The sequence below is a fragment of the Pyrinomonadaceae bacterium genome (genome assembly GCA_036277115.1).
In the GTDB taxonomy this organism is placed as follows: Bacteria; Acidobacteriota; Blastocatellia; order Pyrinomonadales; family Pyrinomonadaceae; genus UBA11740.
The window spans coordinates 1-57,671 of the sequence record DASUNM010000005.1 but is presented as its reverse complement, the minus strand read 5'-3'; the positions used below and the strand labels follow the sequence as shown (position 1 = coordinate 57,671).

The window sequence follows — 57,671 nt, the reverse complement described above, 5'->3', positions numbered from 1 at the left end:
GACAGGCAGCACAAATCAGAGTTGCAAAGTCGAACTGGGTCATTTTCAACCCGATGTTCGGCAAGTGCGAGACGAAAAGTGCGGGGCGTAATTTCGAGGCCCTACGGGTGGTCATCGTTCCCAAGGGATCACCGCTCTCTTATGGGCCAAGAAGGTTGAGTGAATTTGTAGATGAACTACAAAAGCAAATTACTAATCAAGGGAAAACAATAAACACGCTGAGAGATAGTGCAGATAAAGCCACGCGTGAGCGGGAGAAGTACGCCTTCCTACAAGAATATACAAAAGAGTATGGCATTCCGTCCGACAAGTTAAAAGCTGCCTTGGATATATGGGCGCAAACCCGAGAGTCTGATGACAAACTAGAGAGAGCACGCAAAGAATATTGGCTGGGAAATCTCGAAAGGGTGACTGAACTTACCCGGGAAGCCGCGCCTTTTGCCGTCGAAGTCTTGAAACAAAAAAACAGGCAACGGCTTGAAAGTGGTCGCACCGTCATAAGCATATATGCGCTTGAAGGACGTGCTTTCTATGAGCAGTTCAAATTCCGAGAAGCACTCGCGTCCCTCATGAAAATCGAACAGCTTTTCGAAAACAGACAACTCTCCAAAGAGGATTTTACACAGGAATGGACATTATTAAATCTGTCTATCGGGACTGCTAAGCGTGAATTAGGCGCCAGAGTAAAAGGTGCGGAGGGCCCACGGTTGTTGCTGGAGGCTTTGGCTGCTTATCGGCAAGCAGAGACATTCTACAATCGTGAACGTTCACCGCATGGTTGGGCGACTACGCAAATCAGCTTGGGGAACGCGCTGATTGAACTAGGTGAGCGAGCAGAGGGTGCGGAAGCCATTGGGTACTTGAGGGAGGCGGAAGCAGCTTACCGCGGTGCGTTAAAGATCTTCACGCGGCCGCAATCGCCTAAGGATTGGGCGGCGACGCAGAACAACCTGGGGATTGTGCTGCGTGATTTAGCTGGGCGAACCGAGGGCGTCGAGAGCATTCGGTACTTGAGGGAGGCGGAAATCGCCCACCGCGCTGCGTTGGAGGTCAGGACACGCGCGCACTCGCCACAAGATTGGGCAATAACGCAGAACAACCTGGGAATTGTGCTGAGTGATTTGGGCCTGCGGGCGGAAGGCGTAAACCATTTGCGCGAGACGGTGCTCGCATTTCGCGCCGCGCTGGAGGTCTTTACACGCGAGCAATCGCCACAAGATTGGGCGACGACACAGAACAACCTAGGCAGTGCGTTGAGCGTCTTCGGTGAGCGAGTGGAGAGTGCGGAAGGCATCCAATACCTGAGGGAGGCGGAAGTCATCTATCGCGCCGCGCTGGAGGTGTTCACGCGTGAGCAATCGCCACAGATTTGGGCGGCGACGCAGAGCAACTTGGGCAATGTACTACGTAAGTTAGGCGTGCGGGTGGAGAGTGCGGAAGGCATCCAATACCTGAGGGAGGCGGAAGTTATTTTTCGCGCCGTATTGGAGGTCTCCACGCGGAAGGAATTGCCACAGAAATGGGCGGCGACGCAGAACAACCTAGGGACTGTGCTGAATCAGTTAGGCGTGAGAGTGGAGGGTGTCGAGAGCATCAGATACTTGAAAGGAGCGGAAGCCGCAAACCGTGCTGCGCTAGAAGTCTACAATCGCGCGCAGTTGCCACAGGACTGGGCGATGACGCAGAACAACCTGGGAATTGTACTGCGTGACTTGGGTGAGCGAGTGGGGGCTGAGGAGAGCCTTAGGTATCTACACGAAGCGGAGGCCGCTTATCGCGCCGCGTTGGAGGTCTACACGCGTGAGCAAGTGCCACAGCGGTGGGCGATTGCGCAGCACAACCTGGGCACTACGTTGAGGGGGTTAGGCATGCGGTCGACAGGCGTGGAGGGCATTACCTACTTGAAGAATTCGGAAATCGCCTATCGTGCCGCGCTCGAGGTCTATAAGCATTCGCAGGTGCCACAGGATTGGGCGGATACGCAGAACGGCTTAGGCGCTGTGTTGCGTGAGTTAGGGGTGAGATCGGCAGGCGCGGAGAGCCTTAAATATCTGGATGAGGCCACGCAGGCATTTCGCGCCGCGCTGGAAGTCAGGACACGCGCGCAGGTGCCACAGGACTGGGCGATGGTGCAGAACAACCTTGGCGTAGTGTTGAGCGACTTGGGCGAACGGGTGGAAGGTTCCAAGGGGGTCGCACACTTGAAGAATGCGGAAGTCGCCTATCGCGGCGCGCTCGAGGTCTTCACGCGTGAGCAATTGCCGCAGCGGTGGGCGGGGACGCAGAACAACCTTGGTAATGTGTTGCGCGAGTTAGGCGCGCGGTCGGAAGGCGCGGAGAGTATTCAGTATCTTAAGGGTGCGGAAATCGCTTATCGCGCCGCGCTGGAGACCTACTCGCAGGCGTACCTGCAACAGGATTGGGCGATGACCCAGAACAACTTGGCCGCAACTTATCTTTTGCTAAAGGACTGGACGCGCGCGAGCCAAGCTTATACCAATGTACTAAAGATATACCCCGATGATGTGGAGGCTTATCAAAGAGCTGCCACGCTCCAGCACGAGATGCTGTTTAACTTTCGAGAAGCGTTCGCCTTGAATCAATCTTGGCTGGCAAGGCATCAGGATGATATTTCGGCCCAAGCAGATTTTGCCGAAACGCATTTCACAACGGCCCAGTTTGAGGAAAGCCTGTTACGCATTACGGCCCTCCTGACTAATTCAACCCTTTCTGCTGGTACCAGGGCAGCATTGCGTGCACTAGAAATTGCCAATCTGGCAGCCGTCAATCGAGCAAGGCAGGTTCCAAGCAAACTCGAGGTGCTGATCGCCGAAGTCTCACGGCAACCCACCACTTTCAAGGTCGAATGGAGTTTCAAGGGCACAAGACACTTCATAGACCACAGCGAGCAGCTGAAACCTCATCGCGACTGGCTTGGAGGGCTACTCGATGCCATGGGAAGCGAAGACCGCGACAGAATGCTGAACGCACTTAAGGAAGTGCGAACCAGGTTCAAACGGTGAGGCCACCGGCTAGGTCGGCGAAAATGAAGCGATGAAACTACACCTAAGCATGCTTACGCTTTTTGTCTTTAGCCTAGCCGTGTCTGCCCTCGGGCAACAAGCCAAGATCGAAGGACATGTTCATAACCAAAAGGAAAGGCGAGTTCCGTCCGTGCGAATCGTCGTGACACCTGGCGGGCAGGCTGGTAGGACCGATAGCAAAGGCCACTTCATCATTCATCTGCCCGACAACATTCGTCCCGGACAGGCCGCGCGCATCAGGGTCGCGAGGGCAGGCTGGGTGGTCTTCAACCCCATGTTCGGTCACTGTGATACGAAAAGCGTGACACTCAATTCTGAGCCGCTCGACGTGATCATCGTTCCAAAGAATTCGCCGCTCTCTTACGGGCCCAAAAGGTTGAGTGAATTCGTAAACGAAATGCAAAAGCAGGTTGCGAAGCGGGATACGATAATAAAAGAAACAAAAGACGAGTTGCTTAAAGCGAGAATTGAGCGCGAGAAATACGCCTTCCTACGAGAATACGCAGAGGAATATGGTCTTTCCAACGGCAGGCTGAAGGCTGCATTGGATCGATGGGCACAATCCAAAGAGTCTGACGACACGCTGGAACTTGCTCGTAAGGAATACTGGTTGGGAAACTTAGAGAAAGTAACGGAACTGACCGCGAAGATTGGTTCTCCTTCCATCGAGCAGTTGAAGGCTGCTAACAAAGAACAGGATGAGCGTGCCCGCACAGTCATCGGCGTTTACACTCTCGAAGGTAATGCTTTCTATGAGCAGTCCAACTTTGGCATGGCAATGGAGTCGTTCTCTAGGCTCGATGCGCTTTTCTCGACTAAAGACATCCGTAAGGAAGAGTTTTCGAACGACTGGGCCGATCTAAAGCTGGCGATTGGAAGAACCAAAAGCGCATTGAGCGAAATAGTCGCCGGCGACGCAGGGCCTCGACTGCTGTTAGAGTCTCTGGCCGCCTTCAAAGAGGCCGAGACCTACTACACGCGCGCACAATCGCCTCCGCACTGGGCCTTGATGCAGAACAACCGTGGGCATACGTTGATAGCGTTGGGCCGACGATTCGACGGCGTGGACGGGGCCGCGCACCTGAAGGACGCCGCCGCCGTGTTTCGCGAAACGCTGGAGATTTACACGCGCGCGCGTTGGCCGCTGGAGTGGGCAGCAACGCAGAATAGTTTGGGTGCGGTGTTGCGCCTATTAGGCAGACAGATCGAAGGGGCCGAGAGCATCAAGTATTTAACTGAGTCCGCCGACAGACATCGCGCCCTCCTGGATGGTGATATCCGCGCACGGGCGCCACAGGAATGGGCCGGCGCGCAGGGCAATCTCGCCAATACGTTGGTTGACTTGAGCGAACGGGTAGCAGGCGCCGAGAGTGTCAAGTATTTAGATGAAGCCGTCGCCGCGTTACACGCCGCGCTGAAGATTTTCACGCGCGTCGAGTCGCCGCAAGAATGGTCTGCGGCGCAGAACAATCTTGGTACTGTGCTGAATCGATTGGGCGACCAGAAGGAAGGTGCGGAGCGGCTGAAGTTTCTGAACGAGGCAGTGGTGGCATACCGTGGAGCGTTGGCAGTCAGAACCCGCGAGCAGTGGCCCCAGGACTGGGCGCAAACGCAGTACAACCTAAGCGATGTGCTGTTCGAAATGGGCAAGTTGACGGACGGTCCGAAGGGGTTTGAGTATTTGAACGAATCAGCGGCGGGGTTGCGTGCCACGCTGGAAGTAAGAACCCGTGCCCACTCGCCGCGGCAATGGGCCATGACCCAAAACGCCTTAGGGGTTACATTGGGCGGGTTAGCCAAGAAGACTGAAGGGCCGGAGGGACTTAAGTATCTGGACGAGGCGGCAGCAGCGCATCGAGCAGCGCTGGAGGTACACACCCGCGCAGAGTTTCCAAAGGACTGGGCTACGGCGCAAGCTAACCTAGCAGATCTGTTGTTTTTCCTGGGTTTGAAAACGGAAGGGGCGGCGGGAGTGGCGTTCCTAAACGGAGCGGCCTCGAAGTATCGCGCCGCTCTGGAGGTCCTGACGCGTGCAGAGTCGCCGCAGAATTGGGCTTACAAACAGGCATCTCTGGGACTGTTGCTCGGCGTTTTGGGCGAACGTGCGGAAGGGGCAGAGAGGACGAAATATTGGAACGAAGCCATAGTAACGCTTCGCGCTGCGCTCGGTATTTTTACTCGAACGCATTTACCGGAGAAGTGGGCGGAGGTGCAGAATCATCTAGTGTCAATATACGTTTTGCTGGAAGACTGGCGCAGCGCGGGTGAATCAATCGCGGAGGTCTTGCAGGTGTTCCCGGATGACGAAGAGATGCATCGCCTCGGCGGCGCGGTCTACCACGATAAGCTATTCGATTTCGAGCGGGCGTTTACTTCGAAACAGTGGCGGGTAAAACGAAAGAACGACATTGACTCTCAGGCGAATTTTGCCGAGGGATGCTTTACCACCGGACGTTTCATCGAAGCCGAGCAACGCATAAATGCTCTCTTGGCGCGGCCGGAAGTCCCTGCCAGCATCGCGACAGCTCTGCGCGCATTTGAGATTGCCAGCATTCTAGCCCTTCAACGAACTAATCAGGTGTCAACCAAACTTGACACGCTCATCGCGGAGGTCGCCCGTCAACCGCCTGAGTTCCAAGTCACATGGAACTTTGAAGGCACAAGACACTTTATCGATCAAAACGAGAAGCTGGCTCCTTATCGGTTTTGGTTGAAACAATTGTTTGATGCTCTCGACAACAAACCACGCGACGTAATGCTTAGAGACTTGCAGAGTGTAAGAGCGAAAATGAAAATCGCCTTCATTGAGAATAGTCATAGACAGACGGTGGGAATGCATGGTTCAAAATCGCCCGTTGGCTCTTAGCGCCAACTGCAGTAGCATTTAATGACCGAAAGAGATCGATCGCTCATACTTTCCTCGCGAGGTCACAATGAAGTTCAGAAACTCCCTGTTTGTACTCTTTATCTCCTGTTTTTCAGCGACTGCGCTAGGTCAGCAAGCCAAACTGGAAGGACAAGTCTTTGATGATAAGAACAGAGCTGTCGTCGGAGTGAGGATTGTCGCGGCCGGTGGACAGTCGGCAGTAACGGATAGGAAAGGACATTTCAAGATTGGTTTCCCAATCTCTGCTCAGCCAGGGCAGGCCACACGCATCCAAGTTGTCAAATCGAATTGGGTAGTCTTTCAGCCGATGCTCGGCAACTGCGTGACGCAAAGCGCAGAGCGCAACTATGAACCGCTACGAGTCGTCATCGTTCCTAAAGGCTCGCCGCTCGCCTTATCACCGAAAAGACTGAGCCAAGTCATAGCGCAGTGGACGGCTGAAAGAGCCAAGCTGCGCGTTGAAGTAGGTAATCTCCAGCAGGAACTTGATGAATACGCCTTCCTCCAGCAATACGCAAAAGAATACGGTTTCACGTTGGAGCAGTTTCGTGATGCTGCCGAGCGGTGGGCACAAATCAAAGAATCGGATGACAAAGAAGAGCGCGCACTCAAAGAATACTGGCAGAAAAATTACGGAAAGGCCGCACAACTAGCCCTAGAATCCGCACAAGTGGCCGGCGAAGAGTTGAAGCAAGCCAATAATAAGACAAATGAGGCGAGCCTTAAAGTCATTCGTCGATACAAGCTCGCGGGGAACGCTTACTATGCACAGTACAACTTCAGAGAAGCCCTGGACGCTTACAATAAGATTGAGAAACGCTTTGATGCCAAAGAACTTTCAAAGGAAATCTTTATAGCGGAATGGGCTGAAATGAATTTCTTGATTGGGAATGCGAAAGTGGCATTAGGGGTAAGAGTTGCAGGAGACGAGAACTCACAATTGTTAAAAGAGGCGTTAGCCAACTATCAGCAAAGCTTTACTATTTATACCCGTGATCAATTACCCAAAGAGTGGGCTGCGACGCAGAACAGTGTTGGTAATGTTCTATTGAGCCTGGGGGTGCGAGCGAGGGGCGCGGAGAGTGTTAAGTATTTGAACGACTCTGAAGCGGCTTACCGTACAGCACTCGAAGTAGCCACGCGCGAGAAGTTGCCACATGAGTGGGCTAAAACACAGAATAACTTAGGTATTATGTTAAGGAGTTTGGGTGAGCGGGCGAGTGCGGAAGAGGGCGTTAAGCATCTGAACAACGCAATTACCGCTTTCCGCGCCGCGCTAGAGGTGAGAACCCGAGAGCAATTGCCTGAAGAGTGGGCCGCAACGCAGACCAATCTAGGTAATACATTACAGAGCTTAGGTGTGAGGGTAGGAGGGGCGGAGGGCGTCAGATATCTGAAAGACGCTATTAAGGCTTTTCGTGCGGCGCTCGAAGTGAGGACTCGCGAAAAGTTGCCACAGGAGTGGGCGGCATCGCAGACTAATTTGGGCAACGCGTTATGGGCATTAGGTTTACGTGTAAGTGTGGAAGAAGGCATTAACTATCTGAAGGACGCGCTTGCACTTCATCGCACCGCACTAGAAGTCAGATCCCGCGAGAAGCTGCCCCAAGATTGGGCGGCAACGCAGAACAATGTGGGCATTGTGCTAGCGAGTACCGGTGAACGTTTAAGCGGGGCAGCGAGCATCAAGCAACTGAAAGACGCTGTCGGGGCTTTCCGCGCGGCGCTTGAAGTAAGAACCCGAGAACATCTTCCACAGGATTGGGCGATCACTCAGAGCAATATGGGCGGTGCCCTGCTGAATTTAGGTTTACGTATAAGTGGGGAGGAGGGCATCAACTACCTGAAAGACGCAGCTGCGGCACATCGCGCTGCGCTTGAAGTAGTCACCCGCGAGCAGCTCCCACAGCAATGGGCCTCAAGACAGGCCAATCTTGGCAGCGCGCTACAATATTTAGCTGAGCGCGTGAGCGATGCGGAGGGCATCAAGTATCTGAAGGAGGCGGTGGAAGCTCATCAATCAGCTCTTGAAGTGAGAACCCGCGAGCGCCTCCCACCGCAGTGGGCTACAACGCAAAACAACTTGGGCAATACGCTGCGGGGCTTAGGTGAGCGAGTAGAGCGTGAGGCCGCCATCAGACATCTGAAGGATGCAACTATAGCTCACCGCGCTGCGCTTGAAGTATTCAGGCGAGAGGACTTCCCGCAACAGTGGGCTATAACGCAGAACAACTTAGCAAGAGATTATGTTCAACTTCATGACTGGCCGGCTGCTGCGGAAGCGTACACGAATGTCCTGTCGCTTGACCGGGGCCAAAGAGAGGCCTACGACAAAGCGGCTTCGATTTACCATGACATACTCTTCAAATTTGATAAGGCTTTCGACCTGCATCAACAGTGGCTAGCACAGCACACAGAAGATATTTCGGCTCAAATCAACTATGCGGAAGCACATTTCTCAGTCGGGCGTTTCGCCGAATGTGAACAACGTGTCAACGCCCTATTGACCAATCCACGAGTTCCTGTCAGCACTAAGACAGCATTACGAGCAACTAAGATTGCTAGCCTCTTAGCCGATGGCAAAGCCAGCCAAGTTCCGGTCAATCTTGATGCACTGATCGCGGAGGTGGCTGGTCAGCCTGCGGCATTTAAGGTCGAATGGGTCTTTGATGGCACAAGGCACTTTATCGATCAAAACGAGAAGTTGTCATCCTATCGTGCTTGGTTAGGACGATTGTTCGTCGCTTTAGCAAGTAAAGACCGCGATACGATGTTGAAGGCGCTACAGAATGTGCGAGCGAATTATAAAGAGCAAAGATCGACAACTTCGTTTCGGTTGAAGAGCGCTTGGCCGTCGCCTAGTATTATCACCATCCAGAGGAACCCCGGCTCGTAGCGAAGGCGTCAAATGTTTAACCAATCCTCCAACTAGCAGTTTAGGTACCGAACGGTGATGCGCTAGGCGTGATGAAGAGGATCGATCGTTATACTCAGTCTCACGAGGTCAAAAATGAAGTTCCAAACCTTCCTCGTTGTACTCTTCACCTCCTGCCTTTCAGCGACGGCGCTTGGTCAGCAAGCCAAACTGGAGGGACAAGTCTTTGATGATAAAGATAGAGCTGTCGTCGGAGTGAGGATTGTTGCGGCTGGAGGACAGGCAGCAGTAACGGATAGCAAAGGACATTTCAAGATTGGTTTCCCATCAGCAGCACAGCCAGGGCAGGCTACACGCATCAAAGTTGTCAAATCGAATTGGGTAATCTTTCAGCCGATGCTCGGTAACTGCATTACGCAAAGCACTGAGCGCAACTTTGAACCATTGCGAGTCGTCATCGTTCCGAAAGGTTCTCCCCTCGCTTTATCGCCAAGGCGACTCAGCCAAGTGATAGATCAATGGACGGCTGAAAGAGTCAAACTGCGCACGGAAGTAGGAAACCTCAGGAGGAATATTGATGAATACGCATTCCTGCGGGACTACGCAAAAGAGTATGGCTTCACGTTGGAACAGTTCCGTGACGCCGCCGAACAATGGGGCACAATCAAAGACTCAGATGATAAAGAGGAGCGGGCTCTTAAGCAGTATTGGCAAAAGAACTATGAAGAAGCAGCGCTCCTGGCTACCGAATCATACAAGACCGCTCTGGCAGAGTTGGCACAAGCAAAAAAAAAGACGCTTGAAGTCAGCCTTAAAGTCATCCGGCGATCTCAGCTCGCAGGAAATTCCTACTACGCACAATACAAATTCAGAGAGGCATTGATTACGTACAATGAACTCGCGCAACGCTTCGAGGCAAAGGAGCTGCCCAAAGAAGAGCTCAAAGCGGAATGGGCCGCAACAAGATTTCTGATTGGGAACGCAAAAGTAGAATTAGGGCAAAGAGTAGGCGGCGAAGAGGGTCGAAGATTTCTGGTGGAGGCCGTGGCTGAATTCCGGCAGAGCGCGACATTCCATACGCGCGAGCAGTTACCTCAGGATTGGGCTACGTCGCAAAACAATCTTGGCAGCGCGTTGGTGAGATTAGGGGAGCGGGTAAGCGGGGTGGAGAGCATCAAGTACCTTGATGAAGCAGTTGCAGTTCTTAGAGCGTCGCTTGAGATTAGAACCCGCAAACAGCTAGCGCAGGACTGGGCCGTAACGCAGAACGATCTGGGCGTTGCGTTCTTAAGATTGGGGGAGCGGGCGAGCGGGTCAGCAAGCATTACGCATCTGACGGAAGCGATTGCGGCTTATCGTGCCGCGCTTGAAGTGATCAGGCGCGAAGCGTCGCCGCAAGTGTGGGCAACAGTGCAGAACAATTTGGGTAGTGCGTTGGCGATGTTAGCTGTTCGAGTAAACGAGGCAGAACGCGGCACGTATCTGGGCGAAGCGATTGCAGCGTTCCGAGCTTCGCTGGAGATTAGAACCCGCGCGCAGGCACCGCAGGATTGGGCTGAAACGCAACTCAATATGGGTAACGCGTTATCGAGATTGGGCGAGGGAGCCATCGGGTTGGAGAGCACAAGCTATCTGAACGAAGCCGTCGCGGCTTATCGCGGTGCGCTCGAAATCACCACGCGGGCGCAGTTACCGCTGCAGTGGACTGTGTTGCAGACCAATCTGGGAATTGGATTGATGAGATTGGGACAGCGGGCAATCGGGGAGGAGAGGATCAAGTATCTGAACGAAGCGTTAACGGCTTATCACACCGCGCTTAAAGTAATTACACGAGAGGATCCTCATCAGTGGGCGGCGGTGCTGATTAATCTTGGGTTGGCGCATCTTCTCCTGGGTGAGGCGTCTGCTGCTGCGGAGGCATTCGCGAATGTACTAACGGTTGATACAGGCAATAAAGCGGTTTTTGGCGAAGCGTCCCGGCTCTATCACGAGGTACTCTTCGACTTCGATAAGGCTTTCCTTTTAAACCAGAATTGGCTGGCAAATCATCCATTGGACATCCTGGTTCAAGCAGACTTTGCAGAAGCGCATTTCAGCATCGGACGTTTTGCTGATTGTAGAGATCGCATTAATGCCTTGCTTGCTCATCCTGACCTTCCTGTAAGAACCAAAACAGCACTACGGGCAATCGAGATTGCCAGTCTGCTAGCCGAAAGCAAAGCCGGCCAAATTGGACCCAAGGTTGATGAACTAATTGCAGAAGTAGCGCGGCAGCCTCCCGGCTTCAAAGTGGAGTGGAGCTTTGCTGGCACGCAACACTTCATTAATCAGAACGAAAAACTGTCGCCTTATCGGGTTTGGTTGGCTCAACTATTCGGTGCTTTGGCAATTGAAGACCGAGAACTGCTGTTGAAGGCATTACAAAATGTGCGAGCGAACTTTAAAGAGCAAGGATAGACAACTTCATTTCGGTTGAACAGCTGAAGACCGCCTAGCCATTGTCTAGATGGAACGAAGACAGTATCTCGATCAAAACCCAAAACTATCCCGTTGGTGTTTTTACCTATCCCTTAGAAATATGGAGAAGCCAAGCCAAGTTGCAGGGCAAGTGTTTAACGATACACGACAGCGACTGCAAATCAGGGTCGGAGGAGAGGAAAGCCAGAATTTGCTATCACAGTCGGTAATTGACTATCGCCAAGCCCTGGAAGTCTGCAAGCGTAACGAACTGCCGCAGGATTGGGCGTTGGCGCAAGTCAATCTGGGAGGCGCATTGGGGCCTAATAAAAATAGCGACCATGCATTTATTACTTGGTCTTTGAAGGCTTAGACCAGAGGGGTACTTTGCTGACGGGTAAGCTGCGAACAATCCATTGGTTTCCCTTGTTGAAGGATCGTCATGAGTGACAAGTCGGGCTACACAAAAAAAGAAACCGATTGGCTCGGTCGGGAAAAAGAGGTTCATTATGATGCTAATGGAGAGAAGGCTGGAGAAACCAAGTTCACAGAAGATTGGCGTGGACGCTCAAAGCAGGAACACTACGATTCCGCTGGTGAGAAAAAAGGTGAGACAAGAAAGGGCTCTGACTGGCTTGGCAGGGAAAGGGCTGTACATTATGGGAGTGATGAAGAAAGGGTAGGGTATAGCAAGAATGAAGCCGATTGGTTAGGTAATCAAGTACAGAGTCATTACGATACTTCAGACAACAAAGTTGGCGACACACGGAGGGAAGAAGACTGGCTTGGTAACACACGCAAGGTACACAGTGGCACCCATCATAAATCGGAACCTAGAGTGTATTCGAGGGACTCATCATCAAAGGATGAGTACTCTACCGTACCGTCAAAGACAAGCGCTGGAGTCCACCCTTTATCTTCTCTGGTAGTTAAAATGATCTTAATAGTGGCAATTGGAGGACTGGTAGTATTGGGTGCTATTAAACTTGATAAATCAATCAAGGAAAGTACACCGGAAACCCGCCAACCCGCTGTAGTACTATCATTCAAAAGAGATCCAAAACCTAAATTACCAGAAAGAGTCTCGTGCGGAAATAGTCAGCCAATTTTGCTTACGCAGCCCAACAAGTGGGTATCAATTAACTTGCGCAAGGAGTGCTGGACAGGGGGAGTAGATGACCCAGCGAAATATGGGAATGGGTTCTTTGAAACCAGTTCTAATAGCAAGGCGATATATATGGTTCAGTGTTCAAACGAGAAGGAACTTGCGTTCAGCGGTTACATGCAAGCGTATCAATACATGGGTTGCGCACCGCCAATGTATTTCAAGGCAAAGGATAAGGCGCTTGTCGTGAAAGTGCGGATATGGAAACCCTTCTAGATCAGACCCGCGGCGCTGACTAGGATCTGACGACTCAAGTCTTCGTCGCGCGACGGAGACAAATGTCGCTGTGCAACGACATCTGTGTTTGGGACGGCAAACCGACATCGCTTTTCTCGCTCCGGGACGAGGTTATCGTCACCGCACACAAACTAGACCAGACGGCCAAGGCTGCCCGGGTTCTACTCGCGGGCGCTAGTTTTTCTAGCGACGACGCTAATTATTTGTCTTTCAACAATCAGTTGCTGACGATGATCGGCACGATTAAAAGCCCTTACTAGGTAGAGTCGATACTGATCAAGAAATATATTCTGGCACTTCGGAGTTTCATCCCTCACCTTATTGGTGTTGCTGCCATCACTGTGGCCGCAGCATTTTTCTCTCTTAGCGCCATTGAAGCAATCTTAATCACTGGTTTCTTCACATTATTACTGCCATACATGAAGGAGGTGAAGAAGGTAGAGCGCCAATTGGAAGTAGATCGCAACGCGCGGGAGGACATGAACACCTCGAGGAATGTCACAACCGGCTCCGGCACCGAGAAGTCGCGGCCGAGTGCCGCTACGGAGCGCGGCAAGATCTTCGGAACCCGAACCCACCAGAGCAATGGAATCAGAGGTTGACACCCCGGCAGCTCGACTCTGGTCCATTACTTCGGGCTTAAAGGCATTAGCCTTCTTGGGTGGCCTCACCGTTGTCGGGGTCATGGGTTACGCCTTAATCTATCTCATGCTGTATTTGTTCTTCTACCCTTAACCGAAGACACGCGGACATAAAGCAATGCCGTTAGACTCTAAGGTCATCCTTCATAAAACCTCAGCCGCCCGCACCTTCATCCTCATTACTCTTGTGATCTCGGTGGCGGGTTGTGCGCCTGCTCCATCGACGACCACCGACCCGGTTACCCCAGAACAGTTGAAACTTGGGGTCCGCCTGAACGAGCGGGCACGGATGAAGGTGGTGGATATTCGTGCGGGCCACGAAAGCGTGATGTCTCACTTCCAGGATATAGAATTCACAAATCCGACCGGGCTGAAGTATTTCTACGCGAAGCACGAAATAGTCCTATCCCTCAAAAGTCCGGAGTACCTCCCGGTATTCCTCAAGACGCTCAATGAACAGGACACAGATCGGTTGACCGTTTCTTTAAGGGACGAGCAGGACGGGCATTGGAGAAGAAGGCCCGGCCTCGGGTCTGAGCAACGCTACTCTAAGACCGTCTACATTCCTATTCGTATGTCTACGTGCGATGAAGTTACGCGTCTTATCTACAGAGAGCTTAATCTAGTTATTCAGAAACAGGCCGAGACTCAAGGAACGACCGAGAAACGGATAAGCCTCGATGAAGCGTTCGACTTGTTGATGCATGACCGGATCGAACCATACATAAAAGAGCTTGACCAGACGAAGAAGGCCGACCCATGCTTTGAAACTTTCGAACTTTATAAATGGCTCAAGCGCGAGAAGGCTGCCGGGTTCGAGCGAGGGGAGTATAAGGTCAATGAGGGCTTGCAGGGCCTGCTGGGGGAGGTTGCGAAAGCGCTGCTGGATTTGCGTCGCGGAAAGAAGCGATTCGACCTGCGGGTGGAAGTCCTCGGCCGTACCGATGATTATAAGGTGAAGGGGATAGCCTTGCGGGCGGATCAAACCGGCATCGGAGACAGGGACGCACCCGGGCTCTCTCTGGAACAGGTTCGTTATCGCGGATGCCGCAACGACAGGCTCAGCGGGACCCAGCCGGTTTACTTGGACTTCACTTCACGGGAAGGGGGGACAAGAGTCTGGCCGCGGGTCGATGACAACTGCGAATTGGGTGCTGTCAGAGCCTATGTTGCCGTGGTTTACCTAATAAAACGGCTGGGCAGCGATCACGTCTCATTTAGCTATGCTACGGGCGGCGTCAACTCAGACAAGAACGAACAAGACGACAAGATGAAGCGGATGGTTGAGATCGGCATTGACCATCAGGACCCTGAGTGCAGGTGATTCATCTACGACTCCAAGATAGATTATCTCGGCTACATAGCCTCAGTGAGTCATGACCTTGCCGGAACGCGCTCTGAAAGAGGAGGTCCCAACACGGAGGAGCAGATTCAGCGCATTAAATAACAGCAGCTAACGCCAATAATGATAACGCCCTTTTGCCGACACTGCATCTCTAACAAGCTGAGGCCGCCTGATTCGGATCCGTTTAACACGTCGGAATAAAGGAGTGGACTCTCCTGGAGCCAGCGCTTGGATCGGACATAAAGACCGGCTGGTCGCCGCCCAGTGATGACGGTGGATGATCACTAGGCATGCTCCGTGCCGCGTTTTCTCTTAAATTTCTGCCCTAAAAACAAACGGAGTAGGTTGCCAACAAACTCAAAGTATCCTTTACCCGCAGCCCTGCTGTTCCTTACTCGCACCTGTACTCGGCGCCTAGAACCAAATACGGTTTGATTATGGTCGAGTGGCCTGATCTAAGAATTGAAGGTAAGCAGTCCCTTCGGTGACGTGAAGATGCGACGGTATTTAGCGATGATCACGGGGAGGGGTGGTATATCTTTGGAACACAGCGACGGTCGGCTTAGTTGGATTGCTTTGATTTACGACGTACCGAATTGAACAAAGAAGCCAGAGCCTACTTTTGGCAGGAGACGGTATTGACGATCTAATTGCAATGAAAAGCGTTTTGAAGCTGGCACGAAAGAAGTATCTGAGTTTCCTTGCGCGTTTCAGCAAACGGTACCGCAACCGGGTTTTTAGAGAATCACTGGTTGAGAGACTTGCTACGTCAGACGCTGATCTTGCCAAGTGGGAGGAGCAATACAAACGTAACGTGCAGAAACTCAGTTATGACTTGGACAAGCTTTCTTGGGATATTTCTATAACGAACCTACAACTCCACACATTCACACTAGGGTTGAGCACTTCACTCGTAGCTTCCGCTATAGAACGTCTTGAACGACTAGATCAGATTGCACTTTGCCTAGCCAGAGTCTCGCCCATAATGGACAAGAACGATTGGTGGCTCGTGGCTGGGCTACCGATAACTTTTTACGAACATATCGTACAGAAACAGGATTCTGTAACGGCCGAAGAGATTACTAAGATAATTGTTAAGTTCTTTAACCACGAAAAGGCGAAAAAACTAGGTCAAATCGTTGAGTCGTGGAACGCTGCTCCATTCACTCTCAGAGAGCAATTCTTTGATGAAGCGTTGTGGGCTCATCAAAATGCAAGATTTAACTTAAGCGTCTCGGTTTTGATTGGCCAGGTTGAAGGTCTCATCCGCGATTTTGTGGCAACCAAATATGCTTTTACGCACCGCAGTTTTTATCGGGTTCGGGGTGTCTTCAGTAGTCGATTCAAAGTCTTAACGGAATTGCTTACCGAGAACACAGCCACTGTGGAAGAAGTTAATGCGATTGTGAATTACCACAACTTGAAAAAACTCGACGAACTCTATGATGCTTATGATCCCTCATCACATCACAAATCTGAACGGTTACGGAGACATGCGGTCGCTCACGGACTGTCGCTCAACTATGGAACAGTTGAGCTTTCGACACGACTCTTTTTGCTTCTTGACATGCTTCATTCCATGGTAAAGCAAATAGAATTGCAAAAATGATTGGAGCAGTGACGGTTCGGACGTTGCGTTTCCGTTTCCTAGCGGAGCTTCTATAGGACAGAGGCGCGAGCCCAAGTAATGAAGCCAATAGAATCATCAGTCGCGAATGAATAATTCGGTGTGCCAGTGACGGCTTGTCGAAAGACAAAGGGCGGTCAACCTTCCAAACTTCATACCTACACCTTCGCTGGCGTTTTTTATTGGTTTTGAGGATTTGTTTCTTTGCCAGACTTCGTAGCGACGGGCAGGGAGGAGAGTGAAGGGGTGTTCCACGTGTTATCTCCGTGTAGTGCACGTCCGTGAGACGTTTTGTTTCACCCTCTAAGATTCTTAGGAAGAAGGCGTTGATAATTGTTTGCGATTTTCTGTTTAGCTTCTTCTTCTGTTTCGCCACCCTGAGGCTGTAGAGTCAGTTTGTACGCATTTTTGTTTTTAGCTTTGGGGTTACAGAAGAACTTGCCGGAGGCTAGTTGTCGTACTTCTCGGTTGTAGTCTTCTAGCCTTGGGAATTCAGGGTCGTAAGGGCAGGGGTATTCTCCATTTGGGCTACTAGTGCTACCACAGGCATAAGCCCTCACTTCTTCCTCTTCACCGGCTAGCGTAGTCAGTTCAGCACCACAGGTAGGGCAAGCAAATTGGTCTTTATAATATTCAAGTTCTCCGAGTAGTTCTTCAGCTCGTTCAAGTTCCGCTACTTTCACCTCGATTAGAGCCTTATTCGCTTCGTAATCATTCGATAGTTGCTCTAATTCTTCCTTGTATTGTTCGATTCGTTTCTTTTGTCGTTCCACCAAGACGTCAGGCGCATTATTGTTTGCTTGGTCGAGTTGTTCCTTCAACCATTTATTATGGGCCTCTAGTGCTTTGATTGCCCCATCGCTTCGTCTCGCAGTGAGGGTGTACACCAGTGTTAGCAGTGCGATTTGGAGTCCCGCGCCGCCGATGATTATGTAGCTCCAGTTCACCGTCGCAGTATAGGCGAGAAGAACGAGGGAGAAAATAGAAAAGGCCAAGCCCTCCCGTGAATGCGATTGGTGTCGTGCTGGATCGTCCGAAGGAAAACCTAGAAAGAAATCCACTTACGGAACTCGCTCGAGTGACACCTCGACACCAGAAGTACCGCGGGCTTGTTGGATTCGTCGGTAAGAACTTTATTGTTTCAGTAAGGTCTTTATTCGTTACGTAACGACTTTATTAGGCGCGATCAGCCGCCACTGCTCACGTTTAGTGGCCCGAGGACAGCTTGCCAATCAGCGTGAACATCGGCATGTACATCGCGATGACAATCCCTCCGATGGTCACACCCAGGAAGCCAATCAACGCCGGTTCCATCAAGGTCAACAGGTTCGCAATCGCAGCATCCACTTCCTGTTCGTAGAAATCAGCAATCTTCCCAAGCATCGAATCCAGCGCGCCGGTTTGTTCGCCGATCCCTACCATCTGCGCAACCATATGCGGAAATAGCTCCGACGCACGCAACGGCTCAACAAAGCTCTTGCCCTGTTCTACGCCGTCGCGGATCTGAACGATCGCGTTTTCAACGATGACGTTCCCCGCCGTGCGGGCGGTAATGTCGAGCGATTGCAAAATCGGAACACCGGAAGAAAGCAGAGTCGACAGCGTCCGTGAAAAGCGAGCTATCGCAATCTTTAGAAAAATTGATCCCAGAATGGGGACTTTCAAGCAGACGGTGTCGATGATTTTTCGCCCACCCGGCGTTTTGTAGTAGAACCTCAGCCCGACCGCCGTCGCGATTATCACAGCCAGGATGACGAGCCCGCCCCAGCCAGCGAGAAAGTTACTGAGGCCAACCACAATTCTCGTGGGAAGCGGCAGCGGTTCTCCCGGTCCTAACAGGCCGAGAAAGATATTTTGGAATTGCGGAATCACGACGACCATGATGATGGCGATGGCGACGATGGCCAGCACAATCACAGCCACGGGATAGATAAGGGCCGAAACGACGTCGCGTTTCAACTTCACGATCTTTTCGATGAAGGTCGAAAGGCGCTGCAGAATTAGATCCAGAATACCGCCCGTCTCGCCCGCTTCGACCATGTTTGTGTAAAGCTGATCGAACACTTTTGGATGACGAGTCATGGCGGCAGACAATGTCGAACCTTCCTCGACGTCCTGGCGCACCTGGGCCAACACCTGCTGAAAGAACTTGTTCTGTTGCTGTTGAGACAGAATATCGAGACACTGCACGAGCGGCAGACCCGCGTCGATCATCACGGAGAATTGGCGGGTGAAGATCGCGAGGTCTTTCGCCTTCACTTTCTTCTTGCCGGCCAATTTCGGAATGCCGATCTCGCGGCCCTTTTCCTTCACGGACATGAGCGTGATTTGCTCGCGTCGCAGCGCCTGGCGCAGCGCCTCGCGGTTGTCGGCCACGCGCTCGCCAGAAACAATCTCGTTCAGCCGGTTTTGGCCTTTAAAAACGTAAGTTGGCATTTCCTAATGCTCCGTTCTGAGTGGTCGTGTTCGTTATCGCCGTTGGATGGGACGCTGGGCGTTGTAGCCCGCGGGGACAGGTGGCCTCATTGAGCCATTGCCAGTGTTCAGTCCCGCACCGCGGTCGATCAGGTCGCGAAGCTCGTTTGAGTTCGACGAGGCCTGGAAAGCCATGTCTTTCGAAATGGCGCGTTTGTGAAACAGAGTGGCCAGGCTTTGATTGAAGGTCTGCATCCCGTGAATGTCCTGACCGGTCTGCATCATCGAATAAATCTGGTGGACCTTGTCTTCGCGAATCAGGTTTCTGATTGCCGAGTTGGGAATCAGAATTTCCATCGCCATCGCGCGGCCGGTAGCATCGGCCCGCGGCAGCAGCGACTGACAGAGGATGCCTTCGAGCGTCAGCGAAAGCTGAGCGCGAACCTGCGCCTGCTGCATTGCCGGAAACACGTCGATGATGCGATTGATCGTCGAAGCGGCGGAATTTGTATGCAGGGTCGCAAATGTTAAGTGACCCGTTTCCGCGATTCGCAGTGCTGATTCAATCGTCTCGAGATCGCGCATTTCTCCGACCAGCACCACATCAGGATCCTGACGCAACGCGGTCCGTAGCGCTTCCGGAAAACCCTTTGTGTCGGCGTTAACTTCACGCTGGTTGACGATGCAACCCTTGTGATTGTGAAGAAACTCGATCGGGTCTTCGATGGTGAGAATGTGTTCGTGACGTTCGCGATTGATCTTGTCGATCATTGCCGCGAGCGTCGTCGACTTGCCGGAGCCGGTTGGCCCGGTCACCAGTATCAAACCGCGCGGCTTCTTGCAAAGCTCCTGGACGACCTGCGGTAGCCCGAGGTCCTCAAACGATTTGATCTCGTAGGGAATGGCGCGGAAGACAGCGCCCACGGCGCCACGCTGATTGAAGAGATTCGCGCGGAAACGCGAGAGACCTTTGACGCCAAAGCTGAAGTCCAGCTCGAGGTTCTCTTCGAACCGGTGCTTCTGCGCATCGGTCAGCACCGAGTAGGCGAGCTGCTTCGTCTCGGACGACGTCAGCGGACGGTAGCCGTCCAGGGGGCGGATGGTTCCGTGAACGCGCACCAATGGCGGCGTGCCAGTGGTGACGTGCAAGTCCGAACCGCCCAGTTCAGACAGTTTGCGCAACAGCTCAGAGAGTGAGATTTGCGGAGGATTTTCCATGGGGTTTGTCTTCCTTCTTGAAGATTTCGCCTACTTTTGCTTGGCCTGAAGTCCGGCCGGCGAGAACGCGCTGATGAACTTTTCAGCATCCGCGGCCACCTTGTCGTGGTTGCCGGCTGTGCGCGTCGTTAACGCGTAAACTTTGCCGTCAATTTCTGCAAAGTAAAAATTCCAAACCTGGTCGGGTTTTCCGTTGGACGACGGTGTTTGCGCGATTACTTCAAACACGCGACGCCCCGAAATCTCGCGTTGACGATCGTTCACGACCCAACCGCCGGCACTGACCATGCGGTCGATGACGCTTCGTCTGAGTTCGGTGTGCGACGCCCCGCCAACCATTTTCTTTTGCTCGCGGCCAAAGGGCTGACTGCCCGTTGTCGGAGCCACCAGGGTTAATGTTGCGCTCGCTTCAGGCCCAGCCGCGGGTGCGATGCGAAAATTCGAGCCCGCGCCTGTCGAAGCCACCGGCGCCCATCCATTCGGCAGCGCCGCGTTGCTGGTCATCGCTGGAGCGGTGGGCAGCGTCACGGTTGTCGGAAGAGTCGCGTGGTTTCCGACGACTTTCGGCTCGGTTGGCGCAGCCCCATTTCGGCGGGCCAACATCACCGCGCGCATCGCCCGACGCCGAGCCAGCATTGCCTGACGACGCCGCAGCATTGCTCGATGCCGGCGCCACCACGCACGTGAATGACGTCGTCGACTCGACGCAGAAGAAAACTGGGCGCGAAGATTATGTGCGGTTGAGCTGACCAAAGGGATCGTCACAACCAGCGTTGCCAACAGACACAAACCAATTGCTATACGACGTAACATGTGCCTACTCCTTTCAAGCCACGGTCTCGCGTACAACCTCTTCAACCGTGGTAACGCCACTCTTGATCTTTTGAAGGCCGGATTCGCGAAGCGTAATCATTCCGTCTTCAATCGATTTCTTGCGCAATTCAAGCGCCGAAGCACCGATCAAAATCAGCTCTCTGATTTCGTCGGTAATCTCCATTACTTCATACAGACCAATGCGGCCTTTGTAACCGGTATCGTTACAAGTCGGGCAACCGCGGCCTTTGAATGTTTTTACCGTCTTGGCTTCTTCGGGCGAGAATCCGATTTCTACGAGCGCTTCAACGGGGGTGGGCTGTTCTTTCTTGCAGTCTTTGCAGATTCTGCGAATCAGTCGCTGCGCCTGGATAAGGTTGACGCTGGTCGCGACGAGGAAGGGTTCGATACCCATATTCATTAGGCGGGAGATAGTCGAGGGAGCATCGTTGGTGTGGAGGGTTGAGAGCACCAAGTGGCCGGTGAGCGCGGCCTTGATGGCGATTTCGGCCGTTTCAAAGTCACGGATTTCGCCGACGAGGATGATGTTTGGATCCTGCCGCAGAAACGAACGAAGCGCGGCCGCGAAGTTAAGCCCGATCTGCTCTTTCATTTGCACCTGGTTAATGCCGGGCAGATTGAACTCGACGGGATCTTCCGCCGTCATGATGTTCGTATCGGTCTTGTTCAGCGATTGCAGGGCCGAATACAGAGTGTTTGTTTTTCCGCTTCCGGTTGGTCCTGTCACCAGCACCATGCCGTATGGCTTGGAAATATTGCGCTGGAATTTGACGAGCGATTCCGGCTCAAAACCGAGATTCGTCATGTCGAGCATCAGCTTCTCTTTGTCGAGTAAGCGAAGCACGACCTTTTCACCGAACAGTGTAGGCAGTGTCGAAACGCGAAAATCGAGTTCGCGCGAACGCGACTCTACTTTTACGCGAATCTTGATGCGGCCATCCTGCGGCAGTCGCTTTTCCGAGATGTCCAGCTTGGACATGATCTTGATACGCGAGATGAGGGCGTCACGCATCTTCAACGGCGGATGCATTACGTCGTACAGCACACCGTCGATGCGGAAGCGAATGCGAAGTTCTTTTTCGTATGGCTCAACGTGAATGTCAGAGGCGCCGCGGCGCAGGGCATCGACGAGCAGGACGTTCACGAGCCGAACGACCGGCGCGTCCTCGCTCATCCGGGCGAGACTTGAAATATCGATCTCTTCGTTATCTTCGAAGACCTCAACTTCTTCCGCCACCGAACTGTGATCGAAATCGAGAGTATCGAGAGAAACCAGGTCGGAATCTGAGAAGCCATTTCCGTTCGGCAAGACTTCGGCCGTGACTGAGGCCAGCTCGATTTCACGCGTCGTGCTGTAATACTTCGAGATTGCCTGCTGCACACTAGCTTCAGCGACCACGACCGGCTCAACATTCAACCCGGTCATGAACTTGATGTCGTCCATCGCGAAGACATTGGTCGGATCGACCATGGCCAGGGTGAGGGTGGCGCCCACGCGGGACAAAGGCAGCACAGAATACTTTTGCGCGACTTCCTGCGGAATCAGCCGGAGGACCGAATCGTCAATGTCGAACAATTCGAGATTTACCGACGGAATACCGTATTGCCGGGACAGAATGGCCGTGATGGTGTCGTCTGAAACCAGCCCCAACTTCACAAGATTGAAGCCCAGCCGCCCGCCATGCTCTCGCTGGTAATCGAGAGCCTGCCGTAGGTGCTGGGGACTGATCAGATTCTCACGGACGAGAATTTCGCCGAGTTTGGCTGACATTTTGGTGCTTTTGACTGGGTGCTGCTAACTAACTGGTTGAAAATAGGTGAGTTTCCGAACCCGAGAAGGGCGCAGGTTAGGGCAGAGATGCCATGCCTCCGATGCTAAACACCGTTGGCAATGGCAATCTTAGCGTTCAACAGTGGGGCTGTCAACGAGTTTCTGAAGGGCTCCGTACGAGTCGTAAATCCGTTCACACGGAATAGCTGGACAAATGTTCGTCGATATTCGACAATGTTCGCGTTCATTCAGCGACAGGAGGTGCACGATGCCGATCACAGCACGCCAGCGACGAATACTCGATTACATCTCGAACTACTTTGAAGCGAACCAGGAACCACCCACAATGGTCGAAATCGGACGGCAATTCGGGATGACCTCGTTGGCGAGCGTCCATAACGTCTTGTCGATTCTCGAGCGCGAAGGCTTCATTCGCCGAATTCCAAACGTGAGTCGCGGAATCGAACTGGTGAAGCAGGAAACCGACGAAAGTAATTTCGAGATTCCTTTGCTGGGCGTCGTCGCAGCCGGCGCACCGATAGAAGCAGTTCTAAATCAGGAAACGGTTTGCATTCCACGCGACATGATGAAAAAGGGCCGTATGTTCGCCTTGCGGGTGCGCGGTGATTCGATGATTGATGAACAGATTCGCGAAGACGATTTCATTATCCTGCAGTCGCAACAAACCGCTGACAACGGCCAGACTGTGGTGGCTTTGATTGATGGCAGCGACGCAACCGTCAAACGATTTTATAGTGGGAAGAATCACGTGCGGCTTGAAGCTGCAAATCCGCGCTACAAACCAATTATCGTTCGACCGCCTGAGCGACTTCAGATTCAAGGAATCGTGGTAGGCGTGATTCGAAAATATCAGCAATAAAACCGTAATGTGCGGTACGCCCCGTGCTGTACGCCGGAGGCGTGCGTACCAAGTTACTTGATCTTTGAGAGAACGCCGGCGACGCGTTTGAGATCGTCAATGAATCGCCGCTTCTCAACGTGGCGGGTTTCCTCGTCAGGCGCGCGGAGAATCGAAGAGGGATGTACTGTCGCCATGATGTAAGGCGCCAGTGTTGATTCAATGAATTTGCCGCGTTGCTTGCTGACTTTAAACTTCGCTCCGAGCAGTGCCTGAGCTGCGGTCGCGCCGAGACAAACGATAACGTTGGGTTTCACCAGATTGATTTCGGCTTCGAGCCATGGGCGGCACGCAGAGATCTCGCTCGCATTCGGTTTTTTGTGAATGCGGCGCTTGCCGCGGGGTTCCCATTTGAAATGTTTGACGACGTTCGTGACGTAAGTTTGGCGGCGATCGATTTCGGCTTCCTCTAACGCGTCGTTGAGCAAGCGGCCAGCGGGTCCGACAAACGGATGACCGGTGAGGTCTTCCTCGTTTCCAGGTTGTTCGCCGATGAACATGACTTCGCCGTGGCGCGCGCCTTCGCCGAAAACGGTTTGCGTGCCGCGTTCCCAGAGGTCACAGCCTTTGCAGTCGGCAGCGGCTTCGCGGAAAGCTTTCAAGCTCTTCCGCTCCGGAAAAAAGTCTGCGGCTGAAGTTCCGGATTTGTCCCTGGCCATGAAAGTTTATTTTGCGACGCAGTTACAGTCGGTGCAAACATGAAAGTCGCGGTTACCAGGAAAGAGATTGAGTCGGCGCTGCACGATCGTTTCGGAGATGTTTTTGAACGTCACGAACGAGTGCGTCCAGAGACACTGCCGACCGATGTTGCCGAAATCGACAATGCATTAGGCGGATTCCCGCGCGGAGCAATCACAGAGATTCACGGGGCGCCGTCGTCTGGCCGGACCAGCCTGTTGCTTTCGGTGCTGGCGGCAGCAACTGCGCGCGAAGAAACCTGCGCGTTGATTGATTGCCACGGCACCTTCGATCTTTTATCTGCGGCAAAGGCCGGCATCGATTTCAAACGGTTGCTTTGGGTCCGTTGTCAAAATAATCTTGAGCGTGCATTTAAAGCTGCGGATCTGGTATCTCATGCCGGAGGGTTTGGCTTTGTCGTCCTCAATCTGTGCGATGTGCCGGCGAAAGCCGTGCGCCGGATTGTTTCGTCCTGGTGGTTTCGGTTTCGGCGCGTGATTGAAAATACTCCCACGGTGCTGCTGGTTCTAACACCGGTCGCGGCGGTCCGGTCATGTGCGTCTTTAGCTTTAGAGCTGAAGAAGGAAAGAGCAGTGTGGCCCAGCGCGGTGTTAGGCTCGGAAAGTTCCAACCGCGGTTTCTCAGTCATTTCGGCACAGGGACGCCATCTTTCCTTAGTGCGCCCCTTGGATGCACTGAAAGTTAACGGCCCGCCAACGCATTCTCATTTTCTGCAAGCCATGCGGATTCGCGTCAATCGCGAACGGCCGCTGGATTGCCGTTCGGGAATCATCCAATTTGAGCCCACTACTCAGACTTGCGATATTCGGTGATATTCGCTAATATTCGCTTCAGCCTGAATTTATTCCATGTGAAAAGAATGTGGTCATGTTTGCCTGCATTTATGGCCCAAGTGTCTCTAAATTCGAAGCTTCGGCATCTGCCGAGGCGGACCAGACAACCTCTGTCCTGGTTGGTTTGGCCTTTGAATTTTCGCCTTTAGTCGAACAAACGTCGGCGAACACAGTACTGCTGGATATCGCCGGGCAGGGCCTTTTGTTCGGCGCTTCAAAAGCCGAGGAGGCAGCAACCGAAGAGATTGAAGCCGCGCGCAATCTGGCGAACGCGATCGCCCGGCGCGCCTTGGCACGCAATCTGAAAATCAGTGTGGCAGTAGCTGCGAACCCTGATGTGGCCATTCACGCCGCGCGATCCTTCAGAGGCGTAAGCGTTATTCCGAACGGCACTGAACTTTCACAACTCGAAGGCCTCTCGATCAAAACCATCGATTTTACGTTGGTTGAAGTCGACGCGAAGCGGGCGCACGAAATTCAGGAAACGTTCACGCTGTGGGGGATTCGCACGTTTGGTGATTTGGCACGCTTGCCATTCCCGGGAATTGCCGAACGTCTGGGGCAAGATGGCGTGCAACTGCAAAAGCTGGCGCAAGGGAGAACGGATCGTCGTCTGAATCTGGTGCGACCGCCAATCGGTTTCGCGCAATCCCTCGAATTGGAACATCCGGTCTCTGAGTTGGAACCGCTGTCTTTCATTCTCTCGCGGCTCCTGAATCAGCTTTGCGCGAACCTGCACGAGTATGCGCTAGCGACGAATGAATTGAATTTGCGGCTTGTTACAGAGCCGGGTTCAGAGTACCGACTTCAGTCGGGCAGTAGCGACACGAATAAAAACCCAACTGAAGTTGGTACTCTCAACGCTGTTAGCCGAACGATCACTTTGCCCGTGCCGATGCGGAATCCAAAGACACTCCTGCGTCTGTTGTTGTTTGATATTGAAGCTCGACCGCCGCAAGCCCCCGTCGTCATGGTGACCATCACCGCGGAACCCGTAAAACCGCGGGCGGCGCAAACCGGATTGTTTATTCCGCTGGCGCCGGAACCGGAGAAACTGGAAATCACTTTAGCGCGACTGGCGAAGCTGGTGGGCCTCGACAATGTTGGGTCGCCTGAGGTTTTGGATACGCATCGACCTGATGCATTTCGCATAAACAAGTTCAGCTTACCCCTCACGCGCAAGAGCCGTGCAAATCCGCAATCCGCAAGTCGCAATTCGCAATCTTTTATGGGCTTCAGAATGTTTCGACCGGCGTGGCGTGCAGAGGTGCAAACAGAATTTGGAAAACCGACACGCCTCAATGCGAGCAGCGAACAATCAGCCGGAAAAGTTCGAGGTGTGGTGATCTGCGCCGGTGGCCCCTGGCGCACGTCGGGAGATTGGTGGCGTCAAGACGTTTGGGCCAGAGATGAATGGGACGTGGCCGTCATCGATCCGGCTGCACCTGAAAGCGAGATCCTGTGTCGCGTCTATCGAGACTTAGCGAGCGAGCAGTGGTTTGTTGCTGGAATTTATGACTAGCTATGTTGAACTTCACGCGCGGTCGGCGTTCAGTTTTCTTCGCGGCGCTGCGACGCCTGAAGAATTAATCGCTGCGTGTGCAGAATTGAACATGCCGGCGATGGCGCTGTTGGATAACGATGGCGTTTACGGGGCGGCGCGATTTCATTTGGCGGCGCAGAAGGTTGGGATTAAAGCCCACATTGGGGCGGAAATTCAGGTTTTGGGTTTCGGGTTTCGGGTTTCAGATTCAAAACCCGAAAGCACGGCGCGAAATCCCAGATTTCAAATTCGAAATTCGCAATTCGAAATTCCAAATTCGGTCTTCACGCTCCCGCTCCTGATTCGCAATCGCACCGGCTATCAAAATCTCTGTCGCTTAATCACCTTGATGAAAATGCGTGTGCCGAAACATGCCAAGCCGGGTGAATGCGCGGTCAGCCTGGACGAGTTGGCCGCGTATGCGGATGGATTGGTTTGTTTGACGGGCGTGGAAGATGGGCCGCTCTCTATAAATGGTTTAGGCGCAGGCGTCGCCCGCGCGAGAGGCGGACAACGCCCGCCTCTAAACATGCTTATCGAAATCTTTGGTCGTGAAAATGTTTATGCCGAGCTACAACGCCACTTCAATCGCGCCGAAGAAGCGCGGAATCATGCGGTGATTGAAATAGCGCGCAAGTTGAAACTGCCACTGTTGGCGACGAATGGCATCGGTTACGCGACGCGCGCGCAAAGACAGGTTGCCGACGTTTTCACCTGCATTCGCAATCACGTGCGGCTGGAAACGGCCGGGCGCCTGCTTTCGATCAATTCAGAACGGTTCGTGAAATCGCCAAAGGAAATGGCCGGGCTGTTTGCGGATTTGCCGGAAGCAATCGCTAACACGGTGGAGTTGTCTTCGCGTCTTGAGTTCACGCTAAAAGATCTCGGCTACGAATTTCCGAAGTATCCAGTGCCGCCGGACGAGACGATGACTTCATTTCTGCGCCAGCGGACTTACGAAGGCGCGCACTTGCGATACGGCCGAAACGGCGAATTCACACGTGCACAAAAACAGATTGAGCACGAATTAAAACTAATAGAGAAGCTGAAGCTTGAAGGTTATTTCCTGATCGTTTGGGACGTCGTTGAGTTTTGCAAGCGTCAGGGAATTCTCATTCAGGGCCGCGGGTCGGCGGCGAACAGCGCAGTTTGTTATAGCCTGGGAATCACAGCCGTCGATCCGGTCGGCATGGAGCTTCTGTTCGAGCGATTTCTTTCAGAAGAGCGTGGCGAGTGGCCGGACATCGACCTCGATCTGCCGAGCGGCGATCAGCGCGAACGCGCGATTCAATACGTTTACGAGCGCTACGGGCAACGTGGCGCGGCGATGACCGCGAACGTGATCACTTATCGCGGGCGCTCGGCGGCGCGCGAAGTCGGCAAAGTGCTCGGATTCGATGATGAGACGCTCGGCCGCCTGTCCGGCCTGGTGCACACATGGGAATGGAAAGATCCGAAGGACACGACTGAGCGGCAGTTCAAAGACGCCGGGCTGGATTTGAGCGATAAGCGCATCAGGAAATTTTTTCAACTTTACCTGGCGGTGCAGGATTTGCCGCGACATCTGGGCCAGCATTCCGGCGGCATGGTGATTTGTCAGGGACAGCTGGATTCGGTGGTGCCGCTCGAGCCGGCGGCGATGCCGGGCCGCGTCGTAGTGCAATGGGACAAAGAAGACTGCGCAGACCTCGGCATTATCAAGGTCGATCTGCTCGGCCTCGGCATGATGGCGGTGCTGGAAGAGACGATTCAACTGATCCGCGACGATTACAAAGAAGAAGTCGATCTCGCGCACTTACCACAGGACGACACGGCCGTTTACACAGCGCTGCAACAAGCCGACACGATTGGCATGTTTCAGGTTGAAAGTCGCGCGCAGATGTCTTGTTTGCCGAGACTTCGGCCCCAGAAGTTTTACGACATCGTGGTGCAGGTTGCGATTATTCGGCCCGGGCCAATTGTCGGCAACATGGTCAATCCGTTCCTCGAGCGAAGGCTCGGTCGTGCCCCAGTCCGGTACGCACATCCTGACCTGGAACCGGTGCTGAAACGCACGTTGGGTGTGCCTCTGTTTCAGGAGCAGCTGCTGCGCATGGCGATGATTTGCGCAGATTTTACGGGCGGCGAAGCTGAAGACTTGCGACGCGCGATGGGCTTCAAGAGATCAGAGCAACGTATGAAAGACATTGAAACCAAGCTGCGGCGCGGAATGACGAGGAAGGGAATCAGCGAAAAAGTCCAAGCGGAGATCATCGAACAGATCGCGTCATTCGCGCTGTACGGATTTCCGGAATCGCACGCCGCCAGCTTTGCTTTGATTGCTTATGCCAGCGCCTATCTCAAATGTCACTACCTGGCGGCGTTCACCGCAGCGACGCTCAACAATCAACCGATGGGGTTCTATCAACCGTTTACGATCATCAAGGACGCACAGCGGCATGGGTTGAAGGTTTTGCCGGTAGATGTGACGAAGTCGAATTGGGAATGCACGCTGGAAAGCAGTGAGCAGTGGGCAGTGGGCAGTGAGCAGGAGGTCAGAGGTCAGGGAGAAGTCCAATCTCTAAAGTCCAAAGTCCAAAGTGAAAACCAGACATTGGACCTTGGACCTTGGACTTTGGACGAAACCACCCCACACCCAAGTCTTCGTCTCGGCCTGCTTTGCGTGAAAGGTTTGCGCGAAGGAGCCGGTCGCGCGATTGTGCGGGCCCGCGCTGCGCGGCCTTTCACCAGCATCGATGATTTGCATCTGCGCGTTCCGGAACTAAGAAAGGACGAGTTGCGCAAGCTGGCGGCGGTGGGGGCTTTGAATTTCATTCAGAGTCCAAAGTCCAAAGTCCGTCTAAAGTCCAACGTCCAAAGTCCCACGTCCAAAGTCAGAATTCAGAAATCAGATGTCAGGTGTCAGATGTCAGACAGCAGAAATCATCAAGACGCCACCGCACAGACATTAGACGTTGGACATTGGACGTTGGACCCGTTCCCAAATCGTCGCGATGCGCTTTGGCAGGTCGAGCGTGTAGCGCGCGAACCGGGGCCGCTCTATAAAAAGTTGGAAGAGACCGGCGGGTCACCGCTGCAAGCGATGACGTTGAATGAAAGATTGAATGCTGACTTGCGCGGCACGGGCATCACGATTGGCCGGCATCCGATGGCGCATCAACGCGCCTGGCTCGACACGATGCAGGTCACTACCGCGGCCCAGTTACGGACCATGCGCAACGGCAATCGAGTGAAGGTGGCCGGTTGGGTAATTGTGCGTCAGCGTCCGGGGACGGCGAAAGGATTCGTATTTCTAAGCCTGGAAGATGAAACGGGAATCGCAAACATCATCGTGACCCCGCAACTCTTTGATGGGAACCGTCTCGCCCTCGTGGAATATCCGTTTCTATTGATTGAGGGGATTTTGCAGCATCAGGACAATGTTATCTCGGTGAAGGCGAGACGCATCGAGCCTTTGCAGATGAAAATCGAGAGTCCGGCATCGCACGACTTTCATTAGGTACGCACACCTCTGGCGTGCTCCTTACGGCAAACTAAAAGCACGCCAGAGGCGTGCGGACCCGCGGTTCTCAGAAAAAAAGAGGCGAGCAATGCCCGCCTCTTTGATAAAACGAATCGAACAACTGCGGGCAGGATGCCCGCGCTCCCAGGGTTATGGACGCCGTCGCGGTGGCCTGGTGGTCCTTTCAGGCGTGACATTCGCTTGCGCCTTCAAAGCCCCGATCAAATCCTTGGCTTCAGCCTTCATGGGATCCGTATCCGGTGCTTTATCGACGTACCGCTGCAAATAGTTCGCGGCCTCCTGATACTTCGCCTTGTCGTTGTTATTCAAGGCCCCGATATTAAACATCGCCTGTCCGATTCGCAGGAGGGCGACCGCATCGTCGGGATTCCCTTCGAGATGTTTTTGATACTCGGCGACTACGCGTTCGTACGATGCAGTATCAGTGGCAGTCTCGAAAAGCATCTGCGCAAAATCCTTTTGGGCTTTGCCCTTCTTGACGGCGTCCGGTTCGGCCGCAATGTATTCCTGATAAGCGACAACCGCAGCGTCAGCTTTCGTCGGATCAACTTTCGTCGTGAACAGACGCATCGACTCGGCGCGCGCGGTCAACGCGAAATACTTATTAGTTTCAAACTGCTTCAACTCGGCTGGATCCGTAGGCGTCGGGAGTTTCTTGAGCGTATCCACGGCCTGACTGGCGGCGTCGGCGGAAGCCTTGAAATCTGCCTTTGCCGCTTCCATGCCGGAAGTCTTGGCGGCTTCATCTTTGGACTGCACTGCCGCATTGAACCGATCGACGCCGCGCAACCGCAGCGCGACGGACTTATTCGTCAACAACGACGGTATGCCCGGGTGTGCCGCATCGGCGGCGATGCCCGTGTCGTATTGCCGAACCGCTTCATCGTAATTCTTCGCAGTCAGCGCCGTATTTCCTCCGCGGAAGGCATCGCCAATCACTTGATTTGCGTTCTCAATCTTCTTGTTCTCCTCGATGACGGCGGCGTTCTTTTTCTCCATTTCTTCGCGCTTCGCCCGGTCGGCTGCGCTTTCGCCGCTGCCACCGGACGCTGGGGTTTCCGATCCACCGCCACCACCGGCCTTCGCTTGCTCTTCGGTGAGGCGCTGGCCATTGCCCGGCGTCATGACAAGCTCGAAGTCGATGTCGCGGCCGACCTTCACGCCGCCACGGACGGCGGGTGCCGCATTCGGCGCACTCACCGCGATGACGTACGTGCCGATGTACGGCAAACCGGCGTAAACAAACTCTCCGTTCTTATTAGCCTTACTCGGGAATTTGCCAGGCAGGTCAGTCCGGTAAACGTCGACCTGCGCGCCGGCAGCTGGGACCTTCGTGCCGTCGGCCTGTTGGATAAACACATGGCCCCGAAGTTGGCCAACCTGAGCTGACGCGCCAACGGCTGCCAGAAGCAAAACCGCGGAAGCGATAATCGAGTAAAAATAACTACGCATGTAAGTTCCTCCAAAAAATCTGCTGCTGGTGTGAACAGCCGACGTTAAGATGCCTTTGATTTGCAACAAGTTGTAGCGGAAACCCGCCCTAACGTTAATTAGCTGCACGCGTGCTGTCAAGCATACGGAATCGGATCCGTCACGTCTGCTTCGCGAAAAGCGCGCAGTCGCAAAGCACACGAATCGCAACGGCCGCAGGCACGGTCTTCAGCGCGATAGCAGGACCAGGTAAGGTGCAGCGGCGCATTCAATTCCATCCCTCGTTTTACTATGTCGGATTTCCGCAGGTGGATGACCGGCGTCACGATCGCTACGTGGGTCTCGGGCTTTGTTCCAGCGTCGATGGCGCGCTGAAAAGCTTCGTAATACTCGGGACGACAGTCCGGATAACCTGACGAATCTTCAGCTACGGCGCCGATGTAGATCCGTTGCGCGCCGATAACTTCAGCCCAACTTGTGGCAATCGACAACAAATGTGAATTGCGAAACGGGACATAGCTGGTTGGGATTTCGCGCGAAGTAAGATTTGCTTCGCTCACCGGGATGTTTTCATCGGTCAGTGAAGAGCCGCCGATAGACTTCAGATATTCGATCGAGACGGCCAGCCGTTTCGTTACGTGGTAGCTGTCAGCCAGGGCTTCGAAAGCCTGGCGCTCACGGGCCTCAGTGGGCTGACCATACGAGACGTGCAGGAACGCGAGTTCGTCGTTATCTCCGTTGGCGATCGCAGCCGTAACACACGAATCCATGCCGCCTGAGACGAGGCAGACAGCCAGGGATGAAGGCGGAAGGAGGAAGGATGGAGCCTCTTCTTCGATCGTTTGAATTGTCTCGCTGCTACCACCCATGCTTACAAATCATTTTCCATTTGTCATTCGACATCTATCACTCGCCATTTTCAGCCGCGATTTGTGGTTCTCCATTAAGTCTCGGACGCCCGTGAGAAATGACAAATGGAAAATGGAAAATGATAAATGGAAAATGCTCTTTCACACTCCCCGGACATCCGGTCCCCAAATGTACTTATGAAGCTGGAGTTGCATGCGCACGTTCAAGCCGCTTTCGGTAATCCAGTTCGCCAGGTCCTGTAAATTCACCAGCCCCCATGCTGGAGAAATCAGAATTGCCTTCGCGCGAGTTTCCAGCTCGTATTGTGCGATGGTCTTCTTGGCGAACTCCCAATCCGGCGCGTCCGCGATCACGAATTTGACTTCGTCTTGCTTCGCGCGCAAGCGTCCCAGATTTGACCAATCGTTCCGTTCAGCTTCGCCTGAACCCGGACACTTTATATCAAGGATGACCTGCGCCCGTTCATCAAGACCGGCAGTCGAAACGTAGCCGCCGGTTTCAATCAAGACTTCGTATTCTTCCTCGCAGAGCTGCTGAATGAGCTCGAACGCCTCGCGCTGCCCAAGCGGCTCACCCCCGGTGACTTCCACCAGGCGGCAACCGAAGTCGCGCACCTTATGCATGATCTGTTCAATCGTGAAATGGTCGCCACCGGTGAATGTGTATTCGCTGTCGCACCATGTGCAGCGCATGGGGCAGCCGGTCAGCCGCACGAAAGTACAGGGGCGGCCGGCGTGCGTTGACTCGCCCTGGATCGAGTGGAAAATCTCGGTAACTCTGAGCATTTTCCAGATATTAGATATTAGATTTGTGATTGTCGATTTCATGGCGGCCAACTGCAGCCGCCTGGCTTCATCAAAATGGGGGCAAACGAATCGTCCGGACGCGTCTAAAGATCGTGATAGCATGACCCGGGCCTCCGAAGAACACGCGATTTTGAGCAACAGTAAGAGCCGAATTGATGAAGTAATTGGCGCCGGCGCGCAGCGGCTGGTTGAACGTGCGGACAACCCGCGACGGCTCGACGCGTCTGCGCTGATCCAGCGTGTGCGCGCCACGGTCGAGAAATACGTTCTCAAACACGAGCCCCAGGCTTCGGCCGAACAGATCGCTTCCTTCATCGACGGCTTACATGCGGACGATCTGTGTTTGGTCATTGCCTGCCAGCGAGGGGATCAATCCGCGTGGAGTGAACTGGTCGAAGGCTACGGCGCGACGGTGAAATCGGCCGCGCGCGGGGCCAGTCCGAACGCCGAAATGGCTGAGGATCTGGCCCAGTCCATCTGGGCTGAATTGCACGGCCTTAAAGTTCGTGATGACGGGCAACCGGCAGGCAAGTTGGCGTACTACTCGGGTGCCGGCTCGCTTGGCGGGTGGCTGCGCGCGGTAGTCGGACAACTTGCAATCGATCGCCATCGACGCGAAGCGCGCCTGGTCCACACGGAAGAAGATGCCGATTTGGATCGGCTTTCACGCGAGAGTGAAAAGGAATCTCCGGATGGCCGGGTCTTCCATTCGATGACGACACCGGAAGACGAACTGGCGACGAACCTTGCGTCCGCCGCGGTTGAGAAGGCGTTCGCACGCGCGTTGGTTGAGTTGGAAGATGAGGATCGTTTGCTTGTGAAGCTCTACTATTTTGATGGACTGCGCCTGCGTGAAGCCGGCGCGGTGCTGGGCGTGCACGAAGCCACCGCGAGTCGCAGATTGACGCGAATTCATGCGGATGTGCGCAAGCGTGTCGAGACGCTCTTGATGAACGAACATGGCTGGACACAGACTGAGGCGGCGCGTTCGCTCTCGCAAATTGCTGCCACGCTGCAAATGGACGTTGAGCCGCTGCTCGCCGCACCGGCTGCAACCATGGTTGAATCTTCTGAGACGGGAAGCGACTCGGTCGCTGTTTAGTACCAGACCGCAAGATCCGGCTAAGTCGAGCGTTCAACGATTTAGGGAAATCAGCGACGGCCACGTCGCCATGTTTTTGAGAATGCTGAGCGATAAAGACATGGATGTGCTGATTGGACGCTACGCGAAAGGCGCGGCGAAGGGCACCCCTGTCGAACATCCTGACGCAGATGAGTTAAATGCCTTCGCGGAGGGTGCGCTACCACCGGCAGCCCGGCAGGGTTATTTGTCGCATTTCGCCGACTGCGATGACTGTCGAAAACTGGTGAGCCAGTTGGCGGTGACGACTGGAGCCGGCGTGGAAGCCCGGATTCCCGCTTCTCAGCCCGTGGCTGAACCATGGTGGAAAAAACTCGGCACAGTGTTCGCGATCCCGACGTTGCGTTATGCCGCGTTCGCCGTCGTATTGTTGGCAGTCGGTGGAATCGCTTTTCTCGCTTGGCGCCAACCCACGCAGCGAAATGATGCAATGGTCGCGCAGCACCAACCGCAGACTAGTCCGGTGGAAGCAATCAAGCCGGTGACGAGTTTAGAACCTGATGCGCCGCGCGAAGGAGCCCAGCGGAACACTAACACCGCGATCGCGCAGCCGACTGTTTTGTCCGCGCCCGATCAGAGCAAATCCGGATTGACGACATTAAGTCCGCCGCCGCCTCCGAAACCCGGGGAAGCGCTTGCCGCGAAAGATGCGCCCGTCGTGGGCGGCGCGGCTCGTGCGGACGACGCGCCGCGCGCGCAGTCATCTCCGTCGTACGCGCCCGCGCCGGTGGAGACGTATCGCTCGGACCGTGAGCGAGCGCAACAGACACCCGGCGCCATTCCGGGCGGACCGCGCCGCAACGAATCGTACGACAAGTACAAGAAGGCTGAGGGAGACTTTGCTAAGGCTCGTGATGAAGAGAGCAATCGGGCCGCGGCCAATAGACCGGCAACTGCGACTAAGCAGGAAGATTCAAAGAGCGCGCAGCCAACGTCAGACGTTGCCGATTCAAGTCGCGGGAGGCTCGGAGAATCGCGAGCCGAAGCGCGTAAGTCTGCAGCGCCCAGCTCCAGTACTGAAGAAGCAGACCAGACGCGTGCGGTCGGCGGCCGCAAGTTCAAGCGCCAGGGAAACGCGTGGGTCGATTCCAAACTAAAGTCCTCAATGTCGGTCCGAACTATCGGTCGCGGTTCGGAAGAGTTCGACAAGCTCGATTCCGGCCTGCGTTCGATCGCCAAACAGCTCAGCGGCGAAATCGTCGTGGTTTGGAAGGGCAAGGCCTACCGAATACGGTAAATAGTTAATCGGGAATCGTAAATAGACCTGAACTGTTCGCGGGCCGCTGTCGTACCTATTCGCGAAGCAGTTGCTGAAGCTTTTCTATTTACGATTCACGATTTACTATTCACGCGCATGTTTTGCCCTTCCTGCGGAACTGAAAGCACCGGCCTTAAATACTGCAACCGTTGCGGCGCGAACCTCGGCTCGCTGAGTGCGCCGACGGAAATCGTCCAGGTTAATCTGACCAAGCCCGCCTTAATTATTGGGATCATTCTCGCGGTCGTGACCTTGGGCGGCTTCGCTCTGCTGGTGATAGGCGCGGGCATGTTGGCAACTGTGACGCGGGCAGTGGATCCGCTGATTGCCCTGATCTTCATGGGCCTCGTTACCATTCTAGTGGCCGATATTCTTCTGATTCGGCAGCTCTCGAAAATAGTTACTGCCGCCTTGAAGCCCGATCAGGGTAGATCACAACAATCCATCGCGCCTGAACCTGCGCCGCAGTTCTCACGTGTAAACACCGCGCCCTTTCTTCCCGCCGCGAGCGTCACCGAAAACACGACTCGTTTTCTCGAGGGTGACTATCGCGCGCCCGTCGAACCACAGCCGGCCGAAAAACAAAAGACCTAGTTGCTCGCGCGAACGGTTGCGACCGCCAATCGTCATTGATAGAGTTCGTCGCGTTCTCAGCCTGAACTCTAAAAACTTGAGGTGCAAAGGTATGCGGCTGCCCGTGGAGAAGCGTGCGCTTTTTCTGTTCGCCCCGATGATCATTGGAATAGTGTGCACCGCTGCGTACGGCCAGCGCCGGGCCGCGCCAGTGCGTGGCAATCCCGACATTCCCAAAATCGTTGCCGAAATGAGTGCGCGTCGAATCGAAGCGAGCATTCGCAAACTCGTGAGTTTCGGCACGCGGAACACGCTCTCTGAACAGAACGATCCGAATCGTGGGATTGGGGCGGCGCGCGACTGGCTATACGCAGAGTTTCAAAAGGCGGCGGCTGAATCGGGCGGGCGCATGACCGTCGAGAAGCAGAGTTATGAACAGCCGCGCGCGCCGCGAATTCCGCAACCCACAGTCGTCACCAACGTCGTGGCGACGCTGAAAGGGACGCAATCTGAATCGACGGCTCGGGTGTACGTTGTCAGCGGCCACTACGATTCGATGTGCAGCAGCCCGACCGACGCTAAGTGCGACGCGCCCGGGGCAAATGATGATGCATCGGGAACCGCCGCCGTGCTTGAGATGGCGCGCGTGATGGCTAAATACAAGTTCGACGCGACCATAGTTTTCATGGCCGTGGCCGGGGAAGAGCAGAGCCTTTTGGGGGCGACCTACTTTGCCGAACAGGCGAAGAAAAACAATATGGACATCGAAGCGATGTTCACGAACGACATCGTCGGCAACACGCTTGGCGGCAATGGCGTGCGCGATCGTCGGACGCTGCGTGTTTTCTCGGAAGGCGTGCCGTCGAATGAAACTCCGCAAGAAGCAACGACCCGTCGCAGCGTCGGCGGTGAAAACGATTCACAGTCCCGCCAGCTTGCGCGGTTCATCAAAGAAGTCACCGAACGCTACGTGCCGGCTATGAAAGTAATGATGATTTATCGCCGGGATCGATATGGGCGAGGCGGAGATCATCAGCCGTTTCTCGAGCGCGGCTATGCCGCGGTTCGTTTCACCGAACCGAACGAGGACTATCGGCATCAACATCAGAACATCCGCATTGAGAACGGGATTCAGTACGGCGACCTGCCGCAGTTCGTCGATTTCGGTTACGTAGCGAACGTCGCGCGGGTGAATGCCGCGTCGCTCGCGGTTCTCGCCTCTGCCCCCGCCCGGCCAAAGAACGTGACCATGACGACAGGTCTTTCGAATGATACAGAACTGAAGTGGGAAGCCAACAAAGAACCGGACGTGGTGGGCTATGAAGTTGTCTGGCGCGACACGACGGCGGCGACCTGGACGAACTCGCAAACGGTCGGGAACGTGATGACCTACACCTTAAAGGGCATGTCGAAAGACAATTACTTCTTTGGCGTGCGTGCGCTCGATCGGGCAGGAAATCGCAGCCCGGTGACGTATCCGCGCCCGGCGGCGCGCACTCAGACGACGCCGCGACCCACTTCCCGCCCCGCTCTGCCGTAGCCCGGATGCATGATTTACTCAACCAAAGCGGATTTTGCGGCGTCTAAGACCATGTAACCGATAACGTTCGATTCTCGACGGATTCAGAAAGTCACCAAAATGAATCAGAAAAAGCCCGGTACGCACTCATCACTTCTCAAACGCGTAACTGCGTTGACGTCAGCACTGGCGCTGCTCATCACAAGCTTTGCGGCTGTCAGCGGCCAAAGCATGAAGCCAAAATCGACGGTGAAGGCGGGCAAGCTCAGCGAAGACCAACGCATCGTGCACGTCCTGAACCGCCTCGGATATGGCGCGCGGCCGGGCGATGTGGAGCGGGTGAAATCAATCGGGCTCGACAAGTACATTGAGCAACAACTGAACCCCGAAAAGATTGACGACACGGCGACGGAAGCGAAGCTGCAAAACCTGGCGGCACTCCGCATGACGACGCCGGAGTTATACGAGAAGTATCCGCAGCCGGGCCAGTTGCTGCGCGCGCTGCAACAGCGTGGAGCGTTGCCCCAGGACTTAGCGGCGGCACGCGATAATCGACAACAGAATGGCGCGAACAATCAAAATTCGAATCAGCCGAAGACGGGTGAGTCGACGTCAGGCGAGATGCAGGGACCGCCGAGTAATCCTCCGAATCCCAATCCCGACCCGTCGGGAAACCCGATGAACAATGCCGAGTATCGTCGCGCGGTTTACGCTTACTTTAAAGAGAACAATTTGCGGCCACCGCAGTTCATCACCGGCGAGCTGCAAATGTCACGCATCCTGCGCGCGACCTACAGCGAGCGGCAATTGCAGGAAGTGATGGTCGATTTTTGGACAAACCACTTCAACGTTTTCGCGAACAAGGGCGCCGATCGCTGGTTATTGATTTCATACGATCGCGACAGCATTCGGCCGAACACAATGGGCAAGTTCCAGAACTTGCTGCGGGCCACCGCTGAAAGCCCGGCAATGCTTTTCTATCTCGACAATTTTCAAAGCGTGTCACCGAATGCTCCACAGCAACAGCGACCGGCCCAGATGCAGCGGCCTGGCCAGGCACGGCGTATCGATCAAAGGCTGCTCACGATGTCGAACAATCCACAGGATCAAATGCCGCGGCAGACTCAACGTCCGCGGCGCGGCATCAACGAGAATTACGCGCGCGAGCTGATGGAGTTGCACACGCTGGGCGTTGACGGCGGCTACACGCAGAAAGATGTGCAGGAAGTCGCGCGGTGTTTTACCGGGTGGACGATCTTCGCCCCGCGCGGAGCGGGTGCGGCCGCAGCACAACTCACGAATGCAGGCGGCCGCCGCGCTGAAAGACTGCGCGAGGAGGCAGGCCAGTTCTATTTCAATCCGCGCACACACGATGATGGCGAAAAGATCGTGCTCGGCCACAAGATTCCGGCCGGCGGTGGCGTCAAAGACGGATTAATGGTGCTTGAGATTCTGGCGAAACATCCTTCGACGGCGAAGTTTATCGCGACGAAGCTTGCGCGCCGGTTTGTTTCAGACGACCCACCGAAGTCGCTGGTCGATCGCGTCGCGCAGACTTATGCAAAAACTGACGGTGACATTCGCGAGATGCTGCGCACGATCTTTCTCTCGCCGGAATTCAATTCAGCTGAGGCGTATCGGGCGAAGATCAAGCGACCGTTTGAGCTGGCCATCAGCGCCGTACGCACGCTGGGCGCCGAGACGAATGGCGGCCCGCAATTTCATCAGTGGATTGCGCGTATGGGCCAGCCACTCTACGGATTTCAAACTCCGAATGGTTATTCAGACGTGGCCGAGGATTGGGTGAACACGGGCGCGCTGCTCGAGCGGATGAACTTTGCGCTGGCGCTGGCGAGCAATCGCATTCCCGGCACGCGGGTCGACCTGTCACGTTTCGTTGGCGACATGGCTAAAGACAAAACGATCGATAAAGAGAAGCTGCTTGATCGATTTGTGACGTTGATTGCCGGCGGCGAGATTTCGGCTAAGACCAGAGAAAGCCTGCTGAAGCAGCTTAACGATCAAATCACGGTCCCGACGATGCCGGTGGTGCAGACCGCATCATTGAAGATTCCACAGAACCCGTTTGAAGAGGGATTCCAGCGCGGCAATTTCCCCGGCCCTGGCGGTGGACAACAGAATAATCAGCAGCAGCGGCAACAAGCTGGTAACTCCAATGCGGCTGCCATTGATAATCCGGTCGTGAAAATTGCCGGGTTGCTACTTGGATCGCCCGAGTTTCAAAGGCAGTAAATAGTAAATCGTGAATCGGAAATAGATTTCGTCTATTCACGATTTACGATTCACGATTCACGAGGTTTTTATGAATAGAAGATACTTTCTTAAATCCGGCAGCATCGCGCTAGCGTCATTCGGGGCGATGGCCGTCACGCCTTCATTCTTGCGACGCGCGCTGGCGCAAGCGATCGAGAAAACCGGACGGCGCAAGACGCTGATCGCGATCTTTCAGCGTGGCGCGGTTGATGGACTGAACATGGTCGTTCCCTTCGGCGAGAGCGCTTACTACGATCTGCGGCCGAATATCGCGATCTCGAAACCGAATGGCAGCGCGGAAGCGGCCATCAACCTGGACGGTTTCTTTGGGCTCCATCCGTCGATGCAGTCGTTCAAATCGTTGTGGGATTCAAAGCGGCTCGCGATCGTGCACGCGTCGGGCTCGCCCGATAACACGCGTTCGCATTTCGATGCGCAGGATTACATGGAGTCGGCTACGCCGGGAGTGAAGTCTACGCGCGATGGCTGGCTGAATCGCTACCTGCAAAGTAAGACCGACTCGAAGTCTCTGTTCCGCGGTGTCGCGATGACGCAGCAGATGCCGCGCGCGATGCAGGGGCGCGCGCCCGCGATCGCCATGTCGAATCTCGCCGAGTTTCGTATTCGCGCCGGCCAGACATCGGCCTCGGTGCAAGGTGGCTTTGAAGAAATCTACGATCAAGCGGCCAACGACTCTTTGCGCGGCACCGGCAAAGAGACGTTCGAAGCAATCAATTATCTGAAGCAGGTGAATCCCGCACAGTACAAACCGGAAAATGGCGCGAACTATCCGGCGAATGGATTCGGCAACGCGCTGCGGCAGACTGCGCAGTTGATCAAGGCCGGCGTCGGTTTAGAGGTCGCCTTCACGGAAGTCGGCGGCTGGGACACGCACGTGAACCAGGGAAACCAGCAGGGACAGTTGAGCAACCTGCTGCGGAATTTCAGTTCAGCAATTGCGGCGCTGAATGCTGACCTTGGCCAGCGCATGGATGATGTCGCGATCCTTTCGATGTCTGAGTTCGGCCGCACCGCGCGCGAGAACGGCAACCGCGGTACCGATCACGGCCACGCGAACGCAATGTTCGTCCTTGGTAATTCGGTTCGCGGCGGGAAAGTGTACGGCGATTGGCCCGGGCTTAAGTCTTCGCAGTTATATGAAGGTCGAGACTTGGCGCTGACGACGGATTTTCGAGATGTCTTTGGCGAAGTCGCTCAGAAACATCTCGGCGCGACTGACCTGAAAGCAGTGTTTCCGGGTTATACGGGAGCGAAGTTTCGGGGCGTGCTGGGTTAAGCCTGAACCTGAGATCAACGTAAGCACAGTCAAGAGCCCGTGGAATCCCTTCCGCGGGCTCTTGTTGCGGTTTTGAGGCTCATCGAGCGCTTAGAAAACAATACTTTCGAGCTCAGTCTTCCAGCACAAGAGGCCTTACTATCTATGACAAAATCCAGGATCCATTTCAGTCGCCGCGCTGGCCGGCGGGGTTTGAGGAAGGCACCCACATATCAAGCGCCCCGCGGTTGCAACTGGGACAGCTTTTATGGCGCCGGCGTTCAGCTCTTCCGCTTGCCGGTGTAAACCCCCGCGAAGTTGAAACTGTTATCGTCGTAGGTCCCCGTGCCGTTCCAGAAACTCGCGCCGTGAAAGTTTTCCGCTTTCGCATAGCGCACGCGGAACTTGCCTGGGCCATCGCTGACGATAACCAGTTCATCTCCCTTGCTGCCCGGCGGGCCGTAGTCGATCAGGCCATCTTTCTCCGAATTACTGATCAGTGTCGGAGAGGCGTTCCAGGTGTTGTCATCGACTTTGGTGATCACCAACTCCCACACTCGGGGACCTTCGTTGGCGATCCATGTGCCGCTCAAGTCTCTTGTCCCGGTCGAGGCGTTCGAGGTCTTCGAGTCGGTGCTGGTCATTGTGCCGCTGGAAGGATTTCCCGCAGTGGCTGGTTGATTCGCCGATTTCTTAGTACAGGCGAAGCAGGTTATTAGCAGAAGCGCTACGGCGATAGTTCGGTTCATGTGTGGTCCTCTGTGTTCGTTGAAAAACGAGGCAGCTTATACAAGAGCCGGTTTTCGGCGTCAACTTTCCCCCTCCCCGTAAACGGGGAGGGGTTAGGGGTGGGGTTATGCGCGTTCAACCTCTCCCCCAACCCCTCTCCGCGAGCGGAGAGGAGAGCCAAAACAGACTTGCGTGAATCCGCGGCTGATTACTTAACAACGGCGACAATTCTCAGCGGCCCGCCGCTGCCGCCGCCAATCTTCATCGGCAGTGCGATCACGAGAAAGTCTTTTGCCGGCAGCGCGCTCATGTCGCCAACGTTTTCGAACGCGGGGATGTTCTTGGCGAACAGAATCTGGTGACTTTCGAACAGCGTCGATTGGCCATAGTCGATGCTGGGCGTATCGAGACCGATGGCTTTGATCGATTTGTTGAGCGTCAGCCAGCGCGCCGCATCAGGATGCAGGCCGGGGAAGTGAAGCTTCGCCACCGCGCCGGCGCCTCGTTCGTCCGTGCCCATGTATTTCACACGATCGGGCCAGTGCCTGGCGAAGCCCGTGCGGAGCAGGATGATCGCGTCCCTCGGAATCGCTCCGTGCTGCGATTCCCACGCGGTAAAGTCGGCCACCGTCACCTGGTAATCGCGATTCGCCTCACACTGCTTCGTCACGTCAATGACGATCGCGTTGCCCATCAACTGCTTCAACGGAATTTGATCGACGGTGTGCGAGTTAATCGCGAAATGCTTCGGGGCATCGATGTGCGTTCCGCCATGCTCCGGAGAGGCGAACTTGTTCGCGGCGTAATAGAAACCCTGCGGAGTGTGGCCGTCGAAGCCCTTCTCAAACTTAAATCCGTCTTCCGTCGGCCAGTAAATTGTTTGCGCATCGAACGGATGGGACAGATCGATAATCGTTGCGCCGGAGAGATCAAACGTCTGAACCGGCTCCGTTTTGGTCTGAGTACAACCAGCGAGCAGACAACAGACAAAGATGAGCGCGTAAGCTTTCTGCATTTTGGATCCTCGATAGATGTCGTGCGAACTTATTGCGGAGCAGATTATTCACACGAACACTTTAACGTGCAAAGGTTCTTGCTTGCTGCTGATGCATAGCGCTGGTTCGGGGCACTAGCCCGACCGTTAGGGAGGGCTCATTAAGTCGCGAGTGGAGCCCTCCCTAACGGTCGGGCTAATGCCCCGGCGGAGACTGGCGCTGATCTGCACACGTGTTCGCTACTCTCTCGTTGCTGAGTGGCGCGGTTCGCTCGATTGGGTTTATCCTGCGAACGATCTGATTCCAACTAAACAACCGAGGCCCAATCCATGAACTCGCGTCGTCGCCGAATACTGATCCATTCGTTGTGTTTCCTGTTTGCTGTCAGTTCGCTGCTCGCGCCCAGCATTGCTCAGCGACGGCAGCCACCTGAATCCGCGACTTACGATCCAAAACTGATCTCGGAAATCAAAGCGATTCAGAAAGCGGCGCTCGAGAGCGATTACGCGTACCGGCAGCTTGCGCATCTGTCGAACAACATTGGCGCGCGGCTGAGCGGCTCGCCACAAGCGCAAAAAGCCGTCGAATACACAGCGGCGGAGCTGCGCAAACTGGGCCTCGAAGTGAAACTCGAAAAGGTGATGGTGCCGCACTGGGTGCGCGGCGAAGAGACCGGAGCGCTGGTTGAGTATCCGCACATGGCGCCCGGAACCACGCAGAAGGTTGTATTGACGGCGTTGGGCGGCAGCGTCGCGACTCCGGCGGATGGGCTGATGGCTGAAGTTGTGGTCGTGAACAACTTTGACGAATTGACCGCGCTTGGCCGCCGGCGTGTCGAAGGCAAAATCGTTCTGTTTAATGCGAAGTTCGATCAGCGTTTAGCGGACAATGGCCTTTCGGGTCCAGCTTACGGTCAATCGGTGATTTATCGCGGAGCCGGCGCGAGCGCGGCGGCCCGGCTCGGCGCAGTGGCAGCCCTAAACCGTTCGTCCGGAGGCGCTGATTACCGGCTGCCGCACACGGGTGCGATGCGTTATGCGGACGACGCTCCAAAAATTCCGGCCGCCTCAGTCACATCGGAAGATGCCGACATGATGGCTGACCTCGCCGCGCAGGGCCGCGTGCGAATGCGTTTGCTGTTGACGCCTCAAACTCTTCCGGACGCGGTTAGCTACAATGTTGTCGCTGATATGAAAGGCAGCGAGCATCCTGAGCAGATCGTGATCGTCTCAGGCCATTTGGATTCATGGGACCTGGGCACGGGTGCGATTGATGACGGCGCGGGCTGCGTGATGGCAATGCAAACTGTGCAGTTGCTCAAGCAATTGCGGCTGCGGCCGAAGCGCACAATTCGCGTGGTGCTTTGGATGAACGAGGAAAATGGTCTGATGGGCGCGCGCACTTACGCGAACGATCACAAGAACGAGATGGCCAACCATTTTGCCGCTCTCGAAGCCGACGCCGGAGCCGGCCGGCCGATGGGTTTCTATGCTGCGGGCAAACCTGAGATTCTGGCGCTGCTGCAACCGCTGGCGACGATTCTGCAAACGCAGGGTGCGGGTGTGACGCGTCTGGTAGAAGACACGGGCGCGGACATAAGCGTACTCACCCCGTTCGGCGTGCCGACATTCGCGCCGCTCCAGGATACGCGCACGTACTTTCATTACCATCACACGGCGGCCGACACTCTGGATAAGATCGATCCGCGCGACCTTCAGGAGAACTGCGCGGTAGTCGCTACGCTGATCTACACGCTCGCGTCGATGCCGCAGCAGTTGCCGCGCTGATTTGGAGTGCGGTGGCTTCGAGGCCGCTTTGGATTTCATTTGGCACTCAATCGCTACGGAGTGAGAGAAAGTCGGCGGCGCGCTTTCGTCTTGTGAATGTCGGATAGGCAACCACCATCCAAAGCGCCGTCGTCGCCCCGACAAGTCGGAACTTTGCCGGCGCACTCTAAATCTGCCGGCGTACTCCAAATCGGCGCCTTCCAAATTCTTCATTTCGATTCGATCGACTCGACCAATCTCGAAGCGATGCGCCAGGCCAAAGCCGGTGCCGGCGAAGGCCGGTGCATTATCGCGCGCGAGCAGACGCGCGGCCGTGGCCGGTTGGATCGAAGCTGGCACTCGCCGAAAGACGCCGGTCTTTATCTCAGCATTGTTCTCCGGCCGAAGTTTGATTTGGCGCGCTGGCCGCTAATTAACCTGGCGGCCGCGCTGGCGGTTCACGACGCACTTTTCAGAACGTGCGATTTGAAAGTTGACATCAAATGGCCGAACGACATCTGCGTGAGTGATCGAAAGTTGTGCGGCATCCTCGCGGAGACGGTTGAAACGGAAAGTGGGTTAGCCGCGATCGTCGGTATCGGAATAAACCTCCACGATGAAAACTTTCCGGCTGAGTTGAAACCGCAAGCTACTTCGATTCGATCTGTGACCGGGAGTGATGTCAATCGCGATATTCTGGTGAACGGGCTTCTGAAGGCACTAAGTGAACGCTACGAAATGCTCAGCAGTGATAGCGGCGGCGAACACACCATCCGCGAGTGGTGTGCAAACTCGTCCTACGCATTTGGCCGAATGGTTCGCGTGTCACTGGGTAACGAACATTTCGCCGGCATCACGCGTGGACTTGAAAGCGACGGCGCGCTGCGAATTGAAACGGCTGACGGCAAGATTAGGATTGTTCGGGCTGGTGATGTCACAGCCTTGCGGGCGCATAGCGGCGCCTAAGCCTTGCGCGAAAAGTCGCTCAAGGACGAGCCGCGCGAAGACGAAGCGACTAAGATCGAAAACCCCATGGAGACCAAACGCATCGTTATCTCGACCTTCGGCTCGTTTGGTGACATTCATCCTTACATTGCGATTGCGCTTGAGCTGAAAGCGCGCGGACATCGTCCACTGATTGCCACCTCTGAGGTGTATCGCGAAAAGATGGAGACGGCCGGAATCGAGTTCCATCCCGTGCGGCCTGACGTGCCTTCTTACGACGACACGCCGGAAATACGAGCGCTGATCGAGAAATTGATGGACCAGAAAACGGGCCCGGCGGCTATCGGCGATTTAATCCTTCCGCACCTGCGCGACATCTATTCCGATCTTGATGCGGCGACGAAGGACGCGGATTTATTGCTGACCCATCCACTCCCATTCGTGGGCACAATGGTCGCCGAGAAGAAGCGTCTGCCCTGGGTTTCGAGCGTGCTCGCGCCGGCCTCTTTTCTTTCAGTTTACGATCCGATCGTGCCGCCGCAGTGGCCCTGGCTTTACCATTTCATGAACCTGAGTCCGTGGGTGGGTCGCGGCGTGATGGCGCTCGCGAGAATCAAACTGGATAAGTTGGCGAAGCCAATTTATGACCTGCGCAACGATCTCGGATTGCCGCGTGGCGGGCAGCCTTTGTTCGAAGGGCAGCATTCGCCGACGAAGGTTTTAGCGCTGTATTCGAAACTGCTGGGAGCGCAGCAACCCGACTGGCCAGCCAATACGGTCATCACGGGTTTTCCTTTTTACGATCGTCGCGACTACTTTGGCGAAACCGCGATGCCGGCGGGCCTGACGGACTTCCTTGACGCCGGCGCGCCACCGATTGTCTTCACGCTCGGCTCTTCAGCGTTTTGGGTCGCGCGAGATTTCTATCGCGACTCAATCACCGCGGCCGCAGCGCTGGGACGGCGCGCAGTGCTTTTGATTGGCCATGAGCCAAACCTGCCGGCTTCTTTACCTGCCGGCATCGCCGCGTTCGAGTACGCACCCTTCAGTGAGGTCCTACCGCGCGCGTGCGCGGTCGTTCATCAGGGCGGCGTCGGCACAACGGGTCAGGCGATGCGCTCAGGCAAACCGGTTTTGCTTGTGCCGCACGCTCACGATCAATTTGATAACGCTGCGCGAGTTGAGCGGCTAGGCTGCGGACGTTCTCTACCGCGTCCGCGTTACGACGCCGAGTCCGCGACGCGCGAGTTGCGAAAGCTACTTGATAATCCGAGTTATGCGGAAGCTGCGAAAAGGGTCGGCGAAGCCGTGAGTCAGGAAGACGGCACACGCGTGGCGGCGGATGAAATTGAGAAAGTTGCGCAACGCGGATAGTAGAAGCGACTCGGCATGTCCGCGTTTATGGTTACGGGATGCGGGGGACGCTCCCAGTGACTACCGGCTTGCCTTGATGTCGTAGGCCCACAGCGTTCCGGAATCCCGAATGTAAAGTCGCCCATTAGCAATCACCGGATGAGCATACGCCGTATCCCCATACGGCGACCCCTGGTTAGACTTCGGCTGAACCGGAGGAGTGAAGCGGCCCTTTTCGCGATAGCCTTCATGAGTTGCCTCAACCAACCCGACATCTCCCTTCCAGGCGTGAACATATAAGAGCCCATCGGCATAGGCGACCGAAGCCCTGCCGAGACCATCAGCCTTCCATATCACCTTACCCGTCGTAAACTCAACGGCGACCATCTGCTGCCCCGCCGGTTCAGTGCCATAAAGGTAGTCACCGATTAGCACCGCTCCGCCGAAACCGTTTGGGAGACTGCGCTCCAGATAGACCTGTTCCGCCGCGACTCCTTTGCCGTCGGGCTTCAAGCGGACGAGCCCGCCTCCGATGCCAAGGGCCCCAGCGTACACGTAGTCGCCACGCACGACTGGGGTGAAAACCTGGGCTGGGCCTTTGACAACTTCCTTGTAGCGCCAGAGGAATTCACCCGTCTTCGCATCAACTCCCACGACGCCCTGGCTCAAGAAATTCACGTATTGTTTGCGACCGCCTCCTTGCACGACGATCGCCGATGCATAACCCGCCGGGTCGCCGCCGGGAATCGCAGATTTCCAAATGACTGCGCCAGTCTTTTTGTTAAGCGCCACCATCGTCGCCTGCGCGCCACCCGGCGTTACGACCACGAGGTCACCATCAACCAGCGGAGACTCTGCATACGCCCACTCGTGCGGCTGGCCGCCGAAATCTTTCCTGAGGCTCTTCTGCCAGCGAATCTTGCCGCTCTTGGCTTCAAGGCAGGCGAAATCACCATCCGAGCCGAGGGCGTAGATGAAGTTGCCGTCAACGGTAGGAGTGGATCGGGCCTTCGGATATTTTGGGTTCTGATCCGGATTGCCTACGTTGCCGATGCGGGTGGTCCAGATAACTTTTCCATCCTCAGTTGAGAGCGCCTGAACAAACTCATTCTCCATCCCGCGATTGCTCACCAAATAGATTCGCGTGCCGACCACGGACGGGCCGGAAAAGCCGTCCCCAATGTCGTTGACCTGCCAAAGCAATTTCGGGCCGCCGGTCGGCCATTGTTTAAGGAGGCCGGTCTCTGACGAGACCCCAGTCCGTTCCGGTCCTCGCCATTGAGGCCAGTCGGAAGCTGAAGCCGACATGTTGGCAGCCGTGGCGAAGCAGACGGCCAGGACGAATAAAGAAAGCGCTGTAGTGGTGGCTAATAATCGTGATTTCATTTCAGTTGCAAAGACCTCCGGCGGCTCGCGTTCGAGCATTCGTTACGATCATGGAGTGTCTTAATTGCGTCTTTCCGCGAGTCTCTTGGCGGGCTTAGTTGCTCCTTGCAAAAGATGCAGGTTCACGCAAAGACTCCAAGTCGCAAAGTAACGCAAAGGTAGATTCGGACACCACCCATGCTCTTGTGACGTTGAGCATTACGAAGCAAGAGCGGTTGATGTTCCTTGGTCAGGCGGACACTCGGGCAGCAAAAGTGCGCCTGAGCCTGCGCGCGATGCGAAACGCCAACAGGCAGGCGATCGCGCTGCCAGGCAGTATGAGTGCACACGTTACGACGGCGAGTCCCTTGACGGCCTCTGGCGGTGCGAACTTTGGATCCTGGGTGGCCCCGGGCAAGTACGGAGGTATCGCATTGAGATTGAAAAAGAACCACGCTGCCGCGTAGCCCAAGACGAAAATCGTCAGGACTGCGTACGTCACAGCCGCTCGGTAACGCATGGTGGTTCGCTGAAGAAACTCTCCCGCGAGCCAGCCAGCTATGGCGGGCGGAATCCAGAACCCGACCAGGACGATGATACTGGGCAAGCGATCAGGAATGAGAAAGGACATCATGGCGAGTTCGACCGATCAATTAGCGTCGGGAACCTCCGCGACCGAGTAGTACGCTACGCCGCCCCGGCTGCGTATCCTGTTGACCTCTTCATCGGCACCGGGGCAGAAGCCATCAAGCCGCAGGACGGCGTCACAGCGATCGGCCAGTGCCAGAGAGAGCGGCATCATGATCGACTCGTACGCGTCGGATTCCGCTACTGCTATCAGGGGGAGCGCGCAGTTGACCCCCACAACGGGAACGTGGCCCTTTCGAAACAATTCGTACGCGGCCCGGTTGAGGTTAGCCAGATTCTGTTCTCGGTCCGCTTCCGACTTCGCGCCACTCCGGTAGGGGCCGGCGATCATAATCCACATAACGCATCCTCTCGTGAAGACGTCCGACGAGGCGCTTAAGATTAAAACTCAAATGAACGAGCCAAACTTTGCGTAAAGGAAACTGAAAACCGCAAAGAGGAACGACACGATCATGGCGGCTAACGTCATTCTGAGTCCTAAGAAACTGGGACGGCTTGATGCCTCGATTTCAAAGGTCAGCCGTTTCACTTCATTCTCAAACTCTCGGAGCCAGGACCACATGATCAAGCAACCGAAGGTCACTCCCAATGAAGCTACGCCAATCAGAATAGGAAATAAACGCCGGGTCGATGTCGGTATCTCTTTATTAAAAATGTAAACGCTGATCGCGCTGGCGATCGTGACATATAGCGTGATCCATCTCCAGAACAGATCGAGATGATGCTCATACAATCGGACGAGCATGTTTATTTGTTCGCGGACAGGCTGAATGTCTTTGCTGGGCGCCATCGACTGTCGTATGCCTCAAAGAATTTACAACTAATGTCAGAGTTGACCAGGCGCTGCGACCTTTGCAGTTACATTGCTGAGCAACCTGAGACTAACAACATCCGGACTGGGCTTGATAATACTCCTTCTTCCGCATTATCTTGCCCGTCCTGCTAATATCACAAATTCATGCTACTCGTAATCGACATTGGCAACACGAACACGTCGCTCGGAGTGTTTGACGGCGAGAAACTGCTGACACACTGGCGTCTGACGACGGCGCGTTCGCGCACGGTTGATGAGTGGGGTGTACACGCACGTAACCTATTCGCGCTTGCCGATCTGGATTTCAAATCAATCAGCGGGATCGCAATTGCTTCAGTCGTGCCGCCGGTAAATTTCACCCTGAAGCGGATGGCCGAAACTTACTTTCATCTGACACCGATGTTTATCGACGACACGGTCAACACCGGCGTTCCGATTCTTTATGAACCGGCGTCAGACGTCGGCGCCGATCGAATCGTTGATGCCGTCGCGGCAATTCACAAATACGGCAAGCCCTGTATCGTTGTTGATTTCGGCACCGCAACCACCTTCGACGCGATCAACGCAAACGGCGAATACCTCGGCGGAGTGATCACGCCGGGCATCACGATTTCTTCCGACGCTTTGTTTGAACGTGCCGCAAAATTGCCGCGTGTCGAAATCAAGCGTCCGCAGAAAGTAATCGGTTCGGCCACGGTCGAAGCGATGCAATCCGGCCTGTACCACGGCTACGTTGGCCTCGTCGATGGAATTTTAAAGAAGATGATTGATGAACTTGGCCGTTCCCCGCGCGTGATTGCGACGGGCGGCCTCGCGCCTTTGATCGAGCGCGGCTCAAAGTTCATCCAGGAAGTCGACGAGACATTGACGCTGGAAGGGTTGAGGTTGGTTTACGAGCGAACAATAAGTCCAAAAACCAAAGTCCAAAGTCCAAAGTCCGCAGAGTAACGGCTTCACTTTCGACATTAGACGTTGGACATTGGACATTAGACTTTGAACTACTTTTCCTACTTCTCAGAAATCGAAGACACTTTCATTCGCCGCCGCGGCAAGCACTTGATGCTGAGCCCAATCGACTGGGCCTTGATCGAAAGTTGGAAAGAGCGTGGCGTGCCGCTGCACGTCGCGCTGCGCGGCATCGAACACTCATTCGATTCGTACGAGTCGAAGAAACACAAGCGCACCGTCAAGACGCTTCTGTACTGTCAGGAAGAGGTCGAAGCGCAGTACGCGGAATGGCTTGAATCCAGAGTAGGCAGCCACGAGCCGGCGGACGAGACATCCTCGCCTGCAGCGGACACCTCCCCGTTTTCGCGCGACGCAATCCTCGAACACCTCGCCCGATCTCTCGATGAAATACGGCAACTCGCGCAAGATCGAAAACAGGAAGACTCGTTCAGCGAAGCCTTAGCTCGCACGCTTTCGTTGTTGACCGAGATTCGCGACGACTATTCGAGCAGCGCCAGCCCCAATACGCGCAAGCTGGAAGAATCTTTAACGGGGGTCGATCGTTTGCTCGATGACTCCATTCGCGCGGTCATAAAGGAAACGGAACTCGCGGCGATGCTTTCTGAGATCGATTCGCAGATAAAGCCTTACAAGCGTCACATGGACAAGGCCACCTTTGAACAAACGCGCGACAATCTCCTGCGCAAACGTCTGCGCGATCACTTTGGAGTACCTCGGCTGAGCCTCTTCTATCTCTGATCCGCCCGACGCGAACTCTTGAGTGCCGGCCGAAAACGGAGTATCGTTCGCGCGCTGTATATCGTACGAGCCCCGCGAAGTTGGGTTAGCTGCGGTTGAACTTCCATAGGGAGACATTTTCCCAGATGAACCTCCCGATAAACGATCAGACCGATGAAACTCTCGAAGTTGTCATCGAGAGAATGCTTCCGGGGGGACTGGGCCTGGCCCATGCCAACAGCCGGACGGTCATGGTTGCGCTGGCCGCGCCCGGCGATCGCTTGCGGGTGCGCATCGATCGGGTAAAGGGAAGCGTCAGCTTTGCTTCAATCGTCGAAGTTCTCGAGCCCGCGCCTGTTCGGGTCGAGCCGCCATGTCCTTACTTCGGTCGCTGCGGCGGCTGCAACTTCCAGCAGTTAAGCTACACGGCACAACTCGCCGCGAAAATCGAAATCATTCGTGATTGTCTGCGGCGTGTCGGTGGTATCGAAGCCATCCCGGGATTTGAAATTACTGCGGCGCCAAACGAGTGGCACTATCGCGCGCGTGCGCAATGGCAATACGCTTCGGTACGCCGGTGGCTTGGGTATTTTGAAGCTAACTCGCGCGACGTGTGTGACGTTGCCGAGTGTGCCGTGCTCGTGCCTGAGCTTCAAAGCGAACTCGAATCGTTGCGCGCGCAGATGACGCAAGGCGATTTGCCTGACGACGCGCGCTACTTCCGCGCGGTTGTTGGTGACGAAGAAGTTTCGGTTGCAGCGGATGTCAGCGGACGGGGCGCCGGCGTGGCCGGCATCACCCGCACCATTCGTGACGAGCGCTATCACCTGAACGCGAACAGTTTCTTTCAGACGAACCTCGATCTCGTACCGGCTCTGATCGACTTTGCGTTGGGTGACGCGAGAGGCGAAACGGCCATTGAACTCTATTCGGGAGTTGGATTGTTCACTCTGCCGCTCGCGCGCCGATTCGCGAATGTGATCGCGGTTGAAGACGATGCCGCGGCGAGCGATTTTGCGCGCCGCAACCTTGCGGAAGCAGGTTTGAGCAATACCGACGTTGTAAATCAGGACGTCGGCGATTGGCTGGATTGCTGTGATGGCGACGTCGACTTCCTTCTGCTCGATCCGCCCCGCACCGGCGCTGAGTCGCGTGTGATCTCGGGCATTGTCCGTTTGAAACCAAAACGGATCTGCTACGTCTCCTGCGATCCGGCCACGCTCGCGCGCGACTTGAAGAAGCTAATCGCCGGCGGCTACTCGATTAGTTCGATTCAGGCTTTCGACATGTTTCCACAGACGCATCACGTTGAGACGGTTGTTCACCTCACTGGTTGAGGACGTCCATGTTGATTCTCCCGCGACCTCGATTTGTTACCGCTCCCCTCCTGTCCCCCGCGATTGCACTGTGCGGCGGGATAGTCGTTCAGCACTACGCAAAGCTCAACAGTCGATCTTTTGCGATTGTGCTGCCCGTCGCCGTCGCCGCATCGATCGTCTGTCTGCTAGCGCTCAAGGGTGGGAAGCTGTTTGCGTCCACGCTCGCACTGCTGATCGCATTTTTCTGCACCGGGATGGTGCTGGTGCGTTCAACCGACCTTCCGCCGGCTGCGAATCGTATTTCGACGATGTACGACCAGGGCGCCATCGGGCCGGGCGACCCAGTCGAAATCGTGGGCGTAGTCATCGGCGAACCTGAACCGGCGCCGCACAGTTTCTATCTCACGATGCGGGTCGAGCGAGTTGCGTTCAAGGCCATCGAAAGTGATGCCTCCGGCACTGTCTTCCTCCTTGTTCCAACTTCAACTGAAAAGCGTAAGCAGGAATACGACGCGCTCGCCTTGCATCACGGCACGCGCCTGCGAGTCATGACCAAGCTGGATCGCGAAGATGACTTTCGTAATCCGGGAGTCTCGCAATTCACCGAATACCTCGAGCGCAAAGGCTACGATGCGACCGGAATAATTAAGAGTCCGCTGCTGGTTGAACGAATGGATGACGAACGAGTGTTCGTGCCGCTCGCCTGGGTTTACAGCTGGCGCGCGCGCCTGCAGACAGAATTTCAGCAAAGGTTCTCGGCAGAGACGGCCGGCGTTCTTAATGCCGCACTGCTTGGCAACCCGCACAACATTTCAGCCGGGGCGGCGGAACGCTTTCGCGCGGGTGGCACGTTTCACATCCTGGTAATTAGCGGACTACAAATCGCTTTTATCGCGGGTGTGGCAATTCTGATCGTTCGACGGGTAACTCAAAAGAAGCTGCTTCAGTTTCTGCTGGCCGCACTGTTTCTGTGGGCATACGCGATCGCCGTGGGCGCCGAAGCTTCAGTTACCCGGGCGGCGCTGATGTTCACGCTCGCCGCTTTCGCTCCGGTCGTATCTAGGCGCGCGAATTCGCTGAACACGGTTGCGGGCGCTGGTTTGGTATTGCTCGTGCTGAATCCCCTCGATCTCTTCAATCCTTCGTTCCAATTAACGTTTCTATCGGTGGTTGCCATCGTCTGTGTAACGCTGCCGTTGCTGCAAACCATGCGACGCGTTGGCACGTGGCGGCCGACGATGGTGACTCCGTACCCGCCGCGGTGTTCGGCTTGGTTGAAAACATTATCCGAAGCGCTGTTCTGGAGCGAACGCGAATGGCGCGCTGAAATGGCCGCGTCGAACATCCAGTATCGTTTGTTCAGGACTCCGATTGCCGCGAAGTTGGAACGCTGGCGGGTTCAGAAGATCCTGCGCTACGCCTTGTCGGCCATCGTTATTTCGGCGAGCGTGCAAATTGTTCTGTTGCCCTTGATGATTTTGTACTTTCATCGCGTATCAATAGCGTCACTTCTATTGAACATCTTTGTCGGCGTCTTGATGGTGGTCCTGGCATTGACCGCGTTGGCTGCCGTGCTCGTCTCGCAAGTCAGCACGATGCTGGGCGGACTGTTGGTCCTGTTTGCCGAAAAAACGAACTGGTTGATGACTCATGCGATCGATCCGCTTTCGGTTTTGGGGCTTGGTTCAATACGGCTGCCGCATTACAGCGGGTTGGCGGCGGGCGTTTACGCCGTGTACTTCATCTTGCTGGCGGCTTTAGTCGGATCCTTGTCGAAATGGAATCCGTTGCGGTCTCACGCGTCTACTGGAGTTAACCGGCGAACGGTGAAGACGGCGGCGATCGGCTTGGCAATCGCTTTGTTGGTTGTTGTGGTCCACCCGTTCAGCGCGACGCCACCTGATGGACGACTGCGCGTTGAGTTTCTTGACGTTGGACAAGGCGATAGCGCGCTCCTCACTGCGCCGGACGGAACTACGATTCTGATCGACGGCGGTGGCCAGCCGAACTTAAGCTGGGCAAAAAATGACCGCGAAGACGGAGAGCCAGCAATTGAACGCGACACCCGCAGTATCGGGGAGCAGGTGGTTTCACAGTATTTGTGGTCGCGAGGTTTGGATCGCGTCGATTATCTCATCGCGACCCATGCCGATGCAGATCACATCGATGGCCTCAACGACATCGTGCGCAATTTCAAAGTCCGCGGCGCCATCGTGGCGCGCGCGCCGGAGAATGATGCGGAGTTCGCAAAGTTTGTGCAGGGGTTGCGCCACGCGCGGGTTCCGCTGGAAATTGTTGGCGCCGGTGATGTGATTCGCGCCGGAAACGTTTTGATAGACGTGCTGTGGCCGCGACCGATTCAGACTGCCGGCTCGCCTTCGCGTAACAATGATTCTCTCGTGCTGCGCGTTCGTTTTGGCGAGAAGTCCTTTCTGTTTACTGCTGACATTGAAAAGGAAGCTGAAGCCGCACTCGTCAAAACCGGAGCGGGACTGAAAGCGGATGTCGTTAAAGTCCCGCATCACGGGAGCAAGACCTCTTCGACTGAGCCGTTCGTCGCCACCGCGCAACCAACTCTCGCGATCATTTCCGTCGGGCGCCATTCAATCTTCGGTCATCCCAGCCCGGAAGTTGTCGAACGCTGGCGAGCGAGGGGCGCACAGGTCATGACGACGGGAGAGAAGGGAACGATTAGTGTGGTGACCGATGGAGTGAATCTGACAGTTGGCACGTTCGTGCCCTGATGCGCCTAAACAAAATCCGGCTCGGCAGGTGTGTAGGATTCGATTGTCGAGCTGCCCAGCTTATAAGTCTTCAAAACTCCCAAAGGTGGCGCGTAGATGTGAATGGTGACGAGGTCGCGTCCCGATACGTCGGGATTTCCGAGCTGATGGATGTCGGGAATCTCTGAACCGGTGAGGCCGCCGGCGCGCAGCTCGCGATGCGACGCGTACTGCAATCCCTTTTCGGTGTCGTACTCAAAAATTGTCTCCCACATGATGCCTTTGTGCACAAACACCGCGCCGTGTGAGCCGTTGTGATCGTGAATCGGCGTCCGCTGTCCGGGCTTCCAGCACAGCACCAGCATCTCGACAAAATCATTTTTCATTACGCGATGCCGCGAGTAGTTGCCGGCCTTGAAACCGAGATAAGGCGCGACTTCTTCCCGCGACATGTCCGTGCCTTCAACCAGACGATAGACGTCGGCCAGCGCCGGGACGGCGGTCATTGATTTGAGCGCTTCAGCTAAAGCCTGGAAGGTGAGTCGAAAGTCGGAATCCGCGGGTTTCGGTTCGGTTGCTTCGATCGCTTGCACGATAGGTAGTCTTATAGCCGCCGCGTCAAAGTGAGTCAAGTGAAACGGTTTCAAGTTTCTGGTCTCAAGTTTCAAGTTTTAATTTGCGAACTGACATAACTTCAAACTCGAAACTTCACTTGAAACTCACATCCGGCCAGCCAACAGAATGCGCAGATCACGAACGTTAGTTCCCGTCGGACCCGTCGTAATCACATCGCCAAGCGCTACGAAAAAAGAATACGCATCGCTGCGCTCCACGAAATCGGTCGGGTCTAATCCGATTCTGCGTGCGCGTTCAATCGTGGTGCTGTCAACGATTGCACCTGCAGCTCGACTGTTACCGTCGATGCCGTCGGTTCCCGCGCAGAGCGCCACGAACTCGCCGATTTGATCCCGATGTTCCTCGGCAAGAATAGCCAAACGTAGGGCTGTCTCAAGATTTCGGCCACCAAGACCATCACCGCGGACGGGACAGGAGAACTCGCCACCGGAAACCAGGCAAACATCTCCGGCGTGACTCGATTTTAGTTCGCTGAGGTGCTTCAGAAGCTTCTGAACGCCAGCCTCTATCGGTTCGTCGGAAATGTCGCGCGCGATTTCGACAGTCAGCCCGCGCTTGCGCGCCGCAGTGGCTGCCGCTTCCAGCGCGGTGTCGTTGTCGAGAAGCACAAAGTGCTTTCGTACATTCGTTGAATTGTCTAAAGGCAACGTTCCGTCATCGGAATCAATAGCGCGAAGAATCGGCTCAGGCAGCAAAGGCCTTAGTTGGTAGCGCTCGATAATCTCCTGCCCTTTCGGAGCGTTCTTAGGCGGCCGAAGTGTGGGACCGGAAGCGACGTTCCACTCTTCGCCTGCGCGCACATCTGAGACTATCAAAGTAATCTGGTCGCAGTTCGGCGCCTTGCCCGCCAGGCGTCCTCCTTTTATGAAGGAAAATGTTCGCCGCACTGCGTTAATCTCAGTGATCGAAGCGCCGCAGCCAACCAGGGTCCTGTTTGCCATGCGGATGTTGCCGAGATTGATCTCACTACTGATTGGCCACTCAATCATTGCTGAGCCGCCGCCAGAGACTAGAAAGATCACCAGCGCGCGCTCCGTGTTGGCGCGATCCAGCAGTTTTAGCGCTTGTTCCGCAGCGAACAGGCTGCCGTCGGTTGGTAAGGGATGTCCGCCAGTGCAGCAGAACCATGGTTTCGGCAGTGAAATTTCCTGATCGAGGGTGAAGCGCCGAGGATCAATCAGCAGGCCACCCGTGAGGGATTTCCCCAGAATGGTATCGAGGGCACCGGCCATCGCTAGCGAAGCTTTACCGAGGGCGATTGCGTAAATGCATCGGTTACTAAGGTCAAGGTCCCCGATCGAAACTGTGGTCCCCTTGAATTGAACAGCGCGGCGTACGGCAGCGCCTGGGTCAACTGCACGCAAAGATTCGTCAAAGATTGCGCGTGCCGCTTGTCTCAGCTGGAGAATCTTTGACATGGACTTCGCGCCGTAGGCGCCGAATGTTTATAGCTTGCGATTGCACCCTCCCCCAAATCGAGAGTGGAGCGAATCCCGAAGCCTCGGGATTCG

At 55.1% G+C, this 57,671-nt stretch carries 43 protein-coding genes (1 of these 43 running past the window's edge); 26 read left to right on the top strand and 17 right to left on the bottom strand.

Annotated features, from left to right (window positions below):
- The 9 genes from VFX97_01405 to VFX97_01365 all read left to right on the top strand — a co-directional run.
- A protein-coding gene (locus tag VFX97_01405; protein ID HEX5701857.1) for a hypothetical protein crosses the window boundary here: on the top strand, positions 1-3,023 show its 3' portion. It extends 211 nt beyond the left edge of the window; only the last 3,023 of its 3,234 coding nucleotides appear in the window; the start codon falls outside the window, past its left edge; its stop codon occupies positions 3,021-3,023.
- Positions 3,024-3,054: 31 nt separating this feature from the next.
- The gene (locus tag VFX97_01400) at positions 3,055-5,910 is read left to right on the top strand and encodes a hypothetical protein (GenBank protein HEX5701856.1); all 2,856 of its coding nucleotides are present in this window, start codon (positions 3,055-3,057) and stop codon (positions 5,908-5,910) included.
- A gap of 67 nt (positions 5,911-5,977) precedes the next feature.
- Complete coding sequence (locus tag VFX97_01395) at positions 5,978-8,827, top strand: hypothetical protein (GenBank protein ID HEX5701855.1); 2,850 nt, start codon at positions 5,978-5,980, stop codon at positions 8,825-8,827.
- Positions 8,828-8,941: 114 nt separating this feature from the next.
- A complete protein-coding gene (locus VFX97_01390) occupies positions 8,942-11,263 on the top strand; it encodes a hypothetical protein (GenBank protein HEX5701854.1) in 2,322 nt (773 codons plus the stop codon).
- A gap of 49 nt (positions 11,264-11,312) precedes the next feature.
- Positions 11,313-11,636, top strand: a complete 324-nt coding sequence (locus VFX97_01385) for a hypothetical protein (GenBank protein ID HEX5701853.1) — start codon at positions 11,313-11,315, stop codon at positions 11,634-11,636.
- A 69-nt stretch (positions 11,637-11,705) separates the two neighbouring features.
- Positions 11,706-12,644 (top strand): hypothetical protein, encoded by a 939-nt coding sequence (locus VFX97_01380; protein HEX5701852.1) that lies wholly within the window; start codon positions 11,706-11,708, stop codon positions 12,642-12,644.
- Positions 12,645-12,706: 62 nt separating this feature from the next.
- Positions 12,707-12,925 (top strand): hypothetical protein, encoded by a 219-nt coding sequence (locus VFX97_01375; protein ID HEX5701851.1) that lies wholly within the window; start codon positions 12,707-12,709, stop codon positions 12,923-12,925.
- A 499-nt stretch (positions 12,926-13,424) separates the two neighbouring features.
- On the top strand, positions 13,425-14,630 hold the full coding sequence (locus VFX97_01370) for a hypothetical protein (GenBank protein HEX5701850.1): 1,206 nt from the start codon (positions 13,425-13,427) through the stop codon (positions 14,628-14,630).
- Positions 14,631-15,306: 676 nt separating this feature from the next.
- On the top strand, positions 15,307-16,260 hold the full coding sequence (locus tag VFX97_01365) for a hypothetical protein (protein ID HEX5701849.1): 954 nt from the start codon (positions 15,307-15,309) through the stop codon (positions 16,258-16,260).
- A 314-nt stretch (positions 16,261-16,574) separates the two neighbouring features.
- Here the strand turns inward: VFX97_01365 and VFX97_01360 are convergent, their stop codons facing one another.
- The 5 genes from VFX97_01360 to pilB all read right to left on the bottom strand — a co-directional run bounded on the left by VFX97_01360 (position 16,575) and on the right by pilB (position 22,516).
- Positions 16,575-17,339, bottom strand: coding sequence for a hypothetical protein (locus tag VFX97_01360; GenBank protein ID HEX5701848.1), 765 nt, complete (start codon positions 17,337-17,339; stop codon positions 16,575-16,577).
- Positions 17,340-17,484: 145 nt separating this feature from the next.
- The gene (locus tag VFX97_01355) at positions 17,485-18,714 is read right to left on the bottom strand and encodes a type II secretion system F family protein (GenBank protein HEX5701847.1); all 1,230 of its coding nucleotides are present in this window, start codon (positions 18,712-18,714) and stop codon (positions 17,485-17,487) included.
- A 33-nt stretch (positions 18,715-18,747) separates the two neighbouring features.
- Positions 18,748-19,911, bottom strand: a complete 1,164-nt coding sequence (locus VFX97_01350; GenBank protein ID HEX5701846.1) for a type IV pilus twitching motility protein PilT — start codon at positions 19,909-19,911, stop codon at positions 18,748-18,750.
- Positions 19,912-19,941: 30 nt separating this feature from the next.
- Positions 19,942-20,547, bottom strand: coding sequence for a hypothetical protein (locus VFX97_01345; protein ID HEX5701845.1), 606 nt, complete (start codon positions 20,545-20,547; stop codon positions 19,942-19,944).
- A 190-nt stretch (positions 20,548-20,737) separates the two neighbouring features.
- Complete coding sequence (pilB, locus tag VFX97_01340; protein ID HEX5701844.1) at positions 20,738-22,516, bottom strand: type IV-A pilus assembly ATPase PilB; 1,779 nt, start codon at positions 22,514-22,516, stop codon at positions 20,738-20,740.
- A 268-nt stretch (positions 22,517-22,784) separates the two neighbouring features.
- On the opposite strand from pilB, the gene lexA reads away from it, so the two are divergent.
- Positions 22,785-23,396, top strand: a complete 612-nt coding sequence (lexA, locus tag VFX97_01335) for a transcriptional repressor LexA (GenBank protein ID HEX5701843.1) — start codon at positions 22,785-22,787, stop codon at positions 23,394-23,396.
- A gap of 53 nt (positions 23,397-23,449) precedes the next feature.
- Here the strand turns inward: lexA and VFX97_01330 are convergent, their stop codons facing one another.
- On the bottom strand, positions 23,450-24,094 hold the full coding sequence (locus VFX97_01330) for a UdgX family uracil-DNA binding protein (protein ID HEX5701842.1): 645 nt from the start codon (positions 24,092-24,094) through the stop codon (positions 23,450-23,452).
- 39 nt (positions 24,095-24,133) lie between these two features.
- On the opposite strand from VFX97_01330, the gene VFX97_01325 reads away from it, so the two are divergent.
- From VFX97_01325 to VFX97_01315, 3 genes are read left to right on the top strand one after another with little or no spacing between them, the layout of a single operon-like run.
- Positions 24,134-24,946, top strand: a complete 813-nt coding sequence (locus VFX97_01325) for a hypothetical protein (GenBank protein ID HEX5701841.1) — start codon at positions 24,134-24,136, stop codon at positions 24,944-24,946.
- Positions 24,947-25,001: 55 nt separating this feature from the next.
- Positions 25,002-26,489, top strand: coding sequence for a hypothetical protein (locus VFX97_01320; GenBank protein HEX5701840.1), 1,488 nt, complete (start codon positions 25,002-25,004; stop codon positions 26,487-26,489).
- A complete protein-coding gene (locus tag VFX97_01315) occupies positions 26,482-30,009 on the top strand; it encodes an error-prone DNA polymerase (GenBank protein ID HEX5701839.1) in 3,528 nt (1,175 codons plus the stop codon). Before VFX97_01320 ends, VFX97_01315 begins: the two co-directional genes overlap by 8 nt.
- A gap of 153 nt (positions 30,010-30,162) precedes the next feature.
- Here VFX97_01315 and VFX97_01310 read toward each other — a convergent pair whose 3' ends face one another.
- From VFX97_01310 to VFX97_01300, 3 genes are all read right to left on the bottom strand, one after another.
- Positions 30,163-31,485, bottom strand: a complete 1,323-nt coding sequence (locus VFX97_01310) for a carboxypeptidase-like regulatory domain-containing protein (GenBank protein ID HEX5701838.1) — start codon at positions 31,483-31,485, stop codon at positions 30,163-30,165.
- A 116-nt stretch (positions 31,486-31,601) separates the two neighbouring features.
- The gene (gene queC, locus VFX97_01305) at positions 31,602-32,333 is read right to left on the bottom strand and encodes a 7-cyano-7-deazaguanine synthase QueC (protein ID HEX5701837.1); all 732 of its coding nucleotides are present in this window, start codon (positions 32,331-32,333) and stop codon (positions 31,602-31,604) included.
- Positions 32,334-32,474: 141 nt separating this feature from the next.
- Positions 32,475-33,119, bottom strand: coding sequence for a radical SAM protein (locus VFX97_01300; protein HEX5701836.1), 645 nt, complete (start codon positions 33,117-33,119; stop codon positions 32,475-32,477).
- A 121-nt stretch (positions 33,120-33,240) separates the two neighbouring features.
- Here VFX97_01300 and VFX97_01295 point away from each other — a divergent pair, with 121 nt between their 5' ends.
- From VFX97_01295 to VFX97_01270, 6 genes are all read left to right on the top strand, one after another.
- The gene (locus VFX97_01295) at positions 33,241-34,242 is read left to right on the top strand and encodes a sigma-70 family RNA polymerase sigma factor (protein ID HEX5701835.1); all 1,002 of its coding nucleotides are present in this window, start codon (positions 33,241-33,243) and stop codon (positions 34,240-34,242) included.
- Between the two features lie 82 nt (positions 34,243-34,324).
- Entirely contained in the window at positions 34,325-35,518 is a 1,194-nt protein-coding gene (locus VFX97_01290) for a hypothetical protein (GenBank protein HEX5701834.1), read from the top strand.
- Positions 35,519-35,635: 117 nt separating this feature from the next.
- The gene (locus tag VFX97_01285; GenBank protein ID HEX5701833.1) at positions 35,636-36,133 is read left to right on the top strand and encodes a zinc ribbon domain-containing protein; all 498 of its coding nucleotides are present in this window, start codon (positions 35,636-35,638) and stop codon (positions 36,131-36,133) included.
- 136 nt (positions 36,134-36,269) lie between these two features.
- Positions 36,270-37,652 (top strand): M28 family metallopeptidase, encoded by a 1,383-nt coding sequence (locus VFX97_01280; GenBank protein HEX5701832.1) that lies wholly within the window; start codon positions 36,270-36,272, stop codon positions 37,650-37,652.
- Positions 37,653-37,751: 99 nt separating this feature from the next.
- Positions 37,752-39,884, top strand: coding sequence for a DUF1800 domain-containing protein (locus VFX97_01275; GenBank protein ID HEX5701831.1), 2,133 nt, complete (start codon positions 37,752-37,754; stop codon positions 39,882-39,884).
- Between the two features lie 70 nt (positions 39,885-39,954).
- Complete coding sequence (locus tag VFX97_01270; protein ID HEX5701830.1) at positions 39,955-41,202, top strand: DUF1501 domain-containing protein; 1,248 nt, start codon at positions 39,955-39,957, stop codon at positions 41,200-41,202.
- 260 nt (positions 41,203-41,462) lie between these two features.
- On the opposite strand, the gene VFX97_01265 is transcribed toward VFX97_01270, so the two are convergent.
- Together VFX97_01265 and VFX97_01260 are read right to left on the bottom strand one after the other, a co-directional pair.
- Positions 41,463-41,930: a hypothetical protein gene (locus VFX97_01265; protein ID HEX5701829.1), complete on the bottom strand. Its 468-nt coding sequence runs from the start codon at positions 41,928-41,930 to the stop codon at positions 41,463-41,465.
- A gap of 188 nt (positions 41,931-42,118) precedes the next feature.
- On the bottom strand, positions 42,119-42,925 hold the full coding sequence (locus VFX97_01260; GenBank protein ID HEX5701828.1) for a cyclase family protein: 807 nt from the start codon (positions 42,923-42,925) through the stop codon (positions 42,119-42,121).
- Between the two features lie 309 nt (positions 42,926-43,234).
- Between VFX97_01260 and VFX97_01255 the strand changes: the two genes are divergently transcribed.
- The 3 genes from VFX97_01255 to VFX97_01245 all read left to right on the top strand — a co-directional run bounded on the left by VFX97_01255 (position 43,235) and on the right by VFX97_01245 (position 46,990).
- A complete protein-coding gene (locus VFX97_01255; GenBank protein HEX5701827.1) occupies positions 43,235-44,692 on the top strand; it encodes a M20/M25/M40 family metallo-hydrolase in 1,458 nt (485 codons plus the stop codon).
- Positions 44,693-44,788: 96 nt separating this feature from the next.
- Complete coding sequence (locus VFX97_01250; GenBank protein HEX5701826.1) at positions 44,789-45,637, top strand: biotin--[acetyl-CoA-carboxylase] ligase; 849 nt, start codon at positions 44,789-44,791, stop codon at positions 45,635-45,637.
- Positions 45,638-45,640: 3 nt separating this feature from the next.
- On the top strand, positions 45,641-46,990 hold the full coding sequence (locus VFX97_01245; protein ID HEX5701825.1) for a nucleotide disphospho-sugar-binding domain-containing protein: 1,350 nt from the start codon (positions 45,641-45,643) through the stop codon (positions 46,988-46,990).
- Between the two features lie 60 nt (positions 46,991-47,050).
- Here VFX97_01245 and VFX97_01240 read toward each other — a convergent pair whose 3' ends face one another.
- From VFX97_01240 to VFX97_01225, 4 genes are all read right to left on the bottom strand, one after another.
- Positions 47,051-48,355 (bottom strand): PQQ-binding-like beta-propeller repeat protein, encoded by a 1,305-nt coding sequence (locus VFX97_01240; GenBank protein ID HEX5701824.1) that lies wholly within the window; start codon positions 48,353-48,355, stop codon positions 47,051-47,053.
- Between the two features lie 229 nt (positions 48,356-48,584).
- Positions 48,585-48,968: a hypothetical protein gene (locus VFX97_01235; protein HEX5701823.1), complete on the bottom strand. Its 384-nt coding sequence runs from the start codon at positions 48,966-48,968 to the stop codon at positions 48,585-48,587.
- Between the two features lie 15 nt (positions 48,969-48,983).
- A complete protein-coding gene (locus tag VFX97_01230; GenBank protein HEX5701822.1) occupies positions 48,984-49,322 on the bottom strand; it encodes a hypothetical protein in 339 nt (112 codons plus the stop codon).
- Positions 49,323-49,370: 48 nt separating this feature from the next.
- Complete coding sequence (locus tag VFX97_01225; protein ID HEX5701821.1) at positions 49,371-49,772, bottom strand: hypothetical protein; 402 nt, start codon at positions 49,770-49,772, stop codon at positions 49,371-49,373.
- A 168-nt stretch (positions 49,773-49,940) separates the two neighbouring features.
- Here VFX97_01225 and VFX97_01220 point away from each other — a divergent pair, with 168 nt between their 5' ends.
- The 4 genes from VFX97_01220 to VFX97_01205 all read left to right on the top strand — a co-directional run bounded on the left by VFX97_01220 (position 49,941) and on the right by VFX97_01205 (position 55,545).
- Positions 49,941-50,744 carry a type III pantothenate kinase gene (locus VFX97_01220; protein HEX5701820.1) on the top strand — a complete coding sequence of 268 codons (804 nt, stop codon included), beginning with the start codon at positions 49,941-49,943 and terminating at the stop codon, positions 50,742-50,744.
- Between the two features lie 45 nt (positions 50,745-50,789).
- Positions 50,790-51,503 carry a hypothetical protein gene (locus tag VFX97_01215; protein ID HEX5701819.1) on the top strand — a complete coding sequence of 238 codons (714 nt, stop codon included), beginning with the start codon at positions 50,790-50,792 and terminating at the stop codon, positions 51,501-51,503.
- 125 nt (positions 51,504-51,628) lie between these two features.
- Positions 51,629-52,819, top strand: a complete 1,191-nt coding sequence (locus tag VFX97_01210) for a class I SAM-dependent RNA methyltransferase (GenBank protein HEX5701818.1) — start codon at positions 51,629-51,631, stop codon at positions 52,817-52,819.
- Positions 52,820-52,827: 8 nt separating this feature from the next.
- The gene (locus tag VFX97_01205) at positions 52,828-55,545 is read left to right on the top strand and encodes a ComEC/Rec2 family competence protein (GenBank protein HEX5701817.1); all 2,718 of its coding nucleotides are present in this window, start codon (positions 52,828-52,830) and stop codon (positions 55,543-55,545) included.
- 5 nt (positions 55,546-55,550) lie between these two features.
- Here VFX97_01205 and VFX97_01200 read toward each other — a convergent pair whose 3' ends face one another.
- Both VFX97_01200 and VFX97_01195 read right to left on the bottom strand, forming a co-directional pair.
- Complete coding sequence (locus VFX97_01200) at positions 55,551-56,171, bottom strand: cysteine dioxygenase family protein (protein HEX5701816.1); 621 nt, start codon at positions 56,169-56,171, stop codon at positions 55,551-55,553.
- Positions 56,172-56,243: 72 nt separating this feature from the next.
- Positions 56,244-57,578, bottom strand: coding sequence for a DUF4147 domain-containing protein (locus tag VFX97_01195; GenBank protein HEX5701815.1), 1,335 nt, complete (start codon positions 57,576-57,578; stop codon positions 56,244-56,246).
- Between the last annotated feature and the right edge of the window lie 93 nt (positions 57,579-57,671).

Excerpts from the sequence above, each read along its gene's own strand:
- VFX97_01400 (HEX5701856.1), top strand. The coding sequence starts at position 3,055 with ATGAAACTACACCTAAGCATGCTTACGCTTTTTGTCTTTAGCCTAGCC.
- VFX97_01395 (HEX5701855.1), top strand. The coding sequence starts at position 5,978 with ATGAAGTTCAGAAACTCCCTGTTTGTACTCTTTATCTCCTGTTTTTCA.
- VFX97_01390 (HEX5701854.1), top strand. The coding sequence starts at position 8,942 with ATGAAGTTCCAAACCTTCCTCGTTGTACTCTTCACCTCCTGCCTTTCA.
- VFX97_01385 (HEX5701853.1), top strand. The coding sequence starts at position 11,313 with ATGGAACGAAGACAGTATCTCGATCAAAACCCAAAACTATCCCGTTGG.
- VFX97_01380 (HEX5701852.1), top strand. The coding sequence starts at position 11,706 with ATGAGTGACAAGTCGGGCTACACAAAAAAAGAAACCGATTGGCTCGGT.
- VFX97_01375 (HEX5701851.1), top strand. The coding sequence starts at position 12,707 with ATGTCGCTGTGCAACGACATCTGTGTTTGGGACGGCAAACCGACATCG.
- VFX97_01370 (HEX5701850.1), top strand. The coding sequence starts at position 13,425 with ATGCCGTTAGACTCTAAGGTCATCCTTCATAAAACCTCAGCCGCCCGC.
- VFX97_01365 (HEX5701849.1), top strand. The coding sequence starts at position 15,307 with ATGAAAAGCGTTTTGAAGCTGGCACGAAAGAAGTATCTGAGTTTCCTT.
- VFX97_01355 (HEX5701847.1), bottom strand. The coding sequence starts at position 18,714 with ATGCCAACTTACGTTTTTAAAGGCCAAAACCGGCTGAACGAGATTGTT.
- VFX97_01350 (HEX5701846.1), bottom strand. The coding sequence starts at position 19,911 with ATGGAAAATCCTCCGCAAATCTCACTCTCTGAGCTGTTGCGCAAACTG.
- VFX97_01345 (HEX5701845.1), bottom strand. The coding sequence starts at position 20,547 with ATGCTGGCTCGGCGTCGGGCGATGCGCGCGGTGATGTTGGCCCGCCGA.
- pilB (HEX5701844.1), bottom strand. The coding sequence starts at position 22,516 with ATGTCAGCCAAACTCGGCGAAATTCTCGTCCGTGAGAATCTGATCAGT.
- lexA (HEX5701843.1), top strand. The coding sequence starts at position 22,785 with ATGCCGATCACAGCACGCCAGCGACGAATACTCGATTACATCTCGAAC.
- VFX97_01330 (HEX5701842.1), bottom strand. The coding sequence starts at position 24,094 with ATGGCCAGGGACAAATCCGGAACTTCAGCCGCAGACTTTTTTCCGGAG.
- VFX97_01325 (HEX5701841.1), top strand. The coding sequence starts at position 24,134 with ATGAAAGTCGCGGTTACCAGGAAAGAGATTGAGTCGGCGCTGCACGAT.
- VFX97_01320 (HEX5701840.1), top strand. The coding sequence starts at position 25,002 with ATGTTTGCCTGCATTTATGGCCCAAGTGTCTCTAAATTCGAAGCTTCG.
- VFX97_01315 (HEX5701839.1), top strand. The coding sequence starts at position 26,482 with ATGACTAGCTATGTTGAACTTCACGCGCGGTCGGCGTTCAGTTTTCTT.
- VFX97_01310 (HEX5701838.1), bottom strand. The coding sequence starts at position 31,485 with ATGCGTAGTTATTTTTACTCGATTATCGCTTCCGCGGTTTTGCTTCTG.
- queC (HEX5701837.1), bottom strand. The coding sequence starts at position 32,333 with ATGGGTGGTAGCAGCGAGACAATTCAAACGATCGAAGAAGAGGCTCCA.
- VFX97_01300 (HEX5701836.1), bottom strand. The coding sequence starts at position 33,119 with ATGCTCAGAGTTACCGAGATTTTCCACTCGATCCAGGGCGAGTCAACG.
- VFX97_01295 (HEX5701835.1), top strand. The coding sequence starts at position 33,241 with ATGACCCGGGCCTCCGAAGAACACGCGATTTTGAGCAACAGTAAGAGC.
- VFX97_01290 (HEX5701834.1), top strand. The coding sequence starts at position 34,325 with ATGCTGAGCGATAAAGACATGGATGTGCTGATTGGACGCTACGCGAAA.
- VFX97_01285 (HEX5701833.1), top strand. The coding sequence starts at position 35,636 with ATGTTTTGCCCTTCCTGCGGAACTGAAAGCACCGGCCTTAAATACTGC.
- VFX97_01280 (HEX5701832.1), top strand. The coding sequence starts at position 36,270 with ATGATCATTGGAATAGTGTGCACCGCTGCGTACGGCCAGCGCCGGGCC.
- VFX97_01275 (HEX5701831.1), top strand. The coding sequence starts at position 37,752 with ATGAATCAGAAAAAGCCCGGTACGCACTCATCACTTCTCAAACGCGTA.
- VFX97_01270 (HEX5701830.1), top strand. The coding sequence starts at position 39,955 with ATGAATAGAAGATACTTTCTTAAATCCGGCAGCATCGCGCTAGCGTCA.
- VFX97_01265 (HEX5701829.1), bottom strand. The coding sequence starts at position 41,930 with ATGAACCGAACTATCGCCGTAGCGCTTCTGCTAATAACCTGCTTCGCC.
- VFX97_01260 (HEX5701828.1), bottom strand. The coding sequence starts at position 42,925 with ATGCAGAAAGCTTACGCGCTCATCTTTGTCTGTTGTCTGCTCGCTGGT.
- VFX97_01255 (HEX5701827.1), top strand. The coding sequence starts at position 43,235 with ATGAACTCGCGTCGTCGCCGAATACTGATCCATTCGTTGTGTTTCCTG.
- VFX97_01250 (HEX5701826.1), top strand. The coding sequence starts at position 44,789 with ATGTCGGATAGGCAACCACCATCCAAAGCGCCGTCGTCGCCCCGACAA.
- VFX97_01240 (HEX5701824.1), bottom strand. The coding sequence starts at position 48,355 with ATGAAATCACGATTATTAGCCACCACTACAGCGCTTTCTTTATTCGTC.
- VFX97_01235 (HEX5701823.1), bottom strand. The coding sequence starts at position 48,968 with ATGATGTCCTTTCTCATTCCTGATCGCTTGCCCAGTATCATCGTCCTG.
- VFX97_01230 (HEX5701822.1), bottom strand. The coding sequence starts at position 49,322 with ATGTGGATTATGATCGCCGGCCCCTACCGGAGTGGCGCGAAGTCGGAA.
- VFX97_01225 (HEX5701821.1), bottom strand. The coding sequence starts at position 49,772 with ATGGCGCCCAGCAAAGACATTCAGCCTGTCCGCGAACAAATAAACATG.
- VFX97_01220 (HEX5701820.1), top strand. The coding sequence starts at position 49,941 with ATGCTACTCGTAATCGACATTGGCAACACGAACACGTCGCTCGGAGTG.
- VFX97_01210 (HEX5701818.1), top strand. The coding sequence starts at position 51,629 with ATGAACCTCCCGATAAACGATCAGACCGATGAAACTCTCGAAGTTGTC.
- VFX97_01205 (HEX5701817.1), top strand. The coding sequence starts at position 52,828 with ATGTTGATTCTCCCGCGACCTCGATTTGTTACCGCTCCCCTCCTGTCC.
- VFX97_01195 (HEX5701815.1), bottom strand. The coding sequence starts at position 57,578 with ATGTCAAAGATTCTCCAGCTGAGACAAGCGGCACGCGCAATCTTTGAC.